We start from the raw sequence: 57,671 nt of genomic DNA, 5'->3' as shown, positions 1-57,671 counted from the left end.
GGAGGTGTCCATGTGGGTGAGGGTGGCGATGAAGGTCCGCAGGTCGTTCTGGAAGCTGATGAAGAGCAGGCCAGGGGCGGGCTCGTCGGTGCTGTAGGAGCGGCGGAGCATGAGCCCGACCCCGACCACGGTGGCGTGCGCTCTGCGCACATGGGCGTCCGCGGGGACGAGATAGCGCCCGTCCGGTGTCTTGGCGCCGAGTTCCGGGCCCGAGGCGGCGGTGCCGCCGGAGAGGGGGACGCCGCTGGCCCGGCGCCGCCCGAAGGCTGCTTCCTGCTCGGCTACGGACAGGGCGGCGAACCTTGGCAGGTCGAGTTCCATGCGCCGCAGCACGGCAAGGGTGCCGCCGGCGACCGTCGGGGGCCCGGCCAGCCACAGGTCGCGTTGTTGTTCGGCGGTCGTGTGCGGGCCCACGATGCCATCGATGAAGCCGAGCGGGTTTCGTGGCGCGGTAAGGCCGTTGCCGACGGACACGTTCGTACCGCGGCGTGCGGACTGCCGCCAGCGTTCGCGGATGCGGTCACCGGCCTGGTCCAGGAGAGCGGCGGCGACGACCGGTAAGAGCAGTGCGTCGCTGGCGCAGATCTGCATCAGCAGGTCTCCGCCGCGTGCCCGTGGGGCGATCCGTTCGCGGGAGAATCGCGGGAGGTCGGTCGCGCCGGGCAGCGAGGCACCGGCCGTGTGCACCAGCCGGGGACCCACGCCGACGGTCACGGTGAGGTCGCCCGGCGGCAGGCCCAGCAGCCGCGCGTCGGTCCCCGTGGTGAGTGTGCGGATGGCCTGGCCGAGTTCGGCCAGTAACGGGCCGGGAGCCACGGTGGCGCAGAGGTCGGCCACCACGGCCAGCAGGTTGCCCTGGGCCGGCTGGGGAAGCGCGATGCCTGCCTGATGCCGGCCCATCGCCGCAACCGGCGTCGGCGTGGCCGCTGGGGTAAGAGCGTGCCGGCCTGACCGGGCGGAGTCCGATGTGCACCCGGCGGCCAGACCGGCGGCCACCACGGCGCCGGTGACATCGAGGAACCTGCGGCGCGACGGATGGTGATCGGCTCGGTGCATGGTGTGCAGAGTGCCACAGCCGCATCGCACGTGCCGGTCAACCTCCCGATTCTGGCTTGGACTTGGGCGTCATGCCAGACTGGGATCATGCCTCGATTAGCTCTTCGCGTGGTGGCGGCGGTACTGGGCACGCTGACGCTTGTGGTCGGCTGCAGCGGCGACGATGGCGGATCGGGCAAAGGCCGGCGACCGGCCGGTGCGGAGGTGACGATCCGAGTGCCTGCCGATGCCCCGACGATCTCGGATGCGGTGTCGTTGGCTCGTCCCGGTGACCTGGTGCTGGTAGCGCCGGGCGTGTACCACGAGTCGGTGAAGATCGGCACGGCGCGCATCACTCTTCGCGGTGCGTCCCGGGACAAGGTCGTCATCGACGGGCGGTTGCAGCAGCCGAACGGTGTCGTCGTCGCGGCGCCCGGGGTGGCCGTGGAGAACCTGACCGTGGAGAACAACACGCAGAACGGCGTGCTGGTCACCGGTTCGGCGAAGGCGGCCGCCGGGCTGCCGGGGCAAAGCGGCGGCTACGACACCGGCGATGAGCCCGTCACCTTCCTGAAGTCGTTCCTGGTCTCGTATGTGACCGCGACCCGCAACGGTCTGTACGGCATCTACGCGTTCTCCGCGCGGAACGGTGTCATCGAGCACTCGTACGCGTCGGGCGGCGCCGACTCGGGGATCTATGTCGGCCAGTGCAAGCCCTGCAACATCGTGGTGCGGGACAACGTCGCCGAACTCAACGCAGTCGGTTACGAAGGCACCAACGCCAGCGAGGACATGTACGTGGTCGGCAACCGCCTGGTCGGCAACCGGGTCGGACTCACCACCAACTCCGACCACCAGGAGAAACTGCTCCCGCAGCGGGGCTCCGTCATCGCGGGCAATCTGATCGCCACCAACCAGCAGTCGGCCACCCCGGAGCAGGCCGACGGCGGGTGGGGCACCGGCATCGGCATCGACGGCGGCAGCGACAACCGGTTCATCCGCAACCGCATCGCCGGCAACCGCAACGCCGGGCTGGTGATCACCGCGACCGCCGACATGCCTCCGGTCGGCAACCAGATCGTGGACAACACGTTCACCGGCAACGGCGTCGACGTCGGCTGGACGTTCCCCACCGCGACCCGGGGACGCGGCAACTGCCTGCGCGGCAACGATCTGCGCACCACCGTGCCCGCCCGGCTCGCGACGACTGCCGCCTGCCCGCTTCCGGCCGGGTCGTCCTCGCCGGCCGGCACGTGGGCGGCGCCGACGGCACCCGGTGGCATCCCGTTCACCGAGGTCGCGGCGCCTGCTCCGCAGCCGCAGTTCCCCGACGCCGCCACCGCGGGCGCCACCGCTGTCCCGCCCGTCCCGGCCCTGCCGAAGACGGAGGGCATCCGGCTGCCGCCGGCGTCCCTGCTCGCCGCGAACGCGCGGGTGCAGACGTCCTGAGCAGCGGCTACCGGGTCGGGGTGGTTCCGGGTACCGGCTTGACCGGAACGTACTTGTGGGTGTCGAAATCGATGACTACCGGCTCCGGCTGCGAACCCACGCTGACGCGGACCCGGTGCATGGTGCCGTCGGAGCCGATCCAGTAGCGCACGTTGCCCGCCGTACCGGAGTGGTCAGGGGAGGACGGTCCGGTCATGACGTCCACCCGGCGCCCGTCCACCTGCTCCCGCCCCCACCAAGCGGCGCCGTTCTGCGGCAGCAGTTCGGCATTGTCCGGCCGGTCGCCGCCGAGACCGAGCGCGATGGACAGGGAGGTGTCCAGCGCGCTGCCGGACGACAGCAGCGGACGGTCGTACCAGCCCGAACGGGGCGGCGAGGCGGGTGCGTGCGCCGGGGCGTCCGTCATCGGGCGGACGTGCACCGAGGTGGGCGTCCACTGGATCAGCCCGTCGCTCGACTTGTCGCGCCCGGTGCCGTGCACCACGCCGTAACCGGCCTTGCGCCGATAGTCGACGGACCCGGTGACGGTCAGCCCGCCGGCCGTGCTCGGCACGGTGATCGTCACCGCGCGGCCCTGCGCCTGGTAGTTACGGAATCGCGTGATCGCCAGCCGGCTCGCCTCATCCGTCGTCAGCGGGCGCGGACCGCCGGCGCCGGAGCCGCCGTCGGCGACCAGGAACGCGGCCACCGCGGCCACCGCGACGGCCGCGATGCCGAGGACGGCCGCGGCCCGGCGCGAGGGCGGCCACCGGCGCCGGTCAGCCGGACGACCCGGTGGGGCTTGCCGGATTCTCACGCTCCGCACGCGGTTCGACGCTGACACTCTCCGATTCATCCTTTCGATCACCACACCGTCCGGCCGCCGCGGGCTCGCAGCGGCACTCGGCAGTCCGGTGGCAGACCACGCCAAGGCCGGCCCTCGTGGACCGGCCGAGACGTGATCTGCCCGTCCGCGCCGTCCGGGTCGCGGACGGGCAGATCAGCGTTGTGCGGTTCGTTCAGTGTTGCCGGGCGCGACGATTCCGGGTCACGAACGCGATGACCAGGCCCGCACCCACCAGCAGACCGACGATGCCGATCATCTCCGCCAGCCCCGGCGTACCGGTGTTCGCCAGCGAACCCCCGCCTCCACCGGCCGGGGCCGGGCGGTGGGCAGGCGGCGCGGGCGACGACGGCGGGGAGGCCGCGGGCGGCGTCGGAGTCGGTGTGGGTGTGGGTGTCGGCGTCGGTGTCGGTGTCGGTGTGGAAGTCGGCGTCGGCGTGGGAGTCGGCGTCGGGGTCGGGGTCGGGGTCGGGGTCGGGGTCGGGGTCGGTGTGGGGGTCGGGGTCGGCGTTTCCTTCGGGATGTACACCCCGGCGTCGATCGTGTGATCGACCCCGCCCGGCTTGTCCGGCGCCGTGACAGGCGCGTAGCCGTTGCACAACGGTCCGGTGGTCGGCGGGGTCACATTGGAGTCGTGCGCACGGTTGGCACCGGCCCGCGGGCGCGTGAATCTCAGCTCGCTCGCCGGGGGCTGCTCGGGCACCTGGCTGGTGTCCGCGGTGCACACGTCGAACTGCACCGTGTACTTCGCGCCCGGCGTGAGCTCGTACGCGGCGCCGACACCACCGAAGTAGTACTCGCCGGCGGCATTGGTCCTGGTCGTGGCGACCTGCTTGCCGTCCGCGTCCAGCAGGTTGATCGTCGCCCCCGGCAGCAGCACGTGCCCCGGGTCCTGGATCCCGTTGTGGTCGCCGTCGAACCACACGACGTTGCCGATCTGGATCGGCGCGTTCGCCGCCGCGTACGCGATGTCACCGAGCCCGCCGGCCTTGCCGAACCCGCCTTGTGCCTGGCTGACGAACTGGAACCCGTTGGCGGTCGGGTTGTTGCCCGGGCCCTGACCGGTCGTGATGTCGTGGTAACCGGTCCCTGAGGTCGCGACGTTGACGACCGGGTCGAACTCCGTGCTGACGACCCACTGCTGCTGCGGGATATAGGCCACCGACCCCAGCGCAGTCTCCTGGTGCGCGTTGGCGTAAAAGTCGCCCGGGAAGTATTCGACGACATCGGCGGCCTGGCCGCCATTGTTGGCGGGGGTGGCGTGGTTGGGGCAGCTCCCGGTGCCTTCCCACTGGTATTCACCGGCGGGAGTGGCGCAGACCATGGTGATGTCACCACCGGACATGCCGTTTTCCGCCGTGTCGTTCCCCGGGCGGGGGTCCAGCCCTCCCCAACTGAGCACGTCCATGAACCGGTCGCGGAAGCCCAGGATCATCGAGCCGTCGCGGGCGAAGGCGAGGGAGGCCAGCTCCGGCTGCGGATCGATGAAGACGCTGCCCGCCTTCCGGTCGTCCCACGTGTCCGGGCTGGTGTTCCACGGGTTCCAGTGGGTGGCCTTGTCGCCGGAACCGAAGACGCTGCCGCGTTCGTCCGTGAGCGGGTGGCTCAGCACCGTGGTGAAGCGCTTGCCGTCGTAGGTGGAGACGAAGGCCTTCAGGTCCGCGCGCTGCTGGGTGCTCTCCGCGCTGCACACGCCGCCGACGTGCAGCGTGTTGTTGTGGACCTGGAGACCGAACGGCCGCCAGTCGTCGGGGCTCGCGCACCCCGGGTCCGGGATCGGGACCGTCGACTTGGGCGCCGCGGCGGTGGCCCCTGTCGCGTCGAAGCTCACCAGGCTGCGGGTCCGCAGGTTCACCGCGTACAGCGTGGAACCGTCCTCCGACAGGGCCAGGCCACCGATGCTCTCCTTGCCCGGCGCGTCGGTGAACCCGGGATCCTTGATCATGTTGGCGGTGTCGTGCCGCGTCACCGCGGCGTCCGGCACCCGCGCGAACAGCTCCGGCGCACCCGAGCCGTTGACCGGCACCGTGTAGATCGCGCCCCCGCCCTGCGGCCCGTACGGGGCGTACCGGCGGGCGAACGCGCTCTGGAACAGCCGGGTCCGGTGCTTGTCGTACGCCAACCCGAACGTCGTGCCCACCTGGTCCTGCGTGGCCAGCGTGGTCGGGCACGCCACATCGGTGGGACACGTGCCCCGGATCTTCGTCCCGAATGCCACCAACGCCCGGTTGTCGGTCCCGTTGGCGCCGCTGTGGATCGGCACGAAGTACCGCGAGTCCGGCAGCGTGTAGTCGGCCGGATCCCACACCCCCGTCACCACCGAGGCGTTCTTTCCGCCGGACACATCCACGAACGACGTGAAGCTGTCGAAGTGGTTCCCCGCCGTGGACGCAGGCGCCGCCTGCAGATGGCCGCTGTACGGCGCCGGGATGCTGACGTCGACGCGGTACCGGCCGCCGCTCAGCACGGTCGACCGCGACACCACGACCTTCCCGGTGACATCCGTGACGCCGGTGACAACGTGCCCAGCGGGGTCGGAGATCTCCACCTTCATGCCCCGCTGCGGCACGTCCATCGTCGCGTTGATCACGCCGGTGCCGAAGAAGTCGCGCAGCACCTCAACCGTCAGCGTGCCGTCGGCGGTCGAAGCGGCGGCCGGTCCGGCCGTCGCACCCACGGCACCGCCTGCCAGCAAAAGAACAGATAACGCGATGCGCGCCGGCGGCTCCACAAGCCTCCGGACTAACCGGCGCGAGTCTTTGCCGAGTCGGTTCATGGCATCACACTCCACACTTCTCTTGTCGTGAAAACGAAACCGCTTCTCGCTGACGTCCACTTCCTGGCCCAGGAGCGGAAGCCCGTCGCGAACGCCACGGAAAAGGAAAAGGGCGGCCCACTGCTGCTGCGTGGACCGCCTTTTCATGATCTTTTAGCGATATTGCGGACGAGCCGTAAGTGCCGCGGGCCAGAAAAAGCGAACGCGCGTTCAGAACCCCGGACAGCGCCGCCCTGCAGTGAGTGTTTTTGCAGATCAATCACGGTATCCCCGCCCCCACCGCCGACCTCACCGACCTCGCCGACCGCCATCGCGAGCAGCGCGCGATATTCTATGCGCTGGAGTCTCGCCGCCACCAGCAGAACCCTGGCATCCATTGGGATCCGTTGGTAATCCCCAGGCGCCCAGAGAATGGCGACCGGAAGAATATGCGAATAGCGACGTGATGACTGAATCCGGCCCCGTGGGTGACGCCCCGACGACGCGTCTGGGACATCACGCAAGGGCCCTGCGCCAGGAGGTAGATCCAATCCCCTGGTGACACGGTGGTGCGTCCGTGTTGAGTGTTCACCAGATGGCTGGGCATTGCGGGCCCTGAGATGAGGTCAGAGCGGGCGGCGTCGAGTTCGTGCCTGCGCGATCCGCACCTGGCTGCCTGGGTACGGCAAAGGCAAAAATGCACCGCGCCAGAAGCCGAGTGCGGCCCTCCGGATGAACGCCGCCGCGGACGAGGTACCCCCGTACGCGCCCGTCCCCGGCGAGAGTGACCCGGACACTGAGAAGGAGTCAGTCCTGGCCGGATCGGCCGAACTGCACCACGCCGACGTGGACTTCGGATCCCCCTACGGGGTCCTCTTCAACATCCCGCGCAACTACCAGCCACTGCTCAGGCTCGTGAGCAGCAGATCAAGCAGCACCGCGCGAAGATCCTCATCGAGCCGGGCAGCAACAGCCAGCTGAAATCCGCGCCTTCTGCCAGGCAGCTCGCGCCCGAACCGACGGCACACCGGTTACGGCCGAGGAGGCGGAGCGGCTGGAGTGGGCCGCGGCATAGGCGGCACCGCTCGACCTGCTGCCCGCCGACCGAGTACTCCGCCAAAGCTCCCGGCAAGACGGGAGGCGTTGCGTGAGATGTCGAAGGTCGGTGCCGGCGCCTATCCGTGGCCGTTCGACACCGACGACCGCCGAACGCTTACACAGGGGACCAGCCGGCCGACGAGCCCTCATGAGCCGGGATCGTCCCTCACACAGCTGCCTTCGCCCCGCCCACACGGGGCAGGGCGAAGGAAGGTTCATGCCACGACAGCGAGCGGAGCTTCCCTGCGCTCCCAGGCACCGAGCCGGCCTTACGCCCACACCGCACATCATGCGCACGCATAAAACCCGCAGGTCAGGCGCCCTTGGCCGCCTTCTCCAGCACCACGACGCACTCCACATGGTGCGTCATCGGGAACAAATCAAACGCCCGCATGCGCCGCGGCACATACCCCGCCTCCGCGAGGTACTTGAGGTCGCGGGCGAGGGCCGCCGGGTCGCAGGCGACGTAGGCGATGCGGCGGGGGGTGAGGGAGGCGAGGTGGTTGACGGTCTTCTTGCCGGCGCCGGCGCGGGGCGGGTCGAGGACGATGAGGTCGACGTCGGTGATGCCGGTCCGGGGGAGGATCGCGTCGACCTTGCCGTGTTCGATGCGTACCCGGTCGAGGTCCTGGAGGTTGTGGCGGGCGTCGTCGACGGCGCGCTTGCCGGACTCGATGCCGAGGACCGCGCCCTTGTCGCCGACGCGTTCGGCGAGGGCGCCGGCGAAGAGGCCGACGCCGCAGTACAGGTCGAGGGCCATATCGCCCTTCTTGGGCATCAGGCCCTGCATGACGGCCTCGACGAGGAGGTCCGCGGCCTTCGGGTGGACCTGCCAGAAGCCGCCGTTGCCGACCCGCCAGGTGCGGTCGGCGGCGCGCTCGCGGACGAAGGGGCGGCCGTGCACGCGGTGGACCCCGCCGTCCTTCTCGCCGATCCGCAGGACGGAGACCGGCTTGTCGAGTTCGACGATGGGGAGGCGGCCGCCGGGGCGGGGGGTGAGGATGACCTGGCGGTCGTGGGAGCCGGTGGCGGCGATCGCCTCGACAGCGGCCATCTGGGGCCACTCGCGCTTCTCGATGCCGAGTTCGGAGACGCCCGGGGCGGCGATCATGCAGTGGGTGACCGGCTCGACGTCGTGTGAGCGGTGCTTGCGCAGGCCCGCGTGGCCGTCGGCGTCGACGGCGTACTGCACACGGGTGCGCCAGGCGGGAACCTCGCCCTTGGCGACCTTGTCGCCCGGGGCGGGCTCGACCGTGCCGTCCCAGTGGGCGTCGTCCGGCGACAGCCCGGCCAGTCGTTCCAGCTGTTCGGCGATGACCGAGGCCTTCAGTCGGCGCTGGGCGCCGGGGGCGGCGTGCTGCCAGTCGCAGCCGCCGCACTTGCCGGGGCCGGAGAAGGGGCAGGGGGCCTCGACCCGGTCCTTGGAGGGGGTGAGGATCTCCACCGCGTCGGTGCGCAGGAAGCGGGCGCCCTCCTCGCCGTCGGTGACGCGGGCGATCACCCGCTCGCCGGGCAGGGCGTGCCGCACGAAGAGGACCTGGCCCTCGTCGGTGCGGGCGATGCAGTGACCGCCGTGTGCGACCGGGCCGACCTCGACCTCGTACTCCTCGCCGACCAGCGATTTCTTCGGTTCTGCCTGCATGGCGGGAGGGCTCCTGAGGTGGGTGGTGCGGGGGCGGTACGGCGGGACGCCGACCGTCAAGTCTACGTCCCACCGTGTCATGCCCCGGCCCCGTGCCGTGCCGGGGCCGCCCGGCAGGACACCGCGCCTCGTCGGGGCGTGCGGACCACCACTCCTCGTCGTCGCGTCCCGCTGCCCGTACCGCGCCCCGGTGTCCTGCCGGGCGGCGGCCCTCCTACTTCTTGGTGGCCGCCTTTTCCTTCTTCGGCTGGGCGACCGGTCCACGGCGGACCGCACCCGGAGCGTTCCACTCCGCGCGCTTGCGGGCGCGCAGCTTGGCGGCCTCGGAGGAGTCCAGCTGCCAGGGCACGGAGGTGACCATGACGCCGGGGGTGAAGAGGAGACGGCCCTTGAGACGGAGTGCGGACTGGTTGTGGAGGAGGTGCTCGTACCAGTGGCCGACGACGTATTCGGGGATGTAGACGGAGACGGCGTCGCGCGGGCTCTCCCGGCGCAGCGACTTGACGTAGTCGATGATCGGCCGGGTGATCTCGCGGTACGGGGAGGCCAGGACCTTCAGCGGCACCTCGATGCCGCGGCGCTCCCACTCCTCCCGAAGGGCCTTGGTGTCGGCCTGGTCGACGTCCACGCTGACCGCTTCGAGGCTGTCGGAGCGCATCAGCTTGGCGTAGTTCAGGGCGCGCAGAGTGGGCTTGTGCACCTTGGAGACCAGGACGAGGGAGTGCACCCGGGAGGGGCGGACCACGTCGTCGTCGGGGGTGTCCTCGGCGGCGATCTCGTCGGCGACCCGGTCGTAGTGGCGGCGGATCGCGGACATCGTCACAAAGAAGATGACCATGCCGAGCAGCGCCACCCAGGCGCCGTGGGTGAACTTGGTCAGGAGGACGACGACCAGGACCAGGCCCGTGAAGAAGGCGCCGAAGGCGTTGATGGCGCGGGAGCGGTGCATCCGGCGGCGCTTGGCCGGGTCGGTCTCGCTGCGCAGATGGCGGTTCCAGTGGCGGACCATGCCGATCTGGCTGAGCGTGAACGAGACGAAGACGCCGACGATGTAGAGCTGGATGAGGCGGGTGGAGTCCGCGCCGTAGAGGTAGACGAGGATCGCGGCGGCGCTGGCCAGCAGGACGATGCCGTTGGAGAACGCCAGGCGGTCACCGCGGGTGTGCAGCTGGCGCGGCAGATAGCGGTCCTGGGCGAGGATCGAGCCGAGCAGCGGGAAGCCGTTGTAGGCGGTGTTGGCTGCGAGGAAGAGGACCAGTGCGGTGGCGGCGGCCAGGATGATGAAGAGGAAGGAGCCGTTGCCGAAGACGGCGGAGGCGACCTGTGAGATGACCGGGTCCTGGGTGTAGCCGGCACCGATCGGCTTGCCGTTCTGGAACAGGTCCTTGGCGGGGGTCTCGGCCATCCGGACGTGGGTGGCCATGGCCAGGCCGATGATGCCGCAGAACATGGTGACGGCCAGCCCGCCCATGAGGGCCAGGGTGGTCGCGGCGTTCTTGGACTTCGGCTTGCGGAAGGCCGGGACGCCGTTGGAGATCGCCTCGACGCCGGTGAGCGCGGCGCAGCCGGAGGAGAAGGCCCGCAGCAGGAGGAAGACCAGGGCGAAGCCCGCCAGGCCGCCCTGTTCCGCGTGGATGGTGAAGTCGGCGGTGGGGGCCTTCATCGTGTCGCCCAGGACGACGCCCCGGATCACACCCCAGATGATCATGATGAAGACGCCGGCCACGAAGACATACGTCGGGATCGCGAAGAGCTTGCCCGATTCCTTGACGCCGCGCAGGTTCATCAGCGTGAGCAGCACGATGATGCCGATCGCGCACAGGGTCTTGTGCTGGACGACGAACGGGATCGCGGAACCCAGGTTCTCCACTCCGGAGGAGATGGAGACCGCAACGGTCAGCACATAGTCGACGAGCAGTGCGCTGGCGACGGTGAGACCGGCCTTGGGGCCGAGGTTGGTGTTGGCGACCTCGTAGTCACCGCCGCCGCTCGGGTAGGCGTGCACGTTCTGCCGGTACGACGCGACGACGGTGAACATCAGCACCACGACCGCGACCGCGATCCAGGGGCTGAAGTTGTACGCAGACACACCCGCGACGGACAGGACGAGCAACACCTCGCCCGGCGCATAGGCCACGGAGGAGAGCGGGTCGGAGGCGAAGACGGGGAGTGCGATGCGCTTGGGAAGCAGGGTCTCCCCGAGCTTGTCGCTGCGCAGTGCGCGCCCGATCAAGATCCGTTTGGGCACGTCGGTCAGTTTGGACACGCAGAGGATGCTAAGCCTTCGTCAAGGTCTGCGCCCACCCACTACCGGATCGGGTGGCTTCGGCGGAGCCCGCAGTATGGCCGGCGGGGCGCGTCCGCCCTGTTGAGGGGCGCATCGCGGCCCGTCGCCTCCACAGGATCCGCACGTCGCACGCGCGGGGCGGCCCCGGCAGGCCGTGTCCGTGGCGTTCGTCACGGGGTGAGGCGATCCGTCATGGAGTTGACGCGGTCCGTCACGGGAATGACGCGGTCCGTCACGAAGACGGCGGCGCCTGTCATGAATCGGCGCCGATGGTCACGGAAGCGCGCTGCGAGAGTCACCATGAGGTGAAGCGGGGGTCATGAGCTGCTCGTGGAGATGGCCAGGCGGAGAGTCGGGCAAGGCCTCCGCCGACGTCATCCCCGAGTCACCCCTTGCGGGGCGGCGCCGGCCCCGGTGCCCGCGGCCCGGTGGCGCCGGACGTGCAGATCACCGAGCCCCTGCCGGGTGGCGACCAGCAGCACCCGGTCCTGTGGCCGGAGGACATAGCCGTCGCCGAGCTCGTGCACCAGGTGTGCCGGCTCGCGCTCCGCGTCGGGCGGTGACGCGGTGGCCGCGCCGTCCGTCGCCGGGTCGTCGGGTGCGGAGGTGTCGACCGCCAGCACCCGTAGCCGCCCCGGCCGCAGCACCTCGGCGACCGTACGGCCCTCCAGCGCCACATGGCCGCGTGCCTCGACCCGGGCGACCAGCAGCACCCGGCGCTCGACGGGGATGGCCCCGAGGATCTGGCGGCCCATCATCGCGCCGGCGAAGGCGGGCGCGGCCAGGTACGTGACGCTCCGGCTGCGGGTCAGCGCCCGCGGATGCGCGGCGCGCAGGGTGCGGTAGACGGCGGTGGCGAACCGGTCGTCGAACAGCCGCAGCGTCACCCGCAGCCGCGGCTGCACCGAGCGGGCGTAGAGGGCGGCCTCCAGGTTGGTGGTGTCCTCGCTGGTCAGGGCGAGCAGAGTGGCCGCTCGCTCGATCATCGCGGCTTCCAGGACACCTTCTTGTGTGACGTCGCCCAGTACGGTCGGCACCCGTAGCCGGCGGGCCAGCGCGATGCCCCGCGCCTCCGGGTCCCCTTCGATGCACACCACGGGGATGCCCATCTCGTGCAGCCTCGCCAGCACCCGGGTGCCGACCTTGCCGAGGCCGAGCAGCACCACATGCCCCGACAGGCCGCGTGGCGGGCGGCGCAGTGCCGAGGCGCTGCGGAAGGTGCCGAGCCCCTCGAACGCCGCCGCGACCAGCACCGGCAGCAGCAACAGCCCGGTCAGCCCGGACAGCAGCTGCAGCACCTTGCGGGGCGTCGGATCGTGGATCGCGGGGTCGTTGATCGCAAAGAGGTCCAGGAGCGAGAGGTAGGCGGCGTGCACCGGCTCCTCGCCGGCGGTCAGCCAGCCGGCGACGGCCAGCGCCAGCACCGCGCCGACGACCGCGGCCAGCGACCAGCGCAGCCGCCGGGAGAAGAGCGAGGCGAGCGGTGCGCCGCGGCCGCGCAGTCCGCGGGGCCGCACCGGCCGCCCCGTATAGGAGACGGTCTCCAGGACGACGGTTCCGCAGCCGAGGGCGGCCGAGGCCGCGGCGTCGTCCGGCAGAAGTACCGGACCGTCGTGGCCGGCCGCCGAACTCGGAGCGTCCTCGGGGTCGTTGGCGGAGGCGGAGAGCAGCGCCAGGGTGCACAGCCCCGGATCGCCGGGCCGGCCCGGAGGCACCGGCGCACGCTCCACGGCGCGCAGCAGCAGCCCGTCCGCCTCGATGACCTTGCTGGTACCGGCGACCGCGGCGGCCGCGAGCGCGGGGGCCACGGTGTCGGCGTCGGACAGCACGGTTGTGGAGGCATCGACGGCCTCCGGGTCCCCGGCATCGTCGGAGCCCAGGGCGGCGACCGCCGCCGCCTGGTCGAGCAACTCCTCCAGATACTGGCCGAGTTTGCGGTTGTAGAGCCGGATGACCAGCCGCAGCCGGGGATTGAGCCGGCGGGCCCGCAGGGCGGCGTGGATGTTGAGCTCATCGTCGTCGTAGACCAGCGCCAGGGCGTCCGCCTCGACCACGCCCGCCTCGGCCAGCGCCGCATCGTCCGGCTGTGCCGCCTCCAGGACCCGTACGGCCTCCTCCTGCACCTCTGCGCCGTCGTCGAGGCCCTCGGGCGGCAGCGGTGTCGTACGCGCCATCGCCGCCGACATCCGGCCCAGCAGCGCGGTCGCACGGTCCAGCGCACGGGCCGGCGGCGGGATGCGGGGGCGGTGCGGCTCCCGGGCGGTGGGGACGACGAGCGTCACCCGTTCGCCGTAGACGTCCCGGAGTTCGGCGGCGAGCCGATGCGCCAGCGCATCGTCGCCGCAGACCACCATGTGCGGGGCGCAATGGCCCTGTTGGGGCTGGAGAGGCAGATTGGGCACACCTCGTAGCGTGCCTTACGGGCGCCGCGCGGCGCATTCCGGCGCAAGAGGGCGCCGCGCGGACGGCGCAGATCCGCATCCGACCACGGCCCACCGCGCCCCCTACCGGGAGCGCCATTACGGCTACGGTTGTACCGGACCACGGTGCGCCCAGCGCCCCCGCTGACGCGCCCGGTCTGTCGCGAGCCGTGGCTCCGTGTCGCCGGTACTGGGAGAAGAAAGCAGTGAGCAGGGTGTTTGTGCAGGTCAGCGCGCTAGTACAGGGCACGGGGTAATCAGCATGCACATCGTCATCATGGGGTGCGGGCGCGTGGGCTCCGCGCTTGCGCAGACCCTGGAGAGCCAGGGGCACACCATCGCCGTGGTGGACCAGGACCCGACGGCGTTCCGTCGCCTGGGGTCGTCCTTCGGCGGCCGCCGGGTGACCGGCGTCGGCTTCGACCAGGACACCCTGCGCGAGGCCGGCATCGAGGAGGCAGGCGCATTCGCGGCCGTCTCCAGCGGTGACAACTCCAACATCATCGCCGCCCGGGTGGCCCGTGAGATGTTCGGTGTCGAGAATGTCGCGGCCCGTATCTACGACCCGCGCCGCGCCGAGGTCTACCAGCGCCTGGGCATCCCGACCGTCGCCACCGTCCGCTGGACGGCCGACCAGATGCTGCGCCGGCTGCTGCCGTCGGGCGCCGAACCGCTGTGGCGGGACCCGAGCGGCGGCGTCCAGCTTGCGGAGGTGCACACCTCCCCCTCCTGGGTCGGTCACAAGATCAGCACCCTCCAGGAGGAGACCGGCGTCCGCGTCGCCTTCCTCACCCGGCTGGGCGAGGCGATTCTGCCGACCTCGCAGACCGTCCTCCAGGAAGGCGACCTGGTGCACGTCATGATGCGCACCGACGAGGTCGAGAAGGTCGAAGGAGCATTCGCCACGGGTCCTGAGGGGGCGCACGCATGAGGGTCGCGATCGCAGGCGCCGGCGCGGTCGGCCGTTCCATCGCGGGCGAGCTCCTGGAGAACGGGCACGAGATCCTGCTCATCGACAAGGCACCGACCGCCATCTCGGTCGAGCGGGTGCCGCTGGCGGAGTGGCTGCTGGCCGACGCCTGCGAGATCACCTCGCTCGACGAGGCGGCGCTGCAGCGCTGCAACGTCGTCATCGCGGCGACCGGCGACGACAAGGTCAACCTCGTCGTCTCGCTGCTCGCCAAGACCGAGTACGGCGTGCCACGGGTGGTCGCCCGGGTCAACAACCCGAAGAACGAGTGGCTGTTCAACGAGTCCTGGGGCGTCGATGTCGCGGTCTCCACGCCGCGTCTGATGTCGGCCCTGGTCGAGGAGGCGGTGAGCGTCGGCGATCTCGTCCGGCTGCTGCGCTTCAGCCACGGCGACGCCAACCTCGTCGAGCTGACGCTGCCCCCGGAGGCCGCACTGGCCGGCACCCGGGTGGGCGATGTGGAGTGGCCCGAGGACACCTCCCTGGTGACGATCATCCGCGGTACGCGGGTGCTCACGCCCAACAAGGAGGACGCGCTGGAGGCCGGCGACGAGCTGCTGTTCGTCGCGGCCCAGTCGCGCGAGGAGCAGCTGGAGGATCTGCTGTCGGTGCGGCGCGAGGACGCGTAGCGCCGGCCGGTGGTCCACCCGGTGCGTGCCCCGGCGGCCGTCCGCCGGGGCACGCACCACCCGCCGTGAAAACGCCCGGGGCCTGGGAACCGATCGGTTCCCGGGCCCCGGGCGCAGGTGTGTGCGGTGCCGACCGCCCGTCCCGTCAGCGGCGGTGGCGGGCCCGCCGCGGCCGCTCGTCGGCGGCCTCCGTCGCGGCCTCGGACGCCATCTCCTGGTAGACGTCGTCGGCGACCCGGTCGAGCACCTCGCGCTCACCGCGGCGCCGCTCCTCCGCCTCCTTTTCGGCCTGCTCCTTCGCCTCCATCTCGGCGAAAACGTCGATCGGCGCCGGCGCCTTCGCCAGGAAGACCCAGGTCAGATAGACGGCGAGCAGGAAGGGCGGGATCTTCAGCGCGATCAGCACCCAGCCGAGCTGGGTGGTGTCCGCCCACCAGTACAGCGGGAAGAGAATCGCGCACTTGGCGAAGAGGATCAGCCCCCAGGCCCAGCTGGCCTTGGCGTACGCCGCCTTCCGTCCCGGGTTGCGGGTGCGCCAGGAGAGGTTCTCCTTGAACACCGGCCCCAGGATCAGGCCGATGAGCGGGACACCCGCGAGCGTGGTGATCATGTACGCGAGGGCCAGTCCGAGGGTGTAGAGCATCCCCGGCAGATAGAAGTCCTTGGCGTTGCCCGTCATCATCGCGAAGACCACACCGAAGGCCACCCCGAAGACGCCGCTGAAGGCGTGCTTGACGGTGTCCTTGCGGACCAGGCGCACCGCCGCCAGCACCAGCGAGACGGCCAGCGCGGCGATCGCCGAGGTGTGCAGATCCTTGTTGATGGTGAAGATCGTGACGAACAGGAGGCCGGGGACCACGGTCTCCACCATGCCGCGTACGCCGCCGAACGCCTCGAACAGCGCCGCCTCGGTCACCTGCCTGCTGTCGGCGTCTGTTCGGTCGCCCGGATCGGGCGAGGGGCCTGCGGAGGCGTCGGGGCCGCCCTCCGCGTCAGTGGTCGGTCGGTCGTGAGACGTCACCGGCTACTCCTGTCCGAGCGGTCGGAGTTCGTACTTCGGATTGAAGAGCACCCGGCGTCCGTGGCTCAGGGAGACCCGGCCCGAGGCGATGAGCTTACGGCCCGGCTCGATCCCGACGATGGAGCGGCGGCCGAGCCACACCACGTCGAGCGCCGCGGAGCCGTCGAACAGCTCCGCCTCGAGCGCGGGCACACCGGCGCGCGGCCGCAGCGTCACATGCCGCAGGGTGCCGGTGACCTTCACTATCTGCCGGTCGTCACAGTCGCAGATACGGGTGCACCCCGCGTCCTGCGCATCCTGCTGCAGCTCGGCGGACTGCAGCTCCTCCTCGGAGGAGGACAGCCTGTCGAGCAGCCGGCGGAATCGACCGGCCGGCTTCTCGGAACGGGTCCCAGCACTCATAACCCCAGCGTACCGGTGGCCGGGTCCGCAGATCACGGCCCGCACACGGAGTTCGTACCCGCCTCACAAAGCCGCACCCCGGCGCGGGTGCCGGATCCCGGTCACGCACCCGCCGCCTCACTGCTCGAAGCGGTACCCCATCCCCGGCTCCGTGATGAAGTGCTTCGGGTGCGAGGGATCGCTCTCCAGCTTGCGGCGGAGCTGGGCCATGTACACCCGCAGGTAGTTGGTCTCGGTGCCGTACGAGGGCCCCCAGACCTCCTGGAGCAGCTGCTTCTGGCTGACCAACCGGCCGGCGTTGCGGACCAGGACCTCCAGCAGATGCCACTCGGTGGGGGTCAGCCGGATGTCCCGGCCGCCGCGGTTGACCTTCTTCGCGGCGAGGTCGACGGAGAAACCTTCCGTCTCCACGATCACCTCGTCGTCGGCCGGTCCGGTCGGCTCGGCCCTGCGCACCGCCGCCCGCAGCCGGGCCAGCAGCTCGTCCATGCCGAACGGCTTGGTGACGTAGTCGTCCGCGCCGGCGTCCAGCGCCTCCACCTTCTCGTCGGAGGTCTGCCGCGCGGAGAGCACCAGGATCGGCACCCGCGTCCAGCCCCGCAGCCCCTTGATCACCTCGACGCCGTCCATGTCGGGCAGACCGAGGTCGAGGACGATGACATCGGGATGGCGGGCGGCCGCGAGTTTGAGCGCGGTGACCCCGTCGGGGGCGGCGTCGACCTCGTATTTGCGCGCCTTCAGGTTGATCACGAGGGCGCGGACGATCTGCGGCTCGTCATCGACCACAAGCACCCGGTTCACTGGCGTTCTCCTCGTGGTGTCGTCGGCCGGCGGGACGGGCCCGCCGGGTGTGTGGTGAGGGTGATCCGTGCGGCCCGGCTCACGTCGTGGCCTGGGCCGGAAGGTCGGGTCTGGCCGGCGGCCGGCCGGACGCGGCCCGGAGCGTGAGGACCATCGTCATCCCGCCTCCAGGGGTGTCCTCGGCGGCGAGCGTGCCGCCCATCGCCTCCGCGAAACCGCGCGCCACGGCCAGTCCGAGACCCACGCCGGCACCGCGCGGAGCGTCACCGTAGCGCTGGAAGGGCTCGAAGATCCGGTCCTTGGCGCTGTCCGGCACCCCGGGGCCGCGGTCGGCGATCCGCAGCTCCACCCGGTCCCCGAGCGCACTGGCCGAGACCAGCACCACCGCACCGTCCGGGCTGTATTTCACGGCGTTCTCGACGAGATTGGCCACCGCGCGCTCCAGCAGCCCCGGGTCGATGGCGACGATCGGCAGCTCCTCGGGGATATCGAGGGTGACGCTGCCCTCCGGGACGCCACCGAGCGCCATCGGCACCACCTCGTCGAGGTCGGTCTCGCGGATCAACGGGGTGACCGTGCCGGTCTGCAGCCGGGACATGTCCAGGAGGTTGCCGACCAGGTGGTCCAGCCGGTCGGCGCCCGCCTCGATGCCGGCCAGCAGCTCCGCCTCGTCCTCCTCGGACCAGGCGACGTCGTCGGAGCGCAGCGAGGTGACCGAGGCCTTGATGCTCGCCAGCGGGGTCCGCAGATCGTGGCTGACCGCGGCCAGCAGCGCCGTCCTGATGCGGTTGCCCTCGGCCAGCTCCCGGGCCCGCTCCGCCTCGCCCACCAGCCGCTGCCGGTCCAGTACGACGGCGGCCTGGGCGGCGAACGCGGCCAGCACCCGGCGGTCCTCCGCCGGCAGCACCCGGCCGGTCAGCGCCAGCGCCATGTGGTCGCCCACGGGCATGTCGACATCGGCGTCCTCGGGGCGCAGGAGCGGCTTGCCGTGGTCGCTTCCGGCCCGGCCCGCACAGGTCCACGGCTCGACGTCGCCGGCCCGCTCCAGCAGCGCCACCGTCTCCATGCCGAAGGTCTCCCGTACCCGCTCCAGCAGGGCGTCCAGGGTCGTCTCCCCGCGCAGCACACTGCCCGCGAGGAACGAGAGGATCTCGGACTCGGCGCGCAGCCGGGCCGCCTGGTGGGTGCGGCGGGCGGCGAGATCCACCACGGAGGCGACCGAGACGGCCACCGCGAAGAAGATCACGATGGCAACGATGTTCTTGGGATCGCTGACCGTGAGGGTGTGGGTGGGCGGCGTGAAGTAGAAGTTCAGCAGGAGCGAGCCGACCGCGGCCGAGGCCAGGGCCGGCAGCTGCCCGCCGAGCAGCGCGGCGACGACCGTCAGGAAGAGGAAGAGCAGGACGTCGTTGGCCAGCCCGGGGCCGTTCGCCATACCGGTGAGCAGCAGCGAAAGCAGGGCCGGGCCGGCGACGCCGACGAGCCAGCCGGCGATGATCCGGGCGCGCCCCAGCCGCGCACCGCGCGCCACCGGCAGCCCCCGGCCCTTGGCGACCTCGTCGTGGGTGACGATGTGCACATCGAGATCGGGCCCGGATTCGCGGGCGACGGTCGCCCCCACCCCGGGTCCGAAGATGTACTGCCAGGCCTTGCGGCGGCTGGAGCCCAGCACGATCTGGGTGGCGTTGACCCCGCGCGCGAACTCCAGCAGCGCACTGGGTATGTCGTCCCCGATGACGTGATGAAACGTGCCGCCCAAGTCCTCCACCAGCGTCCGCTGGACGGCGAGTTCCTTGGGCGAGGCCGAGGTCAGCCCGTCGCTGCGGGCGATGTAGACGGCGAGCACCTCGCTGCCCGACCCCTTGGCCGCCATCCGCGCCGCGCGGCGGATCAGCGTGCGGCCCTCCGGCCCACCGGTCAGACCGACGACGATGCGCTCGCGTGCCTGCCAGGTCGAGCGGATCGAATGCTCCGCCCGGTACTCCTGGAGATACTCGTCCACCCGGTCGGCGACCCACAGCAGCGCCAGCTCGCGCAGCGCGGTGAGGTTGCCCGGGCGGAAGTAGTTGGACAGGGCGGCGTCCACCTTGTCGGACTGGTAGATGTTGCCGTGCGCCATACGACGGCGGATCGCCTGGGGCGACATGTCGACAAGCTCGATCTGGTCGGCCCTGCGGACGATCTCGTCCGGCACGGTCTCGCGCTGGCGCACACCCGTTATGGACTCGACGACATCCCCGAGTGACTCCAGGTGCTGGATGTTGACCGTCGAGATCACATCGATCCCGGCTTCCAACAGCTCCTCGATGTCCTGCCAGCGCTTGCCGTGGCGCGAGCCGGGGACGTTGGTGTGGGCCAGCTCGTCGACCAGCGCCACGGCCGGACCGCGTTCCAGGACCGCGTCCACGTCCATTTCGGTGAAAACCGCGCCGCGGTACTCCAGCTCCCGGCGCTGCACCTGCTCCAGCCCGTGCAGCATGACCTCCGTGCGGGGCCTGCCGTGATGCTCCACGAACGCCACGACGACGTCCGTGCCCCGCTCCACGCGCCGGTGCGCCTCGGACAGCATCGCGTACGTCTTGCCGACGCCCGGTGCCGCGCCGAGATATATCCGTAGCTTGCCGCGTGCCATGGCCCCATTGTCTTACGTGAAAGCCGCCCCCACCGGGCTGAACCTGCTGCGACCCTACCGACCGGGCAAGCGGACAAAAGGTGCAGTCGGCGACTTGGCGGCCGGTCTTGACGCGACTCTGATACCGGGTAAGGGAGGAGCGGGCGGCTGGAATTCACGGGGTGGGCGGGGCTTTCGGGTGGCGCAACCGGTCCGGGGCCCGTCCCGGGGGCGGGTGGCTGGGCCACCTCGATGACAGCGGCCGCGCTCGTGGGTCATCGCCCCGCTCCCTTCCCTGACACCTCACCGACAGGACGGACGGCGGGGGAGAGGTGATGCATGGCCGGAAAAATGCCATCGCCGGGCCACCGGCCGGCTGCGACGATGACCCACATGACCGAGGCACAGCCGACGACGCCCCGCAGGACCGACGTCCGTATCGCCCACACCGCCGACCTGGACCCCGCCACCCTGAAGGCGGCCCGCACCCTCCTCTACGACGTCTTCGACGACATGACCGCGGAGGACTGGGAACACTCGCTCGGCGGTCTGCATGCCCTGGTCCACGAAGACGGCGCACTGATCGGGCACGCGTCCGTGGTCCAGCGACGTCTGCTGCACGGTGGCAGGGCACTGCGCTGCGGCTATGTGGAGGGCGTCGGCGTCCGCGCGGACCGGCGCGGGCGCGGACACGGCGCGGCCATGATGGACGCCCTGGAGCAGGTCATCCGCAGGGGCTACGATCTCGGCGCGCTCGGCGCCGCCGACGAGGCCGCGTCCTTCTACGCCGCCCGTGGCTGGCAGCTGTGGCGCGGCCGGTCCTGGGCGCTGACCCCGGACGGCATCCAGCGCACCGCCGACGAGGACGGCTGCATCTACGTCCTCCCCACCCCGGCCACCCCCCTCAGCCTCGACACCGACCTCGCCTGCGACTGGCGCGAGGGCGATGTCTGGTGAGGCGCGATGTCTGGTGAGGCGAAGGGCCGGCCGGGCGAGAGTCTCCTCGCCCGGCCGGCCCCGACCCCACCCCGACTCCACCCCACCCGGTCGCGCCACGTCATCTGGATCGCCTTGTCCACGTACTCGCTCTCACGGGTGAGCTACCAGGCCGGCAGCTGGGTGAAGGCGGCGAGGACGTCCTCGCGTTCGTCGGTAGAGCCGTGGTCGGGGTCGAAACGGCCCCTGGAGGAGAGCACTCCTTCAGGGGCCGCTCGTGCGCCTGTGCGCTCAGCCCTTGGCCCGGCCCTGCACCAGGTCCTTGAGCCCGATGTTCAACTCCAGTACGTTCACCCGCGGTTCCCCCATGAAGCCGAGGATGCGGGCGTCGGTGTGGCGCGTGACCAACTGACGCACCGTGTCGCGGGGCAGCTGGTTCTCCTTGGCGACCCGGTCCGCCTGCAGCCGGGCGTACGCGGGCGAGATGTCCGGGTCGAGTCCGGAGCCCGACGAGGTGACGGCGTCCGCCGGGACCTTCGACTCGGGGACCCCGTAGGTCTCGGAGACCCACTGCTTGCGCTCCTTCACCGCCTTGACGAGGTCGGTGTTGGTGGCGCCCAGGTTGGAGGCGCCGGAGACCTGGAGGTCGTACTGGGTGTTCACCCCGTTGGCCCTGTTGCTGCCCAGCCCCGCCGAGGGGCGCGGCTGGAAGAACTTCAGGTCCGGGACCGGATTGCCGTTCTTGTCCTTGCCCATGTCGTAGCGCTGGCCGAGCAGCGACGAGCCGACCACCTTGCCCTGGTGGCTCACCTCGGAACCGTTGGCCTTGCCGGGGAACGCCGCCTGCGCCACCCCGGTGACCACCAGCGGGTAGACGACCCCGCAGACCACGGTCAGTACGAGCAGGGCACGCAGGCCTGCCCCGATCAACCGGGCGGTGTTGCGTACGGAGTTGTTCACGGCGGTCACCCGATTCCGGGGAGGAGAGTGAGGAGCAGGTCGATGAGCTTGATGCCGATGAACGGTGCGATCAGACCGCCCAGTCCGTAGACGGTGAGGTTGCGGCGCAGCATCCGGTCGGCGCTGACCGGCCGGTACTGCACGCCCTTGAGGGCGAGTGGCACCAGCGCGACGATGATCAGCGCGTTGAAGATGATCGCCGAGAGGATCGCGGACTGGGGGCTGGACAGCCGCATGATGTTGAGGGTGTCCAGGCCGGGGTAGGCCACCGCGAACATCGCCGGGATGATCGCGAAGTACTTCGCGACGTCGTTGGCGATCGAGAAGGTCGTCAGTGCGCCCCGGGTGATCAGCAACTGCTTGCCGATCTCGACGATCTCGATGAGCTTGGTCGGATTGGAGTCCAGGTCCACCATGTTCCCGGCCTCCTTGGCGGCCGAGGTGCCGGTGTTCATGGCCACGCCGACGTCCGCCTGGGCGAGGGCCGGGGCGTCATTCGTACCGTCGCCCGTCATCGCGACCAGCTTGCCGCCGGCCTGCTCCCGCTTGATGAGCGCCATCTTGTCCTCGGGCGTGGCCTCCGCGAGGAAGTCGTCCACCCCCGCCTCGTCGGCGATCGCCTTGGCCGTCAGCGGGTTGTCACCCGTGATCATGACGGTCTTGATGCCCATCTTGCGCAGCTCGACGAAGCGTTCGCGCATGCCGTCCTTGACGACGTCCTTGAGGTGGATGACCCCCAGGACCCGCGGTCCGCTCTCGTCCTCCAGGGCGACCAGCAGCGGGGTACCACCGGCCTGCGAGATGGCGTCGGTGAGCTGCTGGGCGTCGTCGGCGACGGTGCCGCCGCGTTCCTGGACCCAGGCGATGACCGAACCGGAAGCGCCCTTGCGGATCTTGCGTCCGTCGACGTCCACACCGGACATCCGGGTCTGCGCGGTGAACGGGACCCACTCGGCGTCCGTCAACTCGCCCTGGTGGCGCTCGCGCAGCCCGTACTTCTCCTTGGCGAGCACGACGATGGAGCGACCCTCAGGGGTCTCGTCGGCCAGCGAGGACAGCTGGGCGGCGTCCGCGACCTCGGGCTCGGTGGTGCCGTGTACGGGCACGAACTCGGCGGCCTGGCGGTTGCCGAGGGTGATGGTGCCGGTCTTGTCGAGCAGCAATGTCGATACATCGCCCGCGGCTTCGACGGCGCGGCCGGACATGGCCAGGACGTTGCGCTGCACGAGCCGGTCCATACCCGCGATGCCGATGGCCGAGAGCAGGGCACCGATCGTCGTCGGGATGAGACAGACCAGCAGTGCCAGCAGGACGATCATGGTCTGCTCGGCGCCCGCATAGATCGCGAAGGGCTGGAGGGTGACGACCGCCAGCAGGAAGACGATGGTGAGCGAGGCGAGCAGGATGTTGAGCGCGATCTCGTTGGGGGTCTTCTGCCGTGCGGCGCCCTCGACAAGGTTGATCATCCGGTCGATGAAGGTCTCGCCTGGCTTCGTCGTGATCTTGATGACGATGCGGTCGGAGAGCACCTTCGTCCCGCCGGTGACGGCCGAGCGGTCACCGCCGGACTCGCGGATCACCGGGGCCGATTCGCCCGTGATGGCGGACTCGTCGACGGAGGCCACGCCTTCGACCACATCGCCGTCACCGGGGATGATGTCGCCTGCCTCGCAGACGACCAGGTCGCCGATGCGCAGTTCGGTGCCGGGGACCTGCTCCTCGGTGGTGCCGTTCAGCCGGCGCGCGACGGTGTCCGTCTTGGCCTTGCGCAGGGTGTCGGCCTGCGCCTTGCCGCGGCCCTCGGCGACCGCCTCCGCCAGGTTGGCGAAGATGACGGTCAGCCACAGCCAGGCGGCGATCGCCCAGCCGAACCAGTCCGAGGGGGCCGTGCAGGCGAAGATCGTGGTCAGCACGGAGCCGACCTCGACCACGAACATCACGGGGGACTTGACCATCACCCGCGGGTCGAGCTTGCGTATCGCGTCCGGGAAGGACTTGACCAGCTGCTTGGGGTCGAAGAGACCGCCGCCCACGCGGCCGTCGCCGGGCTTGTGCCCGCTGGGGACGTCCTGGTGCGGGGCGCGAGTCGGAGTGGCGGTGGACATGGAGCCGGGCTCCTCTTGTTTCACAGAGGCGGTCATGACAATCCCTCCGCCAGCGGGCCGAGGGCCAGCGCCGGGAAGTAGGTCAGACCGGTGATGATCAGGATCGTGCCGACGAGCAGCCCGGCGAAGAGCGGCTTTTCGGTACGGAGGGTGCCCGCGGTTTCCGGGACCGGCTTCTGCTCGGCGAGCGAACCGGCCAGGGCGAGCACGAACACCATCGGCAGGAAGCGGCCGAGCAGCATCGCCAGCCCGATCGTGGTGTTGTACCAGGGCGTGTTGGCGTTCAGGCCGCCGAAGGCCGAACCGTTGTTGTTGGCGCCGGAGGTGAAGGCGTAGAGGACCTCGGAGAAGCCGTGCGAACCGGCGCCCAGCGCCTTGGTGTTGAGCATCGAGCCCAGCGCGTCCGGCAGCACCATCGAGACGGCGGTGAAGCCGAGCACCAGCGTCGGGGTGATGAGGATGTAGCAGGCGGCGAGCTTGATCTCGCGGGTGCCGATCTTCTTGCCCAGGTACTCGGGTGTACGGCCCACCATCAGACCGGCGATGAACACCGCGATGATCGCCATGACGAGCATGCCGTAGAGGCCGGAGCCCACGCCACCGGGCGCGATCTCACCGAGCATCATGCCGAGCAGCTGGATGCCGCCGCCGAATGCGGTGAAGGAGGAGTGGAAGGAATCCACCGCTCCGGTGGAGGTGAGGGTGGTGGCCACCGAGAAGATCGAGGAGCCGCCGATCCCGAAGCGGGTCTCCTTGCCTTCCATGGCGGCGCCCGCGGCCTGCAGCGCCGGGCCGCCGTGGGCGAACTCGGTCCACATCATCAGCGCGGTGAAGCCCAGCCAGATGATGCCCATCGTGGCGAGGATCGCGTACCCCTGCTTCACGTTCCCGACGAGCTTGCCGAAGGTGCGGGTCAGCGCGAACGGGATGACGAGGATCAGGAAGATCTCGAAGAGGTTGGTGAAGGCGTCGGGGTTCTCGAAGGGGTGGGCGGAGTTGCCGTTGAAGTAGCCGCCCCCGTTGGTGCCCAGCTCCTTGATGACCTCCTGGGAGGCCACCGCGCCGCCGTTGGTCTGCTGGGAGCCGCCCATGAACTGGCCGACCTCGTGGATGCCGGAGAAGTTCTGGATGGCGCCGCAGGCGACCAGAATGACGGCACCGATGATCGCGATCGGGACGAGCACCCGCACGGTGCCGCGGACCAGGTCGGCCCAGAAGTTGCCGAGGTCGCCGGTGCGGATGGGGGTACCCCCCGCTCGAGCGGAGCCGAGAACTCGGGGCAGGGAGAAACCGCGGACCAGGGCGATGGCGACGGCCATGCCGGTGGCGGCGGAGACGAAGTTCTGTACCGCGAGGCCGACCGTCTGCACGACGTGGCCCATGGCCTGCTCGCCGCTGTAGGACTGCCAGTTGGTGTTGGCGACGAAGGACGCCGCGGTGTTGAACGCCTGGTCCGGGCTGATCGAGGCGAAGCCGAGGGAGAGCGGCATACCGCCCTGGATGCGCTGGAGCAGGTAGAGGAAGAGCACGCCCACCGCGGAGAACGCCAGGACGCCGCGCAGGTAGGCCGGCCAGCGCATCTCGGCGTCCGCATTGGCGCCGATGCAACGGTAGATGATCTTCTCGATGCGGAGGTGCTTGGGGGAGCTGTAGACGGCGGCCATGTAGTCGCCGAGGGGGCGGTACGCCAGGGCGAGCGCCGCGGTGAGCGCTATCAGCTGGAGCACGCCTGCAAGAACGGGGCTCATCTAGTGCTCAGAACCTCTCCGGGAAGACGAGGGCGAGGACCAGGTATCCCAGCAGGGCGACGGCAACGATCAGGCCGACGATGTTCTCGATGGTCACAGCTTCGTCACCCCCTTGGCGACGAGAGCCACCAGCGCGAAGACCGCGACCGTGACGACGACGAAGGCCACGTCGGCCATCGTGTGCTCCTAGATGGATGGGGAGATGAGGACCCCCAAAGCAAAGCGTCCTTCCGACGCGGCTTGAACGCTGTTGACGCCTCCCTTACGGCCATTAGCGCTCCGTTGACGGATTTCATACGCGTCTGGATCTGACCTGCACAAACGACAAGGGCCCGGGCCCCCTCAAAGGGGGCCCGGGCCCTTGCGACCGTCGTTATCCGGCCGGGATGCGGACGCGTTCGCGCCGCTTCACCGCGCCGTGTGCTCAGCGGATCTCGGTGATCTCCGGTCCACGCTCCAGACGCTCCACACCACCGCCGAAACGCGACTGCTCGACCTGGTCCTGCTGCACACCGTCCGGCACCATCTGGGCGTCGTCCGGCAGCTTCAGGACGATCGGATCGCGAGGGGCCATCGGGCCTTCGCCGCGGATGATGACGGTGTCCCGGAAGATGTGTTCCAGCACGCCGGCGGCCTGCGGCTGCACCGCGCCCTGGCCGGAGATCACACCGCGCAGGAACCACCGGGGGCCGTCGACACCGATGAAGCGCACGACCTGCACACCGTTCGTGCCGTCCGGCAGCTGTACGGGTACCTGGGCACGCAGCTCCCAGCCCAGCGGGCCCTCGACCTCGTCGATGACGCCGCCCTGCTGGGTGATGCCGGCGGCGATCTCCTCGCGGACCTCGCCCCAGATGCCCTCGTTCTTGGGGGCGGCGAAGGCCTGCAGCTGTACGGCGCTGTCCTGCAGCACCACGGTCGCGGCGACGATGGCGTCACCGGCGACCTCCACCCGGAGCTCCATGCCCTCGACACCCGGCACGAACAGCCCGCCGAGATCCACCCGGCCCTCGCCGGGCTCGGAGACCTCCGACGCGTCCCAGGGACCGTCGGGGCGCGGCGCGGGCGGAAGATTGAGCCGCTGCTGCGGCGTCTCGTCCTCGTCGGCGTCGCTCACCGCGTGCTCGTCGAGCGTGGTGTCCTCGACCGACTCTTCAGGAGCCTCGTTCTTCTTGCGACGTCCGAACACGTCACTGTCCTTCCCGGTCGGCACCGACCGATGCGTATTCATTCCCGCCCGTGGAGCCGCCCACCGCCGCATGACCGCCGGTGGAACCGAATCCCCCCTCGGCCCGCGCCGAGCCGGGAAGTTCCGCCACCTCGTGGAAGCGCACCTTCTCGACCTGCTGGACGACCAGTTGGGCGATCCGGTCGAACCTCTCGAACCGCACGCTCTCGCGCGGGTCCAGATTGACCACGATCACCTTGATCTCTCCACGGTACCCGGCATCCACCGTCCCGGGGGCATTCACCAGCGCCAGGCCGCAGCGCGCGGCCAGTCCGGACCGCGGGTGCACAAAGGCCGCATACCCGTCGGGCAGGGCGATCGACACCCCGGTGGGCAGCACGGTGCGCTCCCCCGGCGCCAGCTCGGCGGCCTCGGTGGTCACCAGATCCACGCCCGCGTCGCCGGGATGCCCGTACGACGGAACGGGCACGTCCGGGTCCAGCCGCCGCAGCAGTACGTCCACCGGATTCCGTCCCTGACTCATGGGTTCACCTCGAAGGCACGCGCTCGCTTGACCTGGTCCGGGTCGGACATCGCCGCCTGGATCTCCTCGGTCCTGCCGTTGTCGATGAAGTGGTCGACCTTCACCTCGATGAAGACGGCCTCGGCGCGCACCGCGACGGGGCCGTCCGGACCGCCTATGCGCCCCACGGCCGTCGAGTAGATCTTGCGCCCGTGCACCGCGGTGACCCGCGCGTCCAGGTGCAGCACCGTGCCCAGCGGCACCGGCCGTACGAAGTCGGTCTCCAGCCGGCCGGTCACCGCGATCACCCGCAGCAGCCAGTTCAGCGAGCCGAGGGTCTCGTCCAGCGCGGTGGCCAGCACCCCGCCGTGTGCCAGACCCGGCGCCCCCTGGTGGGCCTCCTTGACGGTGAACTCGGCGGACACGCTCACGCCGTCGCCGGCCCGCGCCTCCAGATGCAGGCCGTGCGGCTGGCCCGTGCCGCAGCCGAAGCACCGGTCGTAGTGCGCGCCGAGGAGTTCTCCGGGGGCCGGCGCGTCGGCATGCCGGACCGGAGCGACGGCGTCCGCCGGTGGCGTCAGCCGCGCCCTGGGTTGGTCAGTTCCACTCACGAGGGGAGACCCTACCCGCGCGCATAACGGGCCCGCGCCGCCGTGCCAAGCTGGAGCCATGCAGCCGTACGAAGAACGCCTCACCGCGCCCCGGTCCTGGTGGGTGATCGCCGCGCTGATCGGCGTCGCCTGCGCCCTGATGCTGCTCCCCCTGGGGACGCTGTGGATGCTCGGCGGACTGATCGGCGGAGCGGCACTGTCCGCGGTGGCGGTGAGCTCGTACGGCTCGGCACGGATCCGGGTGGTGGGCGGGTCCCTGATCGCCGGCGACGCGAAGATCCCGGTGACGGCGCTGGGCGAGGCGCGGGCACTGGACGCCGACGAGGCGCTGGCGTGGCGCACGCACAAGGCCGACGCCCGCGCGTTCATGCTGCTGCGCAGCTATATCCGTACCGCGGTGCGGGTGGAGATCACCGATCCGCAGGACCCGACGCCGTACGCCTATCTCTCGACGCGGGCTCCGGAGCGCCTGGTGGCGGCGCTGGCGGCCGGACGGGCCTGACCGGCCGCCGGGGTGTGCGGGGTCACCCGCCCGGCGGGGGCGGGGTTTCTCCGGCCCGTTCGCCGCCCGTGGGGGTGGCCTGCGCGGAGTGGGGAAGGGCGTCCCAGGGGACCTGCTTCGTGCGCAGGTCCTTACGGATTTTTTCCGCAAGTTTTCTGGTGTCCCTGCGGTTCATGAACGCGCCGACGGAAGCGCCGATCATGAACGGGGTGAGGTTGGGGAGGTTGCGCAGCGTGCGCTTCATGATCTGCTGGCGCAGCTCACGTCTCATCTGCACACCGAGGGCGACGTTCAGCGACGCCGGTTTGGTGAGGTCGACGCCCCGCTCCTCGGTCCAGGACGTCAGATAGGCCATGCCGCGCTGCCGGAAATTCCCGGCGGGCCGCAGGCCGTAGACCTCGTGCAACTCGGCGATCAGCTTGATCTCGACCGAGGCGACACCGGTGACCTCGGCGGCCAGCTCGGCCGGCATGGCGGGCGGTACGGGCAGCATCGCTGCCGCGCCGACGCCCGCTCCGACGGCCCCGGTGGCCGTACGGGCGCCCGCGACAAGCTTGTCGGCCAGGTCCTCGGGGGTCAGTCCGGGGAACTGGGCGCGCAGGGTGGCGAGGTCACGGACCGGGATCCGCGGGGCGGTATCGATGATCCGGTCGGCGATCACGGCAAGCCCTGCCCGCACCCTGCCGCCGGTTCTTCCGGCGCCACGGCCGACCATGGCCGCGAGCGAGGCCGTGCGACCTCTCCCCCGCTCTCGGCTTCGCTCGAGCGGGAGGTGCCCCCACTGCAGTGGACCGGTCGTCCGTTCCGCGGGGAGGGCGGTCGGGTCGGCGGGCACGGGCGCGGTTTCCTCGCGTGATCGTGCGCCGGCCGCCGAGCCTTTGACGCCCTTGGAGCCCTTGCGGAACGGGTTCACGCCTGCCACGGCGTAGACCGGACTCAGGCCGCGCAGTCGCGGCAGATCGGCTGTCCGTTCTTGTCCTCCGCGGCGAGCTGGCTGCGGTGGTGGACCAGGAAGCAGCTCATGCACGTGAACTCGTCCTGCTGCTTGGGCAGCACGCGCACGGCCAGTTCTTCGTTGGACAGGTCCGCGCCGGGCAGCTCCAGGCCCTCGGCCTGCTCGAACTCGTCGACGTCGACGGCCGAGGCGGACTTGTCGTTCCGCCGCGACTTCAGCTCTTCAATGCTGTCCTCGTTGAGGTCGTCGTCGGTCTTGCGTGGGGTGTCGTAATCCGTAGCCATTTTCGCTCTCCCCCTCTGGGTGTCTGCGGTGTCTCAGCGCTCGTAACGCGTGAGAGGCCGGACTTGTGCCCGACCTGAGGCGGAGATTTTGCCTCACATCAAGGTCTGTTACTCAATCGACACCCAACCGCACCCCTGAAGAGGTGATCGGTTTGGATGGCGATCAGGACCGTACACGGTCCGAATGTCGCACCTCGCGCAGCCCATCACCTCTACTTCCCGTGATCTCACCCCCCGGAAACCCGGACTTCCCCGGCATTCCGACAGGCTTTTCGATCACGGAGCGTAGATGGCCGGAAATTCGCGCCTGTGAGGCATCACACACGCACAGACCGGTGAGCGGACCGGTTCAATTCCGCGCAAAGCGAACTCGGCGAAGGATCCACGCCGACCCCCCTTGCCGTCAAACCGGCAGGCGAGGCGGTGTGCGGCCGTGAGACGGGCGATCGTACGCACAGATGTCCGACGACTACCCAGGGGGGTGCCCAGCGGCTCCAGCGGGCGTACAACCCCCCTGTGGCCTGCGTCAGAGCGGCAGCATGACCCGCATGACCAGGCCGCCGTTCTCGCGGGGCTGGGCCGTGATGGTGCCGTCGTGCGCGCGGACGACCGAGCGCACGATGGACAGCCCCAGGCCGACGCCCTTGTCGCTGCCCGTGCGCTCGGTGCGCAGCCGCCGGAACGGCTCGAAGAGGTTCTCCACCTCGTAGGCGGGGACCACCGGCCCCGTATTGGACACCACCAGCACCGCACAGCCCGGCTGCGGCTCCGTGGTGACCTCGACCCAGCCCTCCTCCGGCACGTTGTAGCGCACCGCGTTCTGCACCAGATTCAGCGCGATCCGCTCCAGCAGCACCCCGTTGCCCTGCACGAACACCTGCTGCCGCACCCCACGCAGCTCCACCCCCTTGGCCTGCGCCTCCCCACGGGCCTGGTCCACCGCCTGCGACGCCACCTCCGACAGATCCACCGGCTTCTTGTCCACGACCTTGTTCTCACTGCGCGCCAGCAACAACAGCCCCTCCACCAGCTGCTCACTGCGCTCATTGGTCGCCAGCAGCGTCTTGCCCAGCTGCGCCAACTCCGGCGACGCCTCCGGATCCGCCAGCTGGACCTCCAGCAACGTACGGTTGATCGCCAACGGCGTCCGCAACTCGTGCGAGGCATTCGACACGAACCGCCGCTGCGACTCGAACGCCCGGTCCAGCCGGTCCAGCATCTCGTCAAAGGTGTCCGCAAGCTCCTTCAGCTCGTCATCGGGACCACCCAGCTCGATCCGCCGGTGCAGATCCGAACCCGCCACCCGCTGAGCAGTCCGCGTAATCCGCCCCAACGGCGACAGCACCCGCCCCGCCATCGCATAACCGAAAGCGAACGCCACGACCGTCAGCCCCAGCAGAGCCAGCAGGGAGCGGTTGAGGAGGCTGTTGAGGGCCACCGCACGCTGGTGCTGCAGGCACTGTTCGACGGCCTGCTGGAGCAGCTGCCCGGACGTCTCGGTGGGCAGGTCGCAGATGTCACTGGTCGACTGGAACTTCCCGCCGAGGATCTTCAGCGGCAGCGCACTGCCGTCGTGCAGCGCGTCCGCGGCCAGCATGTAGATGATCGTCAGCAGCACGATCCCGGCCATCAGGAACATGCCGCCGTACAGCAGCGTCAGCCGTATCCGGATCGTGGGCCGCAGCCACGGGAACGGACGGACATCGACCGGCCTGGGGTCCCAGGTCGGCTTGGGCGGAACGGGCGGCGGCGGGTTGGCCGCCTTGGAGAACGAGGGCAGGGAAGGCATCGCCGGTCAGATCCGGTATCCCGAGCCGGGGACCGTGACGATCACCGCGGGCTCGCCGAGCTTGCGGCGCAGCGTCATGACCGTGACCCGCACGACGTTGGTGAACGGGTCGGTGTTCTCGTCCCAGGCCTTCTCCAGGAGCTGCTCCGCCGAGACGACCGTGCCCTCGCTGCGCATCAGGACCTCCAGCACCGCAAACTCCTTCGGGGCGAGCTGGACCTCCTTGCCGTCGCGGAAGACCTCGCGTCGATTGGGGTCGAGCTTGATGCCGGCCCGCTCCAGGACGGGCGGCAGCGCGACGGTCGTACGGCGCCCGAGCGCGCGGACCCGGGCGGTCAGCTCGGTGAAGGCGAAGGGCTTGGGAAGGTAGTCGTCCGCGCCGATCTCCAGGCCCTCGACGCGGTCGCTGACGTCGCCGGAGGCGGTGAGCATCAGGACCCGGGTGGGCATCCCCAGCTCGACGATCTTGCGGCAGACATCGTCGCCGTGGACGACCGGAAGGTCACGGTCCAGCACGACGACGTCGTAGTCGTTGACCGCGATCCGTTCCAGGGCGGCAGCGCCGTCGTAGACCACGTCGACCGCCATGGCCTCCCGGCGTAGTCCGGTGGCCACCGCATCGGCGAGCAGCTGCTCGTCCTCGACGACGAGAACACGCACGTCGCTAGTCCTTCCTCAGGGCCCTTTCGGGCAGGTACAACAATGTCTTCAGAGCTCTTCCATCCTGCCCCGAAGAGCCATAAACCGGCGGTAAGAGGGGTGCGGAGGGGTGGAGGGCCCCGGGCGCGGGGCCCGACGGACAGGATTCCCGAGCGGGTTGAGGTTTCCCTGAGGTGGGGGGTGGGGAGGACGACTGCACACCCGCGATCACGCCCTGTTTATTTCGGCTACTTGCCTTGAACTGATCCATCGCAGGGACCACGCCGTGATCGAACCGCCCGTCGGCACACCCCCGTGCCCACCGACCCACGACGAGGGGGCGCACATGGACGCGTTCACCGCAGGCATTTTGCAGCGCATAGAGAACACCGAAGCTGATCTGGACCGGGCCCGCGCTGCGGGCGATGACTTCCTCGCCGAGGTCGAGCAGGCAGAACTCGAGGACCTGCAGCGACTCGCGACCGAGCACGGCGTGCGGTACGGAGCCGTCAGCAACGCCTGACCGCTCCCCGGCGCACGACGACAGCGCCCCGGCATCCAGGGATGGTGCCGGGGCGCTGTCGTGCCCGGACGCGGGTCCGGGGTCAGTCGTGCCAGGCCCCGAGCTCGTCCAGGAGCGGCTGCAGACGCTCGAAGAGGGCCGGGGAGGCGGCGACGGTCAGCTCGTGGGAAGCCGGCCGGCCGGGGCGGCCGCCGGTGAGCGCGCCGGCCTCGCGGGCGATCAGGGCGCCGGCCGCCAGGTCCCAGGGGTTCAGACCGCGCTCGTAGTAGGCGTCGAGCCTGCCGCAGGCCACATCGCACAGGTCGATCGCGGCCGAACCGCCGCGCCGGATGTCGCGGACCTGCGGCAGCAGCGTGCGCACCACCTCCGCCTGGCCGGCCCGGCGCTCGGTGAGGTAGCCGAAACCGGTGCCGACGAGCGCCTGGGAGAGCGGTGGGGCGGGCCGGTGGCGGATGCGCTCGCCGTTGTTGAACGCGCCACGGCCCACGACGGCCTGGTAGGTCTCGCCGCGCATCGGGGCGGCGACGACCCCGACGACCACCTCGCCGTCCTTCTCCGCCGCGATGGACACCGACCAGGCCGGCAGCCCGTAGAGGTAGTTCACGGTGCCGTCGACGGGGTCGATGACCCAGCGGATGCCGCTGGTGCCGTCGGTGCTGGCGCCCTCCTCCCCCAGGAAGCCGTCGTCGGGGCGGTGCTCCCCCAGGAAACCGGTGATCAGCTTCTCGGAGGCGAGATCCATCTCGGTGACGACGTCGATGGGGCTGGACTTGGTGGCGGCCACACCGAGGTCGGCGGGCCGGCCGTCGCGCAGCAGCGTCCCCGCGCGGCGGGCGGCCTCCAGGGCCAGGTCGAGAAGTTCGTCGTACAGCGCGTCGCTCTGCGCCGGGTCGGTCTGCGGGGCGTCGGGGTGCAGCGGGTCGGGCACGATGCTCCTTGCTCGGACGAGCGGTAATCGGGGCTGGGCGTAGGCGTAGGGCTTATGCGGGGGCTTGGGCGGCCGGGCCCCGCCAGTCGGCGCCGGCGGCGGCCGGGCGCGGTGCGCGGGCGGGGCAGCAGCCGACGGGGCACAGGTCGTGACCGGCGCCGAGGGCGCCCAGGGCGCAGCGCTCCGGGATGCGGCCCCGTTCGGTGGCCGCACGCTCCAGGAGGAGGTCGCGGACGGCCGCGGCGAACCGCGGGTCGGCGCCCACGGTGGCCGACCTGGCGACCGGCAGTCCGAGTGCGGCGGCCTTGGCGGTCGCTTCGGTGTCGAGGTCGTACTTGACCTCCATGTGGTCGGAGACGAACCCGATGGGGGCCATCACGACGGCCCCCACGCCCGCGGCGTGCCGCTCCTCCAGGTGATCGCAGATGTCCGGCTCCAGCCAGGGGATGTGCGGGGCTCCGCTGCGGGACTGGTAGACGAGCCGCCAGGGGTGGTCCACACCGGTCTCCGCCCGGACGGCGTCGGCGATCACCCGTGCCACGTCCAGGTGCTGGGCGACATAGGCCCCGCCCGCGCCGTCCTGTGTGTGGTCGGCGGGGGTGCCGGAGGTGTCGGCCGCGGCGGTGGGGATGGAGTGCGTGGTGAAAGCGAGATGGGCGCCGTCCCGCACCTCCTGGGGCAGGGCGGCGAGGGACGCGAGCACGCCGTCGACCATCGGCCGGACGAAGCCGGGGTGGTTGAAGTAGTGCCGCAGCTTGTCGACCCGGGGCGGCTCCAGGCCCTCGGCCTGCAGGGCGGCGAGGGCGTCGGCGAGGTTCTCGCGGTACTGCCGGCAGCCCGAGTACGACGCGTAGGCGCTGGTCGCCAGGACGGCGATACGGCGGTGACCGTCGTGGACCATGGTGCGCAGCGTGTCGGTCAGGTAGGGCGCCCAGTTGCGGTTGCCCCAGTAGACGGGCAGGTCCAGGCCGTGCTCGGCGAAGTCCTTGCGCAGTGCGTCCAGCAGTTCCCGGTTCTGGGCGTTGATGGGGCTGACGCCGCCGAACAGGAAGTAGTGCTGCCCCACCTCCTCGAGGCGCTCGCGGGGGATGCCACGGCCGCGGGTGACGTTCTCCAGGAACGGGACGACGTCGTCGGGGCCTTCGGGACCGCCGAAGGACAGCAGCAGCAGGGCGTCATAAGGGCGGGGGTCGCACTGTTCGGGCATGCCATCGATCCTGCCACCCTTCCCACGGGTGCGGCGGACAGGTCCCGGACCCGGGAGGACCGGCCGGTCCGGCGGGCGGTGCCGGAAATCCGGAGGCGGCCGACGGCACGCCGCCCGTAAGCTGTACCGGCCCTTGTCATTCCTTACCGATCTTTTCGGTCCTCACCGGCGGAGCACCCCCGTTGCCCAGTCCCTACCGCGCCATCTTCGGCCGTCCCGGCACGAAATCGTTCTCCGCCGCCGGACTGCTGGGACGGATGCCGTTGTCGATGATGGGCATCGGGATCGTCACGATGATCTCCCAGCTGACCGGCCGCTACGGCCTGGCCGGCGCGTTGTCCGCGACCATCGCGCTGTCCGCCGCGGTCCTCGGCCCGCAGATCTCCCGGCTGGTGGACCGGCACGGCCAGAGCCGGGTGCTGCGCCCGGCCACCCTGGTGTCGATCGCCGCGGTCGCCGGACTGCTGCTGAGCGCGCAGCAGCGCTGGGCGGACTGGCTGCTGTTCGTCTTCGCGGCCGGTGCGGGGTGTGTGCCGAGCGTCGGCTCCATGATCCGGGCACGCTGGGCGGAGCTCTACCAGGGCTCCCCGCGCGAGCTGCACACCGCGTATGCGTGGGAGTCGATCGTCGACGAAACGTGCTTCATCTTCGGGCCGATCCTGTCCATCGGCCTGTCCACCGCGTGGTTTCCCGAGGCCGGGCCGCTGCTGGCCGCCGCCTTCCTCGCCGCCGGTGTCTTCTGGCTGACGGCACAGCGGGCGACGGAGCCGGTGCCGCATCCGCGGGAACAGCACACCAAGGGGTCCGCACTGCGCTCGCGGGGACTGCAGGTGCTGGTGGTGACGTTCGTGGCCACCGGCGCCATCTTCGGGGCGATCGATGTGGTGACCGTGGCATTCGCCGAGGAGGTCGGGCACAAGGCCGCGGCCAGTGTGGTGCTGGCGGTCTATGCGCTCGGTTCGTGTGCGGCCGGCGCCGTCTTCGGGTTGCTGCGCCTGACGGGTCATCCGTCCCGCCGCTGGGTGGCCGGGCTCTGCGTGATGGCCGTGAGCATGGTGCCGCTGCAGTTGGTGGGCTCGCTGCCACTGCTGGCCGTCGCCCTGTTCGTCGCCGGGCTGTCCGTCGCCCCGACGATGGTGACCACGATGGCGCTGGTCGAGCAGCATGTGCCGCGGGCGAAGCTGACCGAGGGCATGACGTGGACCAGCACCGGTTTGGCGGTGGGCGTCGCGCTGGGTGCGTCGGCGGCGGGCTGGGTGGTGGACGCCGCCGGGGCCTCCCGGGGCTATCTGGTGCCGGCAGCGGCGGGCGTGCTCGGCGCGCTGGTGGCGATGGCGGGCTACCGCAGGCTGCGCCCGCAGGCCGCGCCTGTGGTGGCGGGGCCGGCCGTGACGGGAGTGCCCGACCGGTGTGGTCCGGCCACGGACCGGAAGGGCGAGGAGAGCGTCGCCTAGCCGGGGGACGCCTTCTCCGGCACCGGTCCCCGGGGAGCCCGGCCGATGCCGGCCTCGCCTGGCGCCGGTCGGGGACCGACTGAACAACCCGGCCCGCCCGTCGACGAGTTACCGGCGGTACGCCATCACCGGGAGCCTGGCGATGCCGACCGGCTCCCCCCGCCCTGTGATTCCCGTCACCCCACCTGGACGGCGCGTCGGTGACTGACATCATGCGCTCACACCCACGGCGGCCCAACACGGCCTGCCCGCGCGGAGGGAGGGGACGTCACCATGGCAGTCAGCAACGCCGTCGACGGCTCGGGAGGGCGTGGTCCGACAGCCGGGCCGTGGCGCAACTGGGCGGGCAATGTCACCGCCCGCCCCGCCCGGAGCGTGGCCCCGGCGAGCACCGAGGAGGTGACGGCCGCGGTCCGGGCCGCCGCCGCGGACGGGCTGACGGTCAAGGCCGCCGGCACCGGCCACTCCTTCACCCCGGCGGCGGCCACCGACGGGCTGTTGATCCGCCCCGAGCGGCTGACCGGCATCCGCACCGTCGACCGCGAGGCCGGCACGGTGACGGTGGCGGCCGGTACGCCGCTCAAGCACCTCAACGAGACGCTCGCCGCACACGGCCTGTCGCTGACCAACATGGGCGACATCATGGAGCAGACGGTCTCCGGGGCGGCCGCCACCGGCACCCATGGCACCGGCCGCGACTCGGCGTCGATCGCCGCCCAGACCACCGCCCTGGAACTGGTCACCGCCGACGGCTCGGTCCTGACCTGTTCCGCCGAGGAGAACCCTGAGGTCTTCGCCGCGGCGCGGCTGGGCCTGGGCGCGCTGGGCGTGATCAGCGAACTGACCTTCGCCGTGGAACCGGAGTTCCTGCTGACCGCCCGTGAGGAGCCGATGGCCTTCGACGAGGTGACCGACCGCTTCGACGAGCTGGTCGCCGAGAACGAACACTTCGAGTTCTACTGGTTCCCGCACACCGGCAGCTGCAACACCAAGCGCAACAACCGCAGCCAGGGTCCGGCGGCGCCGCCCGGGAGGGTCAGCGGCTGGATCGAGGACGAGCTGCTGTCCAACGGGGTCTTCCAGCTCGCCTGCACCGTCGGGCGGGCGGTCCCGGGCGCCATACCGGGCATCGCCAAGATCTCCAGCCGCGCCCTGTCGGCCCGTACGTACACGGACATCCCGTACAAGGTGTTCACCTCGCCGCGGCGCGTGCGGTTCGTGGAGATGGAGTACGCGCTGCCCCGCGCGGCCGCGGTGGCGGCGCTGGGGGAACTCAAGGTCCTGGTGGAGCGCTCGGACTTCAAGGTCAGCTTCCCGGTGGAGGTGCGGACCGCGCCCGCCGACGACATTCCGCTGTCCACCGCTTCGGGCCGGGACACCGTGTACCTCGCCGTACACATGTACCGCGGGACACCGTACGGAGCGTATTTCGCGGCCGCCGAACGGATCATGACGGCACACGACGGGCGCCCGCACTGGGGGAAGCTGCACACCCGCGACGCCTCCTACCTTGCCGACTCCTATCCGCGGTTCGGGGAGTTCACCGCGGTACGCGACCGGCTGGACCCCGAACGCCGGTTCGCCAACGCCTATCTGCGGCGGATCCTGGGGGACTGACCGACGACGGCTACGGCCCGGCGCCCTGGGGTGGGCGCCGGGCCGCAGCCGTGGCGGGTCCGCCTCGTCCGGGCGGCCCTTGCCGGATCGGGAGCCGCATCGGGAGCCGGATCAGGAGGAGGCGCCGGGATCGGGGGCCGGCCCGCCGGACTGCTGCCCGTTCGGGGGGTCCCCCTGGTCTCCGGTCCCGGTCGAACCGTCGCCGGAGCCGGTGTGTCCGTCACCGGCGGAACCGCTCGGGGACGGGTCCGGCGTCGAGGGCGTGCCGGGATCCGGCGAGGTCGTGCCGCCGTCGGACCGGGACGGGTCCGGCGACGGCGTGCCGCCGCCCTTGTCCGTACCGGTACCGGTACCGACGTCGCCCGATTTGCTCGGATCCGGGCTCGGACGGTCTCCGCTGCCGTGCCGGCCGCCACCGTCCGGGGAGTGGCCGGAGCCGGGCGACTGCGGGGAGCGGTGCTGCGGGCGGCTCCCTCCCCCGGTGTGGGTGAGGTTGCCCAGCGTCGTGCCCTGTGCGCCGCTGGGCGTCTGCCCGGTGATCAGCTCGGTCCCGGTGACGACGCCCATGGCGAGCGCGAAGACCGCGAACGCACCGAACGCCGGCCGCTTCCAGCCGCGCAGCCGCGTCCCGTACGTCGTGGTGCCGAGCTCCTCGGGCGGGCCGGCCGGATGCCGCGCGGCCGGGACACCCGCCGGGCGGGCGGGTGCCCGGCCCAGCGCCATGGTCCGCTCGTCGAGGCGCGGCACCAGTTGTGTCCGGTCGGCGGATCGCCCCGGCCCGGTCCCCCCGCCCGCCACGCGGGTCGCATGAGGACCGGCGGTGCGCAGCATCCGCGTCGCGTCATCGGTCTGCGGGGCGGGGTGGGCGCCTGCCGGATCGCGCCGGCGAGCCTGCTCGGCCGGCGGGATCAGCTGCGTACGGGCGGTGCCGGGCACGGACGTCCTGGCGGCGACGGAGGTGACCTTGTCCTCCGTGCCCTCCTTGTCGAAGGTCGGCAGCACCATCGTCGGCCCGGCCTGCCGGACATCCGGTGCGGTGGATCGAGTGCGGGTGGCGGAGGAGCGGCGCGGCTTCGGCCGGGTGGTGACCGTCGCCTCCTTGAGCTGTTCACCGGTGCGCCGGAACAGGTGCTGGAATATCGAGCCGCCGGTGGTGGCCACGACACTGACCACACCCGCGCCGATGATGGTTCCGTAGACGCCGAGCCGGCCCGCGAGGTACGCGGCGACCGCCGCAGCGAGCGCGCTGCCGGCCACCTGAGCAATGCTCAGGTCCATCCGCCTCGCCTTCTTGTTTGTATCGCTTTCGGTTTCTTCGTCCATCTCCAACCTTTGATAGCCCCTTCGATCCATCCTGCATGGAGAAGTGACCATTCGGCGGAGCCAAAAGTTCCGATTTTGGGGAATCTGTGAAACTTGCCACCAGCGTGCCAGGTAGAGAGATCGACAAGACGACCCAACTCCGTTGCCCGCCCAGAAGTTCAGCGGCGCGGCGGTCCACCCCAGTGGTCCGAATGGAGTACTGTGGCGAGCCCTGGCCCCGGTTCCCGTCCGGCTGCCCGGAACCCATGGGAGGGGGGCCATGAAGGCGCCACTCACACCGGGGCGCCGCCGCTCGGTACGGGTGAACGGCGACAGGGCAAGCGGCATGGTCACTGAGCGTGGCGAACAGGTAACCGTGTCATAACGGCGTTTCAGGGCCAAGCCCCGACACGCCGGGCAACTCGGCAATGTTGTGGCAGGCTGCACCCGGGCAGGCCACACTCGACTAGCGGAAGCAGCGACGCGAGTGACGTCGGCAGGCACCACCCGGGAGGTCCCCATGCCCGAACTGCGTGTCGTGGCCGTCTCCAACGACGGCACACGGCTGGTGCTCAAAGCTGCGGACAGCACCGAGTACACGCTTCCGATCGACGAACGGCTGCGCGCCGCCGTCCGCAATGACCGTGCACGGCTCGGCCAGATCGAGATCGAGGTCGAGAGCCATCTGCGTCCGCGGGACATCCAGGCCCGTATAAGAGCCGGTGCCTCCGCCGAAGAGGTCGCCCAGCTCGCCGGCATCCCCGTCGACCGGGTGCGCCGCTTCGAGGGCCCGGTGCTCGCCGAGCGCGCCTTCATGGCCGAGCGGGCCCGCAAGACCCCTGTGCGACGCCCCGGCGAGAACACCGGTCCGCAGCTCGGCGAGGCGGTGGCGGAGCGGCTGCTGCTGCGCGGCGCCGACAAGGAGAGCGTGCAGTGGGACTCCTGGCGCCGGGACGACGGCACCTGGGAGGTGCTGCTGGTCTACCGCGTCGCCACCGAACCGCACTCGGCAAGCTGGACGTACGACCCGCCGCGGCGGCTCGTCCAGGCCGTGGACGACGAGGCGCGGGCGCTGATCGGCGAGAGCGACGACACGCCCGAGCCGAGCTTCCCGTTCGTGCCGCGGATCGCGCGGCTGCCGCGCGACCGGCCGCTGGACCGTGCGTTGGACCGGCAGACGCCCGAGCGCGGCGAACGCCCGGCACCCCCCGGTGACGAGGACGGCGAGCCGCGGGTCGCGGAGGAGGCCGTCGGTGAGCGCGAGCGGGATTCGCTGACCAGCCTGTTGGAGGCGGTGCCGAGCTTCCGTGGCGACATGGTCGTCCCGGAGACCGTGAAGTCGGCGCAGCACGACGAGGAGTCCGAGGCCGAGGTCGAGGAGCCGCCCGCCCCGGCGGCCAGTGCGGGCGCGGGTTCCGCGTACGCCGATGTGCTGATGCCCCGTGCGGTGGCCGGCCACCGCGACCGGCTGACCGGGACGACGGACCGGCAGGCCGAGGCGGACGGTGTACGGCCCGGCCGCCGCGCCGCGGTGCCCAGCTGGGACGAGATCGTCTTCGGCACCCGGCGCAAGAAGCCGGAGTAACGGGAGGGCCCTTGAGGCCTTTCGCGCCGCGTACCACACCGTCCGCCCGCCCCCTGGAATTCAGGGGCGGGCGGACGGCGTGGTACGACGCCCCGTTACGGGCCCCGGTGGGGGCTCAGCCGGGCTGCGGGCCGGTGGCGACGGGGCGGGACGGGTCGGCCGACCACTCGCTCCAGGAGCCGACGTACAGGGCGGCGGGGACACCTGCGACCGCGAGGGCCAGTACCTGATGCGCGGCGGAAACCCCGGAGCCGCAGTACACACCGACCTCCGCCTGCGCCGTGGCACCCAGCGACGCGAAACGCTCGGCCAGTTCCGACGCGTCGCGGAAGACGGTGCCGCCCTCGACGACGTTCTCGGTCGTCGGGGCGGACACGGCGCCCGGGATATGGCCGGCGACCTTGTCGATCGGCTCGACCTCGCCGCGGTAGCGCTCGGCTGCGCGCGCGTCCAGCAGGACTCCGCGGCGGGCGAGGGCGGCCGCGTCGTCCGCCCGCAACAGCGGCAGCCCGCCGGGCACCGGGGTGAAGTCACCTGCCTGCGGAGCCGGTTGCTCGACGCTCATGGCGCCGCCGGCCGCCTGCCAGGCGGCGAGACCGCCGTCCAGGACGCGCACCTCGGGGTGGCCGGTCCATCGCAGCAGCCACCAGGCGCGGGCGGCCGCCCAGCCCTGGCCGCCGTCGTAGACGACCACGGGGCGGTCCGCGCGGACGCCGGCGGCCCGCATCGCTTCGGTGAAGACATCGAGATCGGGCAGCGGGTGCCGGCCACCCGTACCGGGAGGCGAGGCCAGCTCGCTCTCGAGGTCGACATAGACCGCACCGGGCACATGACCGGCCTCGTACACGGGGCGACCGGGCGGGCCACCCATCTGGTAGCGGACATCCAGGACTGCCGGAGCGGTGGGCCGGGCCAGCTCGCTCGCGAGTTCGGTAGCGGTGATGATGGCATTCATGGGACTCATCCTTGCGTAGCGACGGCTACGTACAGAAGGTAGGCGCCCACCCTCCGTATGACGCAGTTACGTCCTGCGGTAACGCCTCTGAGGCGGATCGGAAACGTCAAAGCGGGCATTCTCCCTCGCGAACCGGCCACGGACGGCGCGGCCGGGGCGCACACCAGGTCACCGGGTGCGAGCATCTGCTCGGGACCCGCGCCCGTAGCGCAGATGGTCAGCACCCGACGCTCCGAGGAGAGAGTGACAATGACGACCGAGGCAGCGACCCGGCGGATGCCCGGCGCGCCCTGCTGGGTGAGCCTCCTGGCCCACAGCCTGTCCGCGACGCAGGAATTCTACGGCGCGCTGTTCGGCTGGGAGTTCCGCCCGGGACCGCAGCATTTCGGTCCGTACGCCCGGGCCTTCCTCCACGGCCGGGAAGTCGCCGGGCTCGGCGAGCTGGCGCCCGACCGCCATCTCCCGGTCGCCTGGACCACCTACCTGGCGAGCGACGACGCGGACGCCACCGCCGAGCAGATCCGTTCCTGCGGCGGGACGGTGGGCGTCGGGCCACTGGATGCGGACGACGACGCGGGGCGGATGGCGATCGCCTCCGACCCGCAGGGCGCGATCTTCGGCATCTGGCAGGGCAGGTCGGTGGCAGGCACCACGATCACCGGTGAACTGGGCACCCCGGCATGGAACGAGCTGGTCACCCGGGACACGAGCTCCGTCCTGACGTTCTACGAGCATGTCTTCGGTTATGAGGCGGAACCGGTGATCTCGGCCGGCTTCGACTATCTGACGCTGCATCTCAAGGACCACCCGGTGGCCGGTATCCACGGCGTGGGCAACGCCCTGCCACGCGACCGGGGTTCCCACTGGATGACGCACTTCGCCGTCTCCGATACGGACGCGGCGGCCCGCCGGGTCGCCGAACTGGGCGGGCAAGTGCTGCAGCCCGCCCGGGACTCGGCGCACGGACGGCTGGCGACGGTCTCCGACAGCGAGGGCGCCGTCTTCACCATCGTCCAGCGGAACTGAGGGGCGGCCATACCGGGCTCCGCCCGGCGGCCGGGGCTATTTCGCGCTGTCGACCGGCAGTACGTCCGGGGAGAGCGCGGCCGCGCGGGCGGTCGCCGAGGTCTGGCGGCGACGGTGGTGACGCCGGCACAGCACCTCGTAGCCGACCTCGGTGTGCGGGCCGTCCACGTCGCCGACGACATCGCCGACCACGACCTGCGCGCCCTCGACGACCATCCGGCCGTCGACCGTACGGGCATTGTGCGTGGCGCGGGCGCCGCACCAGCACAGCGCCTCGACCTGCAGCACCTCTATGCGGTCGGCCAGTTCGACCAGCCGCTGGGAGCCGGGGAACAGCTTGCTGCGGAAGTCGGTGGTGATGCCGAAGGCGAAGACGTCCAGTTCCAGGTCGTCGACGATGCGGGCGAGCTGGTCGATCTGTTCGGGGACGAGGAACTGAGCCTCGTCGGCAATGACGTAGTCGACCCGGCCGCCGGCGGAGAGATGGTCGACGACATGCGTGTAGAAGTCCATGCCGTGCGCCGCCTCGACGGCCTCGGTCACCAGACCGAGGCGGGAGGAGAGCTTGCCGCGGCCGGCCCGGTCGTTGCGGCTGTAGATCATGCCTTGCAGGCCGCGGGAGGAGCGGTTGTGCTCGATCTGCAGAGCAAGTGTCGACTTTCCGCAGTCCATCGTTCCGGAGAAGAACACCAGCTCGGGCATGGGAAGTTGCAGGCCTTTCGGGCTCGTACGGAGGAGTGGGGGCGTGCGGGCGGAGGGCCGCGCGGGTCAGGTGCGGACCTCCAGGAGCGGCACCAGCTGCTCCACCGGGGTCATCGAACCGTGCATCCCGACCATCTCCGACTCACGGGGCTCCCGTTCGGTCGCGATGATCACCATATCGGCGTGCGCGGCCGCGACGACATCGCCGATCCGGGCACGCACCCGGTCGTCGACGGACGGTCCGAACCACCCCGCGGCGATGGCCTCTTCGCGGCTCGCCACCCACATCTGCTCGCCGACCACCTCGCGCCAGACGGCGAGCACATCGGCGGCTGCGCCCGGGTGGGCGTACACATGGCGGGCCCGGCCCTCGCCCCCCAACAGGCGTACGCCGGCGCGCAGTTCCCAGTCCTCGTCGAAGTCGATCCGGGACTCGGGGTCGAAGGGGATATCGATCATGCCGTGGTCGGCCGTGATGTACAGCGCGCTGCGCGGCGGCAGTTGTTCCGCCAGCCGCTGGGCGAGCCGGTCGACGTACATCAACTGGCCGCGCCAGGCGTCGGAGTCGACGCCGTAGCGGTGTCCCTTGCCGTCCACCTCGGAGTAGTACGTGTAGACCAGCGAACGGTCACCGGCGGCGAGCTGCTCGGCGGCGAGGTCCATCCGCTCCTCGCCGGAGAGCCGGCCGTGGAAGGTGCCGCCGCTCAGCGCGACCTGGGTGAGCGGGGTGTGCTGGAAATTCGGCGCGGAGACCTGGCAGGTGTGGATGCCGGCGGCGTCCGCGCGCTGGAAGACCGTCGGATACGGCTGCCAGGTATACGGGTCGGTCCAGGGGTACCAGCGCAGCTGGTTCATCAGGGCGCCGGTGGCCGGGTCCTCGCAGGTGTATCCGGGCAGGCCGTGGGCGCCCGGCGGCAGACCGGTGCCGACCGACGCGAGCGAGGTGGCGGTGGTGGACGGGAAGCCTGCGGTGAGCGGGCGGCCGCTGCCGTTGAACGACGTGTCCAGGAGCGAGGTGAGAAAGGGCGCCTCTTCCGGGTGGGCCCGCAGCAGCTCCCAGCCGAGGCCGTCGATCAGGAAGACACAGGCGCGGTCGGCGGGCGCCAGCTCCATCGTCGTGGCGAGGCCGGACATCCCGAGCCCGGTGGCGATGGTGGGCAGCAGATCGGCGAGCGAACCGGTGCCGTACTGCGGTACCGGGGCGCCGAGCGGGTCGAGCGGTTCGGGTTCCGGCCAGGCGGGGGCGATGTGGACCATCAGCGGGGGCTGGGGGTGGCCGCGGTGGCCTCGGAGAGCGCCTGGGCGAAGGTGAGCGTCTCGCGCACCGAGTCCGGTCCGTCACCGGCCTCGCTGACCCGCAGCGAGAGGTCGTCGGCGGTGGAGGAGCCGGTGTAGCCGTGGTCCGCCTCGCAGTTGGGGTCGCCGCAGGCGGCGGGCTCCAGGTCCAGGCGGGCGACCGCGCCCCAGCCGATGGTGAGCACGACCTCGCGGGGCAGCTGGCCCGGGGTGTACGACTCGGGGTTGGCGACCACCCGGCTGAGTACCACGGAGGAGATCCGGCCCAGCTTGACGGACTCGGTGGAGGTGGTGGCGTACGGCGACGGGGAGGTGGCGTCGGCGGCCTGCTCGTCGGTGTGGCTGACGATGAAGCGGGTGCCGGTCAGGACCAGGACCGTGACATGGCGGCGGACCTCGTTGGCGTCGAAGGTCGTCTCCTGGTGGACGAGGTACGACGTCACGGGCTCACCGCCGACCGCGGCCTGCACCGCCTCGGCCACGAGCGTCGGGTAATAGCCGCTGCGCTCGATCGCCGCGCGCAGCCCCTGGGTCGTCGTACCGGTCTTAGCCATGGGGTCCATCTTACGGGGCGTACCGGGCCGCGAGAGCCTCAGTAGACGGGCAGCCGGCGGGGGCCGAGGTCAGTGGTGGCAGGGGCCCTGGCCAGGCGCACGGTCGCCCCCAATACGGAGAGGCCGTGCGCGGCGACGACGACCGGTTCGAGGTCGACGCCGACGACCTCGGGGTGATCGTCGACGAGCCGGGAGACCCGCAGCAGCACCTCGGCCAGTGCCGTGGTGTCCACAGGCTGGGAACCGCGCCAGCCGAACAGCAGCGGGGCGGCGCGGATCGAGCGGATCTGTTCGGTGACCTCGCGGTCGGTGGCGGGGATGAGGCGGTGGGCGATATCGCCGAGCAGTTGGGAGGGCGCCCCGGCCAGGCCGAAGGAGAGCACGGCGCCGGCGGCAGGGTCGATGGCGGCACGGATGACCGTGTCGACGCCGCGCGGCACCATCGACTGGACGACCGGGCGCAGCTCCTCCGGGGAGCCGAGAAAATCGGTCAATTCGCCGTACGTGCGGCGGAGTTCGGACTCACCGGCGATATCGAGACGCACCCCGCCGAGGTCGGCGCGGTGACGCAGATGGGGTGCGGTGGTCTTCAGGGCCACCGGATAGCCGAGGCGGGCGGCGGCGCGGACGGCGGCGTCCGGGTCGGGGGCCGGCAGGACGGGCCGGGTGTGGATGCCGTAGCGGGCGAGCAGGGCCTCGGCGTCCTGGGACGGCACGGGGACGGAGCGGCCCGTGGGGGCGTCGGGGGTGAGCCGGTCGAGGAGTCGCTCGATGTCGGCGCCGGCCGCCGCCTCCTGGATGTCGTCGTATTCGGGCACCCGGCCCGGCTCGGCGGCCTCCCGGCGCCATGCGGCATAGCGGACGGCCTCGGCAAGGGAGCGCACGGCGCGCTCGGCGGCGGGGTAGGCGGGGATACGGAGCGGCGCCGGGCGGGGCCGGGGTGGGGTGGCGGCGTCGCCGGCCGGGTCCGGCTGACGTGCGGCGAGGGTGGGCGGCGGCCCCGGGGGGCTCAGGGGGCGTGAGCGGTTCGGTGGGCCGTGCGCCGGCTGCGGGGGCTCGGCGGACCGGGCAGCGGCGGGGGTCGGGCCCGCGGGGCGGGCCGGCTCGTCCCGGGCGGGGGCCGCGGGCTCGGGCGACTGCGCGGGTGCGGGTGCGGGTGCGGGTGCGGGTGCGGGTGCGGGTGCGGCGAGTGTCTCGGCCAGATCGTCCATGGCGAGGTGGACGACCGTCACCGGCTTCTCCGGATGCGCCTCGGCGGCCGTCCGCAGCGCTGCGGCGAGTGCGGCGCCTTCGCTGTCGGCCGGGGAGACGGCGGCCCCCTCCCCCACCCAGGGGATGGCCGTGACGACCACGGCATCGCAGCCGTCGCCGGACAGCGCCTCGGCGAGCGCGGCCCGGAAGCCGTCCGGTGTCGCGGCCGAGGGCAGCACACGGGGGCTCTGCGGGCGCAGCCCTTCGGTCAGGCAGGCGTCGTAGGCGAGCAGCGCCAGCGACTCGGAGTTGCCGAGGATGGCGATGCGCGGGCCGGCCGGCAGTGGCTGGGAGGCCAGCAGCAGACCGGCATCGATCAGCTCCGTGACCGTGTCGACGCGGATCACGCCGGCCTGGCGCATCAAGGCGGCGACGGTGCTGTCGGGGACGCGGACCGTGGGCACGGCGTGGCCGGGCGGGGCAGTGCCGTTGTGCCGGGCCCCCTTGGCGACCACGACCGGTTTGACGGCGGCGGTGCGGCGGGCGAGCCGGGCGAATTTGCGCGGGTTGCCGATGGACTCCAGGTAGAGGATCACGACATCGGTGTCCGGGTCGTCGTACCAGTATTGGAGCAGGTCGTTACCGGAGACATCGGCGCGGTTGCCGGCCGAGACGAAGGCGGAGATACCCGCGATACCGCCGTCACCGGGCCCGCGCGCATGCAGTCCGCTGAGCAGCGCGATACCGATGGCACCGGACTGGGTGAACAGGCCGATGTGGCCGGCGCCGGGCATCCGGGGGGCGAGGGAGGCGTTCAACCGGACGTCGGTGGCGGTGTTGATCAGACCGAAGGCGTTGGGCCCGATGAGCCGCATACCGTACGAACGGGCCTGGCGGAGCAGGGCCCGCTGCCGCTCCCGGCCGTCCGGGCCCGCCTCGGCGTAACCGGAGGACAGGATCAGCACGCCCTGGACACCGTGTTCGCCGCAGTCGCGGACCACGTCCGGGACGCTTTCCGCGGGGACGGCGATGACGGCGAGGTCCACCGGGTCGGGGATCTCCCGCAGGGTGCGGACGGCCGGCACCTCTTCGGGCTGCAGCCGCTGCATGTCTTCGGGGAAGGCGTGGTTGACGGCGTGCACGCGCCCCGTGAAGCCCGATTCCAGGAGGCTGCGCAGCGCGGTACGGCCGACGCCGCCGGGGGCGCGGCCGGCGCCGATGACGGCGACCGAGCCCGGGGCGAGCAGCCGCTGCACGGACCGGGCCTCGGCGCGCTGCTCGCGGCCGCGCATCACGGCCATGGACTGCTCGGTCGGCTCCAGATCGAACTCCAGGCGGACCACTCCGTCTTCGAAGGTGCGCTTGTGGGTGTAGCCGGCGTCCGTGAAGACCTTGATCATCTTGGAGTTCGCGGGGAGCACCTCGGCGGCGAACCGGCGGATGCCACGCTCGCGCGCGACGGCCGCGATGTGCTCCAGGAGGGCGGAGGCGACACCGCGGCCCTGGTGGGCGTCCTGGACGAGGAAGGCGACCTCGGCCTGGTCGTCCTCGGGGTTCTTGGCGGGCAGCCCCTGGTCGTTGATCCGGTCGTAGCGGACGGTGGCGATGAACTCGCCGCCGACGGTGGCCGCGAGTCCTACCCGGTCGATGTAGTCGTGGTGGGTGAAACGGTGCACGTCACGGTCGGACAGGCGCGGGTACGGGGCGAAGAAGCGGTAGTACTTCGACTCGTCCGAGACCTGTTCGTAGAAGGAGACCAGCCGCTCGGCGTCGTCGGGGGTGATGGGGCGGATCCGCGCCGTGCCGCCGTCGCGCAGCACCACGTCGGCTTCCCAGTGGGTCGGGTACGCGTGGTCCGGCGGCTTCTGCATGCGGACAGCGTACGACCGGCCACCGACAACCGGCTCGGCGCGCGTACGCTCGGGGTGCGGGGCAGGCTGAGGATGCCGTAGGGACGTACGCTCCGGTCGACCTGCCGGACCTCCCTTGGGGAGCCCCATGGCCGCAAAAGGCCAGGACAAAGGGCTGCCCGGCACTCCCGGCAGCGTGAGAGACTGGTCTAGACAACAGTCACGACTTTGAAGGGCAACACCATGGCAGAGCGCCGCGTCAATGTCGGTTGGGCCGAGGGCCTGCACGCCCGCCCCGCGTCGATCTTCGTCCGTGCGGCCACCGCCTCCGGCGTTCCGATGACGATCGCCAAGGCTGATGGCAACCCCGTCAACGCGGCCTCCATGCTCGCGGTCCTGGGCCTGGGCGCCCAGGGCGGTGAGGAGATCGTGCTGGCCTCCGACGCCGAGGGCGCCGAAGCGGCACTCGACCGTCTGGCCAAGCTCGTCGCCGAGGGTCTCGAGGAGCTCCCCGAGACCGTCTGAGTCCCCAGAGCTTCTGCTGCTGCGGCCCCGCCGCGGCGACCGGTGACCGGTCGCCGCGGCGGGGCCGTTTCGCTGTGCCGGGACCTTCGTCGCACGGGGACCCTCGCCGTACCGGAAGCTTCGCCCCACCGGAAGCCGGCTGTACCGGAATCCGTTCGCTGCGCCCGGGATATCGGTGCGCGCGCTCGCGACCGAGCCCGTACGGGCATGACCGACCGCGACCCGGACGCAGAATTTCCGGATACCCGGATGCCCCGATATCAAAAACGGTGCCTTGATATCGAGGACGCAAAGAAGCGGGCGCTATTCCATGCCTCCGGTGCCGCACATATGACAGCGCGTATGGCAGCACAAATACACACGGAAGGTGGGCGGGGACGAAAACGCAATCCCGTACCCCGAAGCCCATTCCGCACTTCTTTGTATACGGGGCGATTGTTAAGGGCGGGCGCGGGCCGTGTTGACGGGCGGTTTCGGATCCCTCACCTCTGCCTTGGCGGGGCGACGGAGCCGGTACACCGGGAGGGAGCGCTCGACATGAGCCGCCATCAGGGCGCGGGCCCGTTCCGCATCCCCCCGGGCCACCGCGTCCAGGACCGCACCGTGTTCGTCCCACGACTCCCCTGTACGGGCGGGCAGTTCCACGATGTACACCCACTCGATCTTGCGCCGCAGCTGGGTCAGCAGCGCCGTCAGACTGGGGCTGCCGGCCGCCTGGGCCAGCGTCTCGTGGAACCATCCGTCCAGTTGGCGCAGATCCGCTGGACTGCCGTGACGGGCCCGCTCTCGGCCGAGCCGTACCAGGCCGCGGAGCACTTTGAGGTGGGCCGGGCTACGGCGGGCGGCCGCGCGGGCGGCGCCCAGCGGCTCCAACAGGGCGCGGACGTCGAGGAGATCGGCGGCCTCCTGGTCGGTGAGCTCGGCGACGCAGGCGCCCGCGTGGTGGCGGGTGGTGACAAACCCTTCGGACTGCAGGGTCCGCAGCGCTTCACGGACCGGCACCCTGGAGACGCCGTACCGGGCCGCAAGGATTTCTTCGATCAGCCGGCTCCCCGGCGCCAGCGCACCGGAGACGATGTCATCGCGAATCGCCGTGCACACCGCATGAGCGGAAATATGGCCTCGCATCTTCCGTGCCTCCGCCGTAATCCCCTGGAAACGCCGCCGGTCGGCGACTTTTCCGTGACTCTATTCGACCGGAACGCCTTTCCGGCGGACTCCGGTTATTCATGGAAATTTTTTGGCCGGAAGTTGGCGGGGGCGCGGCGTATCCCCTGCACACCGACCGCGGCGCCGGATACGCCGAAGCCCCGGCCGTGGAGCCGGGGCTTCGGGCGGATGCTCGTGCGGCGCGGGCCCCTGGAGGCGCGCAACCGGACGGGGCGGGAGATCAGACGTTGACGCCGTGCGAGCGCAGGTACGCGACCGGGTCGATGTCCGAGCCGTAGTCGGCGCCGGTACGGGCCTCGAAGTGCAGATGCGGGCCGGTGGCGTTGCCGGTGGCACCGGAGAGGCCGATCTGCTGGCCCGGGGTGACGTGCTGGCCGACCGAGACGCCGAGCGACGAGAGGTGACCGTACTGGGTGTACGTACCGTCGCTCATCTTGATCACGATGTTGTTGCCGTACGAGCCGCCCCAGCCTGCCTCGACGACGGTGCCCGTGCCGACGGCGTGAACGGAGGTGCCGGAGGCTGCGTGGAAGTCGATGCCGGTGTGGCTGCCCGAGGACCACAGGCCGCTGGAGGCCTTGTACGAGGTGGACACGTAGGAGTCCGCCACGGGGGCTACGAAGGTGTTGAGGCGCTTGCGCTCCGCCTCGCGGGCGGCGCGCTCCTTGGCCTTGCGCGCGGCCTCGACGCGCCGCTTGGCCTCCTCGGCCTGCTTCTTGGCCACGGCCTCGGCCTTCGCCTTCGCCGCCGCGGCCTCCGCTTCGGCCTGCTGCGCGTCGGCCTGGGCCGCGACGTGGTTGGCGAGCTCGTCACCGAGCACGACGGCCTGCTGCAGACCGGTGTCGTGGGTGCGGGCCTCGTCCGTGGCCGCCAGCGCCGGCGAGGCCACGGAGGCGACCACACCGCCGGCCGCGAGGGTGGCTATGCCGGCGATGTTGCGGGTCGTCCGAACGGGGCGGCTCGTACGACGGTGCTTCCCGGTGGCACGGATGAACGCCATGTACTGGCTTGTCCTTTCCCTCCTTCTCGCCTACCGGGTTAGCTGACGGGTTCGGAGCAGGAAGGTCTCCTACGGGCTCCTCCGGAGGGGAGTCCGATTCACCCCAAGGGACTCTGGGTCCCCGGCTCCCCTGGCTCGCGCCGTACGGGGACTCGGCGATGACTGTCCGGTGCCACGGTTGTGGCGGACTTGTGACGAACAGCCGGACCGACGCTAAACGGGGCAACTTTCAATCGGCAAACAGAACCGCTTTTTTGTGCGGGATGCCACAAGAACCGAGGCGCCGGCCGCAACAAACCGGACATACGGCAACTCCCGCGGCAGACCATCGCCACGGGAGTTGCTTTGTCGATATGTGACCTTCCGTCACATGAGGAAATTAGCCGCTGACGACCGTCACCTCACCGATGCCCAGCGCCTTGACGGGCTCGGCGATCTGCGCCGCATCGCCCACCAGGACCGTCACCAGCCGGTCCACGGGGAAGGCGTTGACGGCCGCCGCAGTCGCCTCGACCGTGCCGGTCTCCGCGAGGCGGACGTACAACTGCGCCTGGAAGTCGTCCGGCAGGTGCTGCTCGACCTGATCGGCGAGGGTGCCCGCGACGGCTGCCGCGGTCTCGTACTTCAGCGGCGCGACCCCGACGAGGTTCTGTACGGCGACGTCCCGCTCGTCGTCCGTCAGCCCCTCTGCCGCAAGGGTGCGCAGCACGTTCCACAGGTCGTCGAGCGCCGGGACGGTGGAGGCGGTGTCGACCGACCCGCTGATGGCGAGCAGCGAGGCACCCGTGGCCCCCTCGGGGGACGTGGGAGCGGTGGAGCGAAGCACCTGGCCGAAGGCGCGCACCCCGTAGGTGTAACCCTTCTCCTCGCGCAGAACACGGTCCAGACGGGAGGTGAGGGTGCCGCCCAGGCAGTACGTGCCGAGGACCTGTGCGGGCCACACCCGGTCGTGCCGGTCGGCACCGATACGCCCGATGAGCAGCTGCGTCTGGACGGCGCCGGGGCGGTCCACGATCACCACACGGCCGGTGTCGTCGCCGACGATCGGCGAGGCCTTCAGCGGCTCGGCCGTCGAGCCGCTCCACGCGCCGAGCGTCTCGGCGAGCGCGGCGTCCAGGTCGACCCCGGTGAAGTCACCGACGATGACGGCAGTGGCCGTGGCGGGCCGTACGTGGGCGTCGTAGAAGGCGCGGACGGCCGCGGCGTCGACGCGTCCGACGGTCTCCTCGGTGCCCTGGCGCGGCCGTGACATACGGGACGTGGCCGGGAAGAGCTCCTTGGACAGTGCCATCGCCGCACGCCGGGCCGGGTTGGCGAGCTCGTGCGGGATCTCGTCGAGACGGTTGCGCACCAGCCGCTCGACCTCGCTCTCCGGGAAGGCGGGCGCGCGCAGCGCGTCGGCGAGCAGACCGAGCGCACGCGGCAGCCGGGACGCCGGCACCTCGAGGGAGACCCGTACGCCGGGGTGGTCGGCGTGCGCGTCCAGGGTGGCGCCGCAGCGCTCCAGCTCGGCGGCGAACTCCTCCGCGTCGTGCTTGTCGGTGCCCTCGGACAGGGCACGCGCCATGATCGTGGCGACGCCGTCCAGGCCCTCGGGTTCGGCCTCCAGCGGAGCGACGAGGTTGATCTCGACGGCGACGACCTGCTGGCCGGGGCGGTGGCTGGTCAGGAGGGTGAGCCCGTTGGGCAGTTGGCTGCGGTCGGGGGCCGGGAAGGCCCACGGCCTGGGCGCGCCGCCCTGGGGCTGCGGGTGAAAGTCCATGCTGCTCACGGGGGAATCGGCGTGGGTGGTGGCGTCGCTCACTGGTCCGCCTCCCCTTCCTCGGTCTCGGCGGCGTCGGTCGGCTCGGTGGGCTCGTAGACGAGCACCGCGCGGTTGTCGGGGCGCAGCCGGGCCTTGGCGACCGCCTGCACCTCCTCTGGAGTGATGTCCAGAACGCGCCGCACGGCGGTCAGCGCCAGCTGCGGGTCGCCGAACAGGACGGCGAAGCGGCACAGTTCGTCGGCGCGGCCGCTGACCGTGGCCAGCCGGTCCAGCCATTCGCGCTCCAGCTGGGCCTGTGCCCGCTCCATCTCCTCGGGGGTCGGGCCCTCGGCGGCGAAGCGGGCCAGCTCCTCGTCGACCGCGCGCTCGATGCCGGGGACCTCCACGCCGCCGGACGTCTTCACGTCCAGCCAGCCCAGCGAGGGTGCGCCGGCCAGCCGCAGCAGGCCGAAGCCGGCCGCCACGGCGCTGCGGTCACGGCGCACCAGCCGGTTGTACAGGCGGGAGGACTCGCCGCCGCCCAGTACGGTCAGCGCGAGGTCGGCGGCGTCCGCCTCACGGGTGCCGTCGTGCGGCAGACGGTAGGCCGCCATCAGCGCCCGGGCGGGCACGTCCTCCTCGACGACTTCGCGCAGCTCGCCGCCGATGACGTCGGGAAGGGTGCCGTCCCGCGGCGGCTGCTTGCCGTCGTGCGCGGGGATCGAGCCGAAGTACTTCTCGACCCAGGCCAGCGTCTGCTCGGGGTCGATGTCGCCCACGATCGACAGGACGACGTTGTTGGGCGCGTAGTACGTCCGGAAGAACGCCCGCGCGTCCTCCAGGGAGGCAGCGTCCAGATCGGCCATCGACCCGATGGGCGTGTGGTGGTACGGGTGGCCCTCGGGGTACGCCATGGCCGTCAGCTTCTCGAAGGCCGTGCCGTAGGGGACGTTGTCGTAGCGCTGGCGGCGCTCGTTCTTGACGACGTCGCGCTGGTTCTCCATGGACTCGTCGTCGAGCGCGGTCAGCAGCGAGCCCATCCGGTCGGCCTCCAGCCAGAGCGCGAGCTCCAGCTCGTGGGCGGGCATGGTCTCGAAGTAGTTGGTGCGCTCGAAGCTCGTGGTGCCGTTGAGCGAACCGCCAGCGCCCTGCACCAGCTCGAAGTGTCCGTTGCCCTTCACCTGCGCGGAGCCCTGGAACATCAGGTGCTCGAAGAGGTGAGCCAGGCCCGTACGGCCCTTGACCTCGTGGCGGGAGCCGACGTCGTACCAGAGGCAGACCGCTGCGACCGGGGTCAGGTGGTCTTCGGAGAGCACCACGCGCAGGCCATTGGCCAGCCGGTGCTCGGTCGCTGTCAGGCCGCCGGAGCCGGCTTGTTCTGTGGCCGTGTGACCCATGGGCATGTACGTCCCTTCGATCCGCTTGCGAGGAAGTTCTGTCACTGTATGCAAGCGCGTCGGCATCTGGCGAAGTCACGGGGCGGCCGGCCCCGGACGTGCGCCGTGCGCGACCCCGCAGGAGCCGAAGGGGGAGTCGCGGTCGGCGTTGTCAGTGGCGCGGTCCACAATGGTCCGCGTCAGACTCAGACATACTCGCGGGTCGATCCCTCAGCTGGTTGACCCGACTGGTTGACCGTTGTTCGATGTCGCCTTCCCGGCATCGGCAGTAGACGCAGCAGAAGGAGCCGCAGCCGCGATGGCCCGCCGCAGCACGAAGACCCCGCCGCCGGACGACTTCGAGGAGAGGATCCTCGACATCGACGTCGTCGACGAGATGCAGGGTTCCTTCCTCGAGTACGCGTATTCGGTCATCTACTCGCGCGCCCTGCCGGACGCCCGGGACGGTCTCAAGCCCGTGCACCGCCGCATCCTGTACCAGATGAACGAGATGGGGCTCCGACCCGATCGCGGTTACGTCAAGTGCGCCCGCGTCGTCGGCGAGGTGATGGGTAAGCTCCATCCGCACGGCGACGCGTCGATCTACGACGCTCTGGTGCGCATGGCGCAGCCGTTCTCGATGCGGCTGCCGCTCGTCGACGGCCACGGCAACTTCGGTTCGCTGGGCAATGACGACCCGCCCGCCGCGATGCGGTACACCGAGTGCCGGATGGCGTCCGCGACGTCCCTGATGACGGAGTCCATCGACGAGGACACCGTCGACTTCACGCCGAACTACGACGGCCAGGAGCAGGAACCGGTCGCCCTCCCTGCCGCGTATCCGAACCTCCTGGTCAACGGCACGTCCGGCATCGCCGTCGGTATGGCGACGAACATGCCGCCGCACAACCTGGGCGAGGTCATCGCCGCGGCCCGCCATCTGATCAAGCATCCGAACGCCGATCTCGACACCCTGATGCGCTTCGTGCCGGGTCCGGACCTGCCGACGGGCGGCCGGATCGTGGGCCTCGGCGGCGTACGGGACGCGTACGAAAAGGGCCGCGGCACGTTCAAGATCCGCGCGACGGTCACGGTGGAGAACGTCACCGCCCGCCGCAAGGGCCTGGTCGTCACCGAACTCCCCTTCACGGTCGGCCCCGAGAAGGTCATCTCCAAGATCAAGGACCTGGTCGGTTCGAAGAAGCTCCAGGGCATCGCGGACGTCAAGGACCTCACCGACCGCGAGCACGGCCTGCGGCTGGTGATCGAGGTCAAGAACGGCTTCAACCCCGAGGCCGTATTGGAGCAGCTCTACAAGCTCACGCCGATGGAGGAGTCCTTCGGCATCAACAACGTCGCGCTGGTGGACGGGCAGCCGCTGACGCTGGGCCTCAAGGAGCTGCTGGAGGTCTACGTCGACCACCGCTTCAACGTGGTGCGGCGGCGCAGCGAGTTCCGGCGGACCAAGCGGCGCGACCGTCTCCACCTCGTCGAGGGCCTGCTGACGGCCCTGGTGGACATCGACGAGGTGATCCGGCTCATCCGCTCCAGCGAGAACAGCGCACAGGCCAAGGAGCGGCTGATCGAGCGGTTCTCGCTGAGCGACATCCAGACGCAGTACATCCTCGACACCCCGCTGCGCCGGCTGACCAAGTTCGACCGTATCGAGCTGGAGTCGGAGCGTGACCGGCTGCAGGACGAGATCGAGAAGCTGACGCAGATCCTGGAGTCGGACGCCGAGCTGCGCAAGCTGGTGTCCGGCGAGCTGGCCGCGGTCGCGAAGAAGTACGCCACGGACCGGCGGACGGTTCTGCTGGAGTCGGCGGGCACCTCGGTCGGCGCGGTGCCGCTGGAGGTCTCCGACGACCCGTGCCGGGTGCTGCTGTCCTCGACGGGGCTGCTGGCGCGTACGGTCGCCGGGGACGTGGCCTTCGACGCCGACGCCAAGCGCGTCAAGCACGATGTGATCGTCTCGGCGGTGCCGGCCACGACCCGCGGCGAGGTGGGCGCGGTGACGTCTCTGGGACGGCTGCTGCGGATCTCGGTGATCGATCTGCCGCACCTGCCGGAGACCGCGACGGCGCCCAGTCTCTCCGGCGGCGCGCAGTTCGCGGAGTTCCTGACGCTGGAGGACGGCGAGGAGCTGATCTGTCTCACGACGCTCGACGAGTCGTCGCCGGGCCTGGCGCTCGGCACGGAGCAGGGCGTCGTCAAACGGGTGGTGCCCGACTACCCCGCCCACAAGGAAGAGTTGGAGGTCATCACCCTCAGGGACGGGGACCGCATCGTGGGCGCGGCCGAGCTGCGCACCGGTGAGGAGGACCTGGTCTTCGTCACCAGCGAGGCGCAGTTGCTGCGCTATCCGGCGTCGCAGGTGCGGCCGCAGGGCCGGCCTGCGGGTGGCATGGCGGGCGTCAAGCTGGCGGAGGGCGCGAAGGTGATCGCGTTCGCCGCGATCGATCCGGCCTCCGACGCCATGGTGTTCACGGTCGCCGGCTCGCACGGCACGCTGGACGACTCTGTGGCGACGGCCAAGTTCACCCCGTTCGACCAGTATCCGCGCAAGGGCCGGGCGACCGGCGGGGTGCGGTGCCAGCGGTTCCTGAAGGGCGAGGACGTTCTCATCCAGGCGTGGGTGGGACCGGCTCCGGTGCGTGGCGCGGATGCCAAGGGCACCCCGGTCGAGATGCCGGAGGTGGATCCGCGGCGGGACGGCTCGGGTGTGCCGCTGATGAAGCCGGTGGCAGCGCTGGCGGGGCCGGTGTAATCAGGCGCGTGACGGATGCGGGTGACGCCGTCGGGCCGGTGGAGGACCGGCCCGACGGCGTCAGCCGTCTTCGGAGTCCTCGCGCGCGGCCACGTACCGCAACACGCCCCACATGCTGTTGTGGTCGGCGTCCGACGGTGCGCTCTCGCGGCAGTTGTCCAGTTCCTTGTGCAGGGCCGGTGCATCGATGCCGCTGCCGATCATGACGAGCTGGGTGCACCGCTCCTCGCCCTTCGGCCACGGTGCGGGATAGAAGCGCAGGAAGTCTCCGACGGCGTGCACCGTGAACTTCTGGCGGTTCTCCGGTACGTCGAAATGGACGAAGCCTTTGATGCGGTAGAGACCGGCGGGACGGCTGTCGAGGAAGTCCATGAGGCGGCGCGGGTGCATCGGCTCGGCGGAGGTGAACTCCACGCTCTGATAGGCGGTATGGAGGTGACCTGCGTGGTGGGTGTGGCCGGGGTGGTCGCACTCGTCGTCCGAGCCGTGCGCGGTGTCCTCGCTCGCCGCGGTCTCGCGCAGCAGGTCCTCGAAAGACAGCTGGCGTACGGCCGCGTCGTAGTCCTCACCCGGTCCACGGTCGAAGAACAGCTCGGGATCGATTTGCCCGTACGCCGTGCAGATCACGGGCCGGCCGGGAGCAAGGTCCGCGAGCGTCTCCATCAGGTGCTGCCGCGCCGCATCGCCGATGCGATCGGCCTTGTTGAGCACCACGATGTCGGCGATACCCACATGC

At 70.9% G+C, this 57,671-nt stretch carries 47 protein-coding genes and 1 riboswitch (2 of these 48 cut by a window edge); of the genes, 12 read left to right on the top strand and 35 right to left on the bottom strand.

The features are described 5' to 3' along the window. A protein-coding gene (locus ACF088_RS32470) for a Dyp-type peroxidase (protein ID WP_392379449.1) crosses the window boundary here: on the bottom strand, positions 1-1,056 show its 5' portion. The gene continues 102 nt to the left of window position 1, outside the view; the window shows 1,056 of its 1,158 coding nt (coding positions 1-1,056); it begins with the start codon at positions 1,054-1,056; its stop codon lies off the left edge, out of view. Between the two features lie 87 nt (positions 1,057-1,143). On the opposite strand from ACF088_RS32470, the gene ACF088_RS32465 reads away from it, so the two are divergent. Further along, positions 1,144-2,484 (top strand): right-handed parallel beta-helix repeat-containing protein, encoded by a 1,341-nt coding sequence (locus ACF088_RS32465; RefSeq protein ID WP_392379448.1) that lies wholly within the window; start codon positions 1,144-1,146, stop codon positions 2,482-2,484. Positions 2,485-2,491: 7 nt separating this feature from the next. Here ACF088_RS32465 and ACF088_RS32460 read toward each other — a convergent pair whose 3' ends face one another. The 6 genes from ACF088_RS32460 to ACF088_RS32435 all read right to left on the bottom strand — a co-directional run bounded on the left by ACF088_RS32460 (position 2,492) and on the right by ACF088_RS32435 (position 13,443). After that, positions 2,492-3,172 (bottom strand): hypothetical protein, encoded by a 681-nt coding sequence (locus tag ACF088_RS32460; protein ID WP_392379463.1) that lies wholly within the window; start codon positions 3,170-3,172, stop codon positions 2,492-2,494. Between the two features lie 310 nt (positions 3,173-3,482). Continuing rightward, the gene (locus ACF088_RS32455; RefSeq protein WP_392379447.1) at positions 3,483-6,083 is read right to left on the bottom strand and encodes an SdrD B-like domain-containing protein; all 2,601 of its coding nucleotides are present in this window, start codon (positions 6,081-6,083) and stop codon (positions 3,483-3,485) included. Positions 6,084-6,226: 143 nt separating this feature from the next. Continuing rightward, positions 6,227-6,460 (bottom strand): hypothetical protein, encoded by a 234-nt coding sequence (locus tag ACF088_RS32450; RefSeq protein ID WP_392379446.1) that lies wholly within the window; start codon positions 6,458-6,460, stop codon positions 6,227-6,229. Positions 6,461-7,473: 1,013 nt separating this feature from the next. Then, positions 7,474-8,802 (bottom strand): class I SAM-dependent RNA methyltransferase, encoded by a 1,329-nt coding sequence (locus ACF088_RS32445; RefSeq protein WP_392379445.1) that lies wholly within the window; start codon positions 8,800-8,802, stop codon positions 7,474-7,476. Between the two features lie 214 nt (positions 8,803-9,016). Then, positions 9,017-11,068, bottom strand: coding sequence for an APC family permease (locus ACF088_RS32440; protein WP_392379444.1), 2,052 nt, complete (start codon positions 11,066-11,068; stop codon positions 9,017-9,019). Positions 11,069-11,463: 395 nt separating this feature from the next. Continuing rightward, positions 11,464-13,443, bottom strand: coding sequence for an NAD-binding protein (locus ACF088_RS32435; RefSeq protein ID WP_392379462.1), 1,980 nt, complete (start codon positions 13,441-13,443; stop codon positions 11,464-11,466). A 328-nt stretch (positions 13,444-13,771) separates the two neighbouring features. Between ACF088_RS32435 and ACF088_RS32430 the strand changes: the two genes are divergently transcribed. Both ACF088_RS32430 and ACF088_RS32425 read left to right on the top strand, forming a co-directional pair. Continuing rightward, positions 13,772-14,440 (top strand): potassium channel family protein, encoded by a 669-nt coding sequence (locus ACF088_RS32430; protein WP_392379443.1) that lies wholly within the window; start codon positions 13,772-13,774, stop codon positions 14,438-14,440. Beyond that, positions 14,437-15,108, top strand: a complete 672-nt coding sequence (locus tag ACF088_RS32425; RefSeq protein ID WP_030088864.1) for a TrkA family potassium uptake protein — start codon at positions 14,437-14,439, stop codon at positions 15,106-15,108. The genes ACF088_RS32430 and ACF088_RS32425 overlap by 4 nt, the downstream gene beginning before the upstream one ends. 145 nt (positions 15,109-15,253) lie before the next feature. On the opposite strand, the gene ACF088_RS32420 is transcribed toward ACF088_RS32425, so the two are convergent. The 4 genes from ACF088_RS32420 to ACF088_RS32405 form a co-directional block, all read right to left on the bottom strand. Next, positions 15,254-16,129, bottom strand: a complete 876-nt coding sequence (locus tag ACF088_RS32420) for a DUF3159 domain-containing protein (RefSeq protein WP_392379442.1) — start codon at positions 16,127-16,129, stop codon at positions 15,254-15,256. A gap of 3 nt (positions 16,130-16,132) precedes the next feature. Beyond that, on the bottom strand, positions 16,133-16,531 hold the full coding sequence (locus ACF088_RS32415; protein ID WP_030088861.1) for an OB-fold nucleic acid binding domain-containing protein: 399 nt from the start codon (positions 16,529-16,531) through the stop codon (positions 16,133-16,135). Between the two features lie 117 nt (positions 16,532-16,648). After that, positions 16,649-17,332 carry a response regulator gene (locus ACF088_RS32410; RefSeq protein WP_392379441.1) on the bottom strand — a complete coding sequence of 228 codons (684 nt, stop codon included), beginning with the start codon at positions 17,330-17,332 and terminating at the stop codon, positions 16,649-16,651. A gap of 79 nt (positions 17,333-17,411) precedes the next feature. Next, the gene (locus tag ACF088_RS32405) at positions 17,412-19,964 is read right to left on the bottom strand and encodes an ATP-binding protein (protein WP_392379440.1); all 2,553 of its coding nucleotides are present in this window, start codon (positions 19,962-19,964) and stop codon (positions 17,412-17,414) included. A 363-nt stretch (positions 19,965-20,327) separates the two neighbouring features. Here ACF088_RS32405 and ACF088_RS32400 point away from each other — a divergent pair, with 363 nt between their 5' ends. Continuing rightward, entirely contained in the window at positions 20,328-20,900 is a 573-nt protein-coding gene (locus tag ACF088_RS32400; RefSeq protein WP_392379439.1) for a GNAT family N-acetyltransferase, read from the top strand. Between the two features lie 270 nt (positions 20,901-21,170). Here ACF088_RS32400 and kdpC read toward each other — a convergent pair whose 3' ends face one another. The 7 genes from kdpC to ACF088_RS32365 form a co-directional block, all read right to left on the bottom strand. Beyond that, positions 21,171-21,848, bottom strand: coding sequence for a potassium-transporting ATPase subunit KdpC (kdpC, locus tag ACF088_RS32395; RefSeq protein ID WP_392379438.1), 678 nt, complete (start codon positions 21,846-21,848; stop codon positions 21,171-21,173). Continuing rightward, entirely contained in the window at positions 21,845-23,944 is a 2,100-nt protein-coding gene (gene kdpB / locus ACF088_RS32390) for a potassium-transporting ATPase subunit KdpB (RefSeq protein ID WP_392379437.1), read from the bottom strand. The genes kdpC and kdpB overlap by 4 nt, the downstream gene beginning before the upstream one ends. A gap of 32 nt (positions 23,945-23,976) precedes the next feature. Then, complete coding sequence (gene kdpA / locus ACF088_RS32385) at positions 23,977-25,692, bottom strand: potassium-transporting ATPase subunit KdpA (protein ID WP_392379436.1); 1,716 nt, start codon at positions 25,690-25,692, stop codon at positions 23,977-23,979. Positions 25,693-25,699: 7 nt separating this feature from the next. Then, positions 25,700-25,789: a K(+)-transporting ATPase subunit F gene (gene kdpF, locus ACF088_RS32380; protein ID WP_016575741.1), complete on the bottom strand. Its 90-nt coding sequence runs from the start codon at positions 25,787-25,789 to the stop codon at positions 25,700-25,702. Between the two features lie 327 nt (positions 25,790-26,116). Continuing rightward, positions 26,117-26,881: a DUF3710 domain-containing protein gene (locus ACF088_RS32375; protein ID WP_392379435.1), complete on the bottom strand. Its 765-nt coding sequence runs from the start codon at positions 26,879-26,881 to the stop codon at positions 26,117-26,119. Between the two features lies 1 nt (position 26,882). After that, positions 26,883-27,404: a dUTP diphosphatase gene (gene dut, locus ACF088_RS32370; RefSeq protein ID WP_392379434.1), complete on the bottom strand. Its 522-nt coding sequence runs from the start codon at positions 27,402-27,404 to the stop codon at positions 26,883-26,885. Further along, entirely contained in the window at positions 27,401-27,994 is a 594-nt protein-coding gene (locus ACF088_RS32365; protein WP_392379433.1) for a PaaI family thioesterase, read from the bottom strand. Before ACF088_RS32365 ends, dut begins: the two co-directional genes overlap by 4 nt. A 58-nt stretch (positions 27,995-28,052) precedes the next feature. Here ACF088_RS32365 and ACF088_RS32360 point away from each other — a divergent pair, with 58 nt between their 5' ends. Further along, the gene (locus tag ACF088_RS32360; protein WP_392379432.1) at positions 28,053-28,496 is read left to right on the top strand and encodes a DUF3093 domain-containing protein; all 444 of its coding nucleotides are present in this window, start codon (positions 28,053-28,055) and stop codon (positions 28,494-28,496) included. Positions 28,497-28,518: 22 nt separating this feature from the next. Here the strand turns inward: ACF088_RS32360 and ACF088_RS32355 are convergent, their stop codons facing one another. The 4 genes from ACF088_RS32355 to ACF088_RS32340 form a co-directional block, all read right to left on the bottom strand. Beyond that, positions 28,519-29,331, bottom strand: coding sequence for a hypothetical protein (locus tag ACF088_RS32355; protein ID WP_392379461.1), 813 nt, complete (start codon positions 29,329-29,331; stop codon positions 28,519-28,521). A gap of 101 nt (positions 29,332-29,432) precedes the next feature. After that, complete coding sequence (locus ACF088_RS32350; protein WP_003982531.1) at positions 29,433-29,735, bottom strand: DUF4193 domain-containing protein; 303 nt, start codon at positions 29,733-29,735, stop codon at positions 29,433-29,435. A 526-nt stretch (positions 29,736-30,261) separates the two neighbouring features. Beyond that, positions 30,262-31,524 (bottom strand): sensor histidine kinase, encoded by a 1,263-nt coding sequence (locus ACF088_RS32345; protein WP_392379431.1) that lies wholly within the window; start codon positions 31,522-31,524, stop codon positions 30,262-30,264. 6 nt (positions 31,525-31,530) lie between these two features. Continuing rightward, positions 31,531-32,184 (bottom strand): response regulator transcription factor, encoded by a 654-nt coding sequence (locus ACF088_RS32340; protein ID WP_006602630.1) that lies wholly within the window; start codon positions 32,182-32,184, stop codon positions 31,531-31,533. 325 nt (positions 32,185-32,509) lie between these two features. Between ACF088_RS32340 and ACF088_RS32335 the strand changes: the two genes are divergently transcribed. Continuing rightward, positions 32,510-32,686: a hypothetical protein gene (locus ACF088_RS32335; protein WP_006602631.1), complete on the top strand. Its 177-nt coding sequence runs from the start codon at positions 32,510-32,512 to the stop codon at positions 32,684-32,686. Between the two features lie 82 nt (positions 32,687-32,768). On the opposite strand, the gene ACF088_RS32330 is transcribed toward ACF088_RS32335, so the two are convergent. Together ACF088_RS32330 and ACF088_RS32325 are read right to left on the bottom strand one after the other, a co-directional pair. Further along, positions 32,769-33,614 carry an inositol monophosphatase family protein gene (locus tag ACF088_RS32330; protein ID WP_392379430.1) on the bottom strand — a complete coding sequence of 282 codons (846 nt, stop codon included), beginning with the start codon at positions 33,612-33,614 and terminating at the stop codon, positions 32,769-32,771. A gap of 52 nt (positions 33,615-33,666) precedes the next feature. Next, positions 33,667-34,821 carry a ferrochelatase gene (locus ACF088_RS32325; protein ID WP_392379429.1) on the bottom strand — a complete coding sequence of 385 codons (1,155 nt, stop codon included), beginning with the start codon at positions 34,819-34,821 and terminating at the stop codon, positions 33,667-33,669. Between the two features lie 182 nt (positions 34,822-35,003). On the opposite strand from ACF088_RS32325, the gene ACF088_RS32320 reads away from it, so the two are divergent. Beyond that, positions 35,004-36,275, top strand: coding sequence for an MFS transporter (locus ACF088_RS32320; protein WP_392379428.1), 1,272 nt, complete (start codon positions 35,004-35,006; stop codon positions 36,273-36,275). 273 nt (positions 36,276-36,548) lie between these two features. Continuing rightward, on the top strand, positions 36,549-37,892 hold the full coding sequence (locus ACF088_RS32315; RefSeq protein WP_392379427.1) for a D-arabinono-1,4-lactone oxidase: 1,344 nt from the start codon (positions 36,549-36,551) through the stop codon (positions 37,890-37,892). A gap of 111 nt (positions 37,893-38,003) precedes the next feature. On the opposite strand, the gene ACF088_RS32310 is transcribed toward ACF088_RS32315, so the two are convergent. Next, positions 38,004-39,170, bottom strand: a complete 1,167-nt coding sequence (locus tag ACF088_RS32310) for a hypothetical protein (protein ID WP_392379426.1) — start codon at positions 39,168-39,170, stop codon at positions 38,004-38,006. A 544-nt stretch (positions 39,171-39,714) separates the two neighbouring features. On the opposite strand from ACF088_RS32310, the gene sepH reads away from it, so the two are divergent. Then, positions 39,715-40,779, top strand: a complete 1,065-nt coding sequence (sepH, locus tag ACF088_RS32305) for a septation protein SepH (protein ID WP_392379425.1) — start codon at positions 39,715-39,717, stop codon at positions 40,777-40,779. Positions 40,780-40,894: 115 nt separating this feature from the next. On the opposite strand, the gene ACF088_RS32300 is transcribed toward sepH, so the two are convergent. Next, a complete protein-coding gene (locus tag ACF088_RS32300) occupies positions 40,895-41,734 on the bottom strand; it encodes a sulfurtransferase (RefSeq protein ID WP_392379424.1) in 840 nt (279 codons plus the stop codon). Positions 41,735-41,983: 249 nt separating this feature from the next. Between ACF088_RS32300 and ACF088_RS32295 the strand changes: the two genes are divergently transcribed. Continuing rightward, on the top strand, positions 41,984-42,760 hold the full coding sequence (locus ACF088_RS32295) for a VOC family protein (RefSeq protein WP_392379423.1): 777 nt from the start codon (positions 41,984-41,986) through the stop codon (positions 42,758-42,760). A 36-nt stretch (positions 42,761-42,796) separates the two neighbouring features. On the opposite strand, the gene ACF088_RS32290 is transcribed toward ACF088_RS32295, so the two are convergent. From ACF088_RS32290 to ACF088_RS32275, 4 genes are all read right to left on the bottom strand, one after another. Then, on the bottom strand, positions 42,797-43,462 hold the full coding sequence (locus ACF088_RS32290; protein WP_392379422.1) for a thymidine kinase: 666 nt from the start codon (positions 43,460-43,462) through the stop codon (positions 42,797-42,799). Positions 43,463-43,528: 66 nt separating this feature from the next. Next, the gene (locus ACF088_RS32285; protein WP_392379421.1) at positions 43,529-44,719 is read right to left on the bottom strand and encodes an alkaline phosphatase family protein; all 1,191 of its coding nucleotides are present in this window, start codon (positions 44,717-44,719) and stop codon (positions 43,529-43,531) included. Then, positions 44,719-45,312, bottom strand: coding sequence for a DUF5998 family protein (locus ACF088_RS32280; protein WP_392379420.1), 594 nt, complete (start codon positions 45,310-45,312; stop codon positions 44,719-44,721). Before ACF088_RS32280 ends, ACF088_RS32285 begins: the two co-directional genes overlap by 1 nt. Before the next feature lie 38 nt (positions 45,313-45,350). Continuing rightward, positions 45,351-48,374 carry a GNAT family N-acetyltransferase gene (locus tag ACF088_RS32275; protein WP_392379419.1) on the bottom strand — a complete coding sequence of 1,008 codons (3,024 nt, stop codon included), beginning with the start codon at positions 48,372-48,374 and terminating at the stop codon, positions 45,351-45,353. Positions 48,375-48,596: 222 nt separating this feature from the next. Here ACF088_RS32275 and ACF088_RS32270 point away from each other — a divergent pair, with 222 nt between their 5' ends. After that, positions 48,597-48,878 carry an HPr family phosphocarrier protein gene (locus ACF088_RS32270; protein ID WP_026170334.1) on the top strand — a complete coding sequence of 94 codons (282 nt, stop codon included), beginning with the start codon at positions 48,597-48,599 and terminating at the stop codon, positions 48,876-48,878. Positions 48,879-49,316: 438 nt separating this feature from the next. Here ACF088_RS32270 and ACF088_RS32265 read toward each other — a convergent pair whose 3' ends face one another. The 4 genes from ACF088_RS32265 to ACF088_RS32250 form a co-directional block, all read right to left on the bottom strand. After that, positions 49,317-50,006 (bottom strand): GntR family transcriptional regulator, encoded by a 690-nt coding sequence (locus ACF088_RS32265; RefSeq protein WP_392379418.1) that lies wholly within the window; start codon positions 50,004-50,006, stop codon positions 49,317-49,319. A gap of 262 nt (positions 50,007-50,268) precedes the next feature. Then, on the bottom strand, positions 50,269-51,048 hold the full coding sequence (locus ACF088_RS32260; protein WP_392379417.1) for a M23 family metallopeptidase: 780 nt from the start codon (positions 51,046-51,048) through the stop codon (positions 50,269-50,271). 12 nt (positions 51,049-51,060) lie between these two features. Beyond that, a riboswitch (cyclic di-AMP (ydaO/yuaA leader) is annotated at positions 51,061-51,216 on the bottom strand. Between the two features lie 211 nt (positions 51,217-51,427). Beyond that, positions 51,428-52,810 carry a M16 family metallopeptidase gene (locus ACF088_RS32255; protein WP_392379460.1) on the bottom strand — a complete coding sequence of 461 codons (1,383 nt, stop codon included), beginning with the start codon at positions 52,808-52,810 and terminating at the stop codon, positions 51,428-51,430. 38 nt (positions 52,811-52,848) lie between these two features. After that, the gene (locus ACF088_RS32250; protein ID WP_392379459.1) at positions 52,849-54,189 is read right to left on the bottom strand and encodes a M16 family metallopeptidase; all 1,341 of its coding nucleotides are present in this window, start codon (positions 54,187-54,189) and stop codon (positions 52,849-52,851) included. Positions 54,190-54,487: 298 nt separating this feature from the next. Between ACF088_RS32250 and ACF088_RS32245 the strand changes: the two genes are divergently transcribed. Continuing rightward, positions 54,488-56,935, top strand: coding sequence for a DNA topoisomerase (ATP-hydrolyzing) subunit A (locus tag ACF088_RS32245; protein WP_392379416.1), 2,448 nt, complete (start codon positions 54,488-54,490; stop codon positions 56,933-56,935). A 60-nt stretch (positions 56,936-56,995) separates the two neighbouring features. Here the strand turns inward: ACF088_RS32245 and ACF088_RS32240 are convergent, their stop codons facing one another. Further along, a protein-coding gene (locus ACF088_RS32240) for a CobW family GTP-binding protein (RefSeq protein WP_392379415.1) crosses the window boundary here: on the bottom strand, positions 56,996-57,671 show its 3' portion. It continues 431 nt past the right edge of the window; the window shows 676 of its 1,107 coding nt (coding positions 432-1,107); its start codon lies beyond the right edge, outside the window — the gene reads right to left on this strand; it ends in the stop codon at positions 56,996-56,998.

Source organism: Streptomyces sp. NPDC015125 (assembly GCF_043080045.1).
Taxonomy (GTDB): domain Bacteria; phylum Actinomycetota; class Actinomycetes; order Streptomycetales; family Streptomycetaceae; genus Streptomyces.
Note: the sequence above shows the minus strand (reverse complement) of the source record. Positions and strands in the feature narration are given on the sequence as shown.

Bases quoted from the DNA above. Each gene is read 5' to 3' on its own strand.
- ACF088_RS32465 (WP_392379448.1), top strand. From the start codon at position 1,144: ATGCCTCGATTAGCTCTTCGCGTGGTGGCGGCGGTACTGGGCACGCTG.
- ACF088_RS32455 (WP_392379447.1), bottom strand. From the start codon at position 6,083: ATGAACCGACTCGGCAAAGACTCGCGCCGGTTAGTCCGGAGGCTTGTG.
- ACF088_RS32450 (WP_392379446.1), bottom strand. From the start codon at position 6,460: ATGGATGCCAGGGTTCTGCTGGTGGCGGCGAGACTCCAGCGCATAGAA.
- ACF088_RS32445 (WP_392379445.1), bottom strand. From the start codon at position 8,802: ATGCAGGCAGAACCGAAGAAATCGCTGGTCGGCGAGGAGTACGAGGTC.
- ACF088_RS32435 (WP_392379462.1), bottom strand. From the start codon at position 13,443: ATGGTGGTCTGCGGCGACGATGCGCTGGCGCATCGGCTCGCCGCCGAA.
- ACF088_RS32430 (WP_392379443.1), top strand. From the start codon at position 13,772: ATGCACATCGTCATCATGGGGTGCGGGCGCGTGGGCTCCGCGCTTGCG.
- ACF088_RS32425 (WP_030088864.1), top strand. From the start codon at position 14,437: ATGAGGGTCGCGATCGCAGGCGCCGGCGCGGTCGGCCGTTCCATCGCG.
- ACF088_RS32415 (WP_030088861.1), bottom strand. From the start codon at position 16,531: ATGAGTGCTGGGACCCGTTCCGAGAAGCCGGCCGGTCGATTCCGCCGG.
- ACF088_RS32405 (WP_392379440.1), bottom strand. From the start codon at position 19,964: ATGGCACGCGGCAAGCTACGGATATATCTCGGCGCGGCACCGGGCGTC.
- ACF088_RS32400 (WP_392379439.1), top strand. From the start codon at position 20,328: ATGACCCACATGACCGAGGCACAGCCGACGACGCCCCGCAGGACCGAC.
- kdpB (WP_392379437.1), bottom strand. From the start codon at position 23,944: ATGTCCACCGCCACTCCGACTCGCGCCCCGCACCAGGACGTCCCCAGC.
- kdpA (WP_392379436.1), bottom strand. From the start codon at position 25,692: ATGAGCCCCGTTCTTGCAGGCGTGCTCCAGCTGATAGCGCTCACCGCG.
- dut (WP_392379434.1), bottom strand. From the start codon at position 27,404: ATGAGTCAGGGACGGAATCCGGTGGACGTACTGCTGCGGCGGCTGGAC.
- ACF088_RS32360 (WP_392379432.1), top strand. From the start codon at position 28,053: ATGCAGCCGTACGAAGAACGCCTCACCGCGCCCCGGTCCTGGTGGGTG.
- ACF088_RS32350 (WP_003982531.1), bottom strand. From the start codon at position 29,735: ATGGCTACGGATTACGACACCCCACGCAAGACCGACGACGACCTCAAC.
- ACF088_RS32345 (WP_392379431.1), bottom strand. From the start codon at position 31,524: ATGCCTTCCCTGCCCTCGTTCTCCAAGGCGGCCAACCCGCCGCCGCCC.
- ACF088_RS32335 (WP_006602631.1), top strand. From the start codon at position 32,510: ATGGACGCGTTCACCGCAGGCATTTTGCAGCGCATAGAGAACACCGAA.
- ACF088_RS32325 (WP_392379429.1), bottom strand. From the start codon at position 34,821: ATGCCCGAACAGTGCGACCCCCGCCCTTATGACGCCCTGCTGCTGCTG.
- ACF088_RS32315 (WP_392379427.1), top strand. From the start codon at position 36,549: ATGGCAGTCAGCAACGCCGTCGACGGCTCGGGAGGGCGTGGTCCGACA.
- ACF088_RS32310 (WP_392379426.1), bottom strand. From the start codon at position 39,170: ATGGACCTGAGCATTGCTCAGGTGGCCGGCAGCGCGCTCGCTGCGGCG.
- sepH (WP_392379425.1), top strand. From the start codon at position 39,715: ATGCCCGAACTGCGTGTCGTGGCCGTCTCCAACGACGGCACACGGCTG.
- ACF088_RS32300 (WP_392379424.1), bottom strand. From the start codon at position 41,734: ATGAATGCCATCATCACCGCTACCGAACTCGCGAGCGAGCTGGCCCGG.
- ACF088_RS32295 (WP_392379423.1), top strand. From the start codon at position 41,984: ATGACGACCGAGGCAGCGACCCGGCGGATGCCCGGCGCGCCCTGCTGG.
- ACF088_RS32290 (WP_392379422.1), bottom strand. From the start codon at position 43,462: ATGCCCGAGCTGGTGTTCTTCTCCGGAACGATGGACTGCGGAAAGTCG.
- ACF088_RS32285 (WP_392379421.1), bottom strand. From the start codon at position 44,719: ATGGTCCACATCGCCCCCGCCTGGCCGGAACCCGAACCGCTCGACCCG.
- ACF088_RS32280 (WP_392379420.1), bottom strand. From the start codon at position 45,312: ATGGCTAAGACCGGTACGACGACCCAGGGGCTGCGCGCGGCGATCGAG.
- ACF088_RS32275 (WP_392379419.1), bottom strand. From the start codon at position 48,374: ATGCAGAAGCCGCCGGACCACGCGTACCCGACCCACTGGGAAGCCGAC.
- ACF088_RS32270 (WP_026170334.1), top strand. From the start codon at position 48,597: ATGGCAGAGCGCCGCGTCAATGTCGGTTGGGCCGAGGGCCTGCACGCC.
- ACF088_RS32265 (WP_392379418.1), bottom strand. From the start codon at position 50,006: ATGCGAGGCCATATTTCCGCTCATGCGGTGTGCACGGCGATTCGCGAT.
- ACF088_RS32260 (WP_392379417.1), bottom strand. From the start codon at position 51,048: ATGGCGTTCATCCGTGCCACCGGGAAGCACCGTCGTACGAGCCGCCCC.
- ACF088_RS32255 (WP_392379460.1), bottom strand. From the start codon at position 52,810: ATGGACTTTCACCCGCAGCCCCAGGGCGGCGCGCCCAGGCCGTGGGCC.
- ACF088_RS32250 (WP_392379459.1), bottom strand. From the start codon at position 54,189: ATGGGTCACACGGCCACAGAACAAGCCGGCTCCGGCGGCCTGACAGCG.
- ACF088_RS32245 (WP_392379416.1), top strand. From the start codon at position 54,488: ATGGCCCGCCGCAGCACGAAGACCCCGCCGCCGGACGACTTCGAGGAG.